A 54202-nucleotide genomic window follows, 5' to 3' on the forward strand; every position below is an offset into this window, starting at 1 on the left:
TATTTCCGCACCACCGACGTGACCGGTGTGGTCAGCCTGCCGGAAGGCACCGAGATGGTGATGCCGGGCGACAACGTGTCCATGGAAGTGCAGTTGATCTGCCCGATCGCCATGGACGAGGGCCTGCGCTTCGCCATCCGTGAAGGCGGTCGTACCGTCGGCGCCGGCGTCGTCGCCAAGATCGTCGAGTAGTCTTCAGCCTTACCGCTGAATCAAGACGCCCCCGGAGGAAACTCCGGGGGCGTTTTCGTTGCCGGGCCTTACCGCAGCCAATTCTCCACCGCCAGCCCCGGCACCCGTTCGAACTCCCGCACATTGTCGGTGACCAGGGCGAAGCCCAAGGTCAGGCAATGGGCCGCGATCAGCAGGTCGTTGTTGCCGATCAGTCGTCCTTCCCGCTCCAATATTACCCGGATTTCGGCGTAGGCTTCGTCCATGGGCGATTCCAGGGGCAAAACCTCCAAGATTTCCAGCAGATCCTTAACCTGGGCGATTAGGCGTGCAGAGCCTTTCTTGGCGGCACCGAACACCAGTTCGCCAGCACAGATAATGCTGGTGCAGACCTGATCCTCCCCGATCTTGGCAAGGTGAAGTGCGGCGGGCCCCTGGGGATGGCGCAACAGGTCGGACAGGATATTGGTGTCCAGCAGATAGCGCATTCACAGGTCCACCGGCTCGGGCGGCGGATCATCGATCTCGGGGAAGTCCTCATCAAGTGGCTCAAGGCTCGCCAGCAATGCCAGCAATGAGCGCTTACGCGCCGGTTCGATGATCAGGCGGTCGCCGTCCTTGCGCATGATGGCGTCCTCGCCCGGCAATTCGAATTCGCGGGGAATGCGAACCGCTTGATTGCGGCCGTTACGGAACAGGCGGACTCGGCGATCATGGTTCATGCTTGCCTCCGTGGCATAGGCCATAGCATAGGCCGATTCCTGGATCAGGGCAACGCCACCCCATATTGCGCCGCACCAAAACCCCTGGTCATCATTGTGAAATATGCTATGAGAGCCCCTCGCATTTTGGAATGGGTCGAAGACGCGGCGCAGATCGCGGTTCGGCCGACAAGGCAGTGAGGGTGAATATGAAGCGTAGAGCATTGGTCACCGGCGGCACCGCCGGTATCGGCGCCGCCATCGCCGAGGCCCTGGCCCATGACGGGGTCGAGGTCATCGTCGTCGACGTGGTGCCGGAAAAGGTCGAGCAGTATGCCAAGGATACCGGCCGCCCAGCCTATGTGCTGGACGTTTCCGATTTCGACAAGGTGGAAAGCACCCTGGCCGATATCGAGGCCAAGCACGGCCACATCAACATCCTGATCAACAATGCGGGAATCACCCGCGACGGTCTGGTCCATAAGATGTGCCGCCGCACCCAGTGGAATTCGGTGATCGAGGTCAATCTGTCCTCGGTGTTCAACACCGTGCGGGTTCTGGGCGCGGGCATGCGCGAGCGCGGCTGGGGCCGTATCGTCAATATCTCGTCCATGAACGGGCAGAAGGGCCAGTTCGGTCAGGCCAATTACGCCGCCGCCAAGGCCGGCATGATCGGCCTGACCAAGTCCATCGCGCTGGAGATGGCGTCCAAGGGCGTCACCGCCAATTGCGTCGCCCCCGGCTTCATCCTGACCGAGATGACCAAGGCCATGCGCCCCGATATCCTGGAGCAGGAAGCCGCGAAGATCCCGGTGGGCCGCATGGGCGCGCCCGAGGACATCGCCGCCACCGTGGCCTTCCTGTCGAGCAAGGCGGCGGGCTTCATCACCGGTCAGGTGATCGCGGTCAATGGCGGGCAATACATGTGATTCTTAGGGGTTGCCAAGGGGGGGGACTCTCTGTATAAACCCGCCTTCGGCTTCGGCCTCATTCCGTAAGAGCGGCTCCATTATCGGGGAAGCTGACTGCGGGAGGCTCTTTGAATTGACTGTTTTCACCGATCGGCGCCCCGACGGGGGCGCCGATCCGATTTGACGGATGACTTGAACATGGAAAGCCAGAACATCCGCATCCGCCTCAAGGCGTTCGATCATCGCGTGCTGGATCAGTCCACCCGCGAGATCGTCAACACCGCCAAGAGGACCGGGGCGCAGGTGCGCGGACCGATCCCGCTTCCGAGCAGGATCGAGAAGTTCACCGTCAACCGTAGCCCGCATATCGACAAGAAGTCGCGCGAGCAGTTCGAAATTCGCACGCATAAGCGTTTGCTGGACATCGTCGATCCGACGCCCCAGACCGTTGATGCGCTGATGAAGCTCGACCTGGCCGCCGGCGTCGACGTCGAGATCAAGCTCTAAGGAAGAACCAAACGATGCGATCTGGTCTCATCGCCCAGAAGGTCGGCATGACGAGGATCTTCACCGAGGACGGCACCCATGTGCCCGTCACCGTGTTGAAGGTCGACACCTGTCAGGTGGTCTCGACCCGCTCTGTGGAAACCGACGGCTATGTGGCCGTCCAGCTTGGCGCCGGTGTTGCCAAGGTGAAGAACGTGAGCAAGCCTGCTCGCGCCAACTTCGCCAAGGCCAAGGTCGAGCCCAAGAAGAAGCTCGCCGAGTTCCGCGTGTCCGCCGAGAACCTTCTCGAGGTCGGCACCGAACTCTCCGCCGCGCATTTCGTTCCCGGTCAGTACGTGGACGTGACGGCCAACACCATCGGCAAGGGGTTCGCCGGTGGCATGAAGCGCTGGAACTTCCGCGGTCTGGAAGCCACCCACGGCGTTTCGGTCTCGCACCGTTCCCACGGCTCCACCGGCCAGCGCCAAGACCCCGGTCGGGTGTTCAAGGGCAAGAAGATGGCCGGTCACATGGGCGACGAGCAGGTGACCACTCAGAACCTCACCGTGGTTGCCACGGATTCCGATCGCGGCCTGATCCTGGTTAAGGGTTCGGTTCCCGGTCACGAGGGCTCCTGGGTGCTCGTCCGCGATGCGGTCAAGCGCAAGCTGCCTGATGGCGTGCCGTTCCCGGCCGGCATCAAGGCCGCGGCCGCCGGCGAGTAAAGGATAAAAGGCGATGAAGACGAACGTAATCAGCCTGGACAACCAGACCGTCGGCGAAATCGAGCTGGCCGACGCCGTGTTTGGTCTGCCGGTGCGCACGGACATCCTGTTCCGCGCCGTCAACTGGCAGCTGGCCAAGCGCCAGACCGGCAATCACAAGACCAAGACCATCAGCGAGATCTCCGGTACCACCAAGAAGCCCTTCAATCAGAAGGGTGGTGGTCGGGCCCGTCAGGGTTCGCTGCGCTCCGCGCAGTTCCGGGGCGGCTCCACCATCTTCGGCCCGGTCGTGCGCTCCCATGCCCACGATCTGCCCAAGAAGGTCCGCAAGCTGGCGCTGAAGACCGCCCTGTCGGCCAAGGTCGCCGACGGCAAGTTGATCGTGTTGGACACCGCTTCGGCGGCCAGCCCCAAGACCAAGGAGCTGGCGGCGCGTCTGTCCAAGCTCGGTTGGACCTCGGTGCTGTTCATCGACGGTGCCGTGGACGGCAACTTCGCCCTGGCCTCGCGCAACCTCCCCCATGTGGACGTGTTGCCGCAGGTCGGCGCCAACGTCTACGACATCCTGCGTCGCGATACCCTGGTTCTGACCAAGGACGCGGTGCAAGCCCTGGAGGCTCGCCTGAAATGAGCAAGCTCGTCATCAGCAAGGAGCGGATGTACGACGTCGTCCGCGCCCCCGTGATCACCGAAAAGGCGACCATGGGCTCCGAGTATCGGCAGGTGACCTTCAAGGTTCCGCTGGATGCGACCAAGCCGGAGATCAAGGCCGCGGTGGAAGGGATTTTCGGGGTGAAGGTCACCGCCGTGAACACCCTGATCGCCAAGGGCAAGGTCAAGCGGTTCCGCGGTCGTGTCGGCGTGCGCAACGACGTCAAGAAGGCGGTCGTTACCCTGGCCGAGGGCCACTCCATCGACGTGACCACGGGAGTCTGACGCCATGGCGCTGAAAACATACAATCCGACCACGCCGGGTCAGCGTCAGCTGGTCCAGGTCGATCGGTCCGAGTTGTGGAAGGGCAAGCCCGAGAAGTCGCTGACCGAAGGTCTGCGCTCCAAGGGCGGCCGTAACAACACCGGTCGCATCACCATGCGCTGGCGCGGCGGCGGGCATAAGCGCCGCTACCGCATCATCGACTTCAAGCGCACCAAGTTCGATATGGCCGCTACCGTCGAGCGTTTGGAATACGATCCCAACCGCACCGCCTTCATCGCGTTGATCGCGTATGCGGACGGCGAGAAGGCCTATATCATCGCCCCGCAGCGCCTCGCCGTCGGCGATCAGGTGATCGCGGGCGAAAAGGTCGACATCAAGCCGGGCAACGCCATGCCGCTGAAGAACATCCCCGTCGGCACCGTGGTGCACAACGTGGAGCTCAAGGTGGGCAAGGGCGCGCAGCTGGCCCGTTCGGCCGGTACCTATGTGCAGCTGGTGGGCAAGGATCAGGGCTATGCCCAGCTCCGCCTGTCCTCCGGTGAGTTGCGCATGGTGCGCGGCGAGTGCATGGCCACCATCGGCGCCGTGTCCAACCCCGACCAGCAGAACGTTTCGCTGGGCAAGGCGGGACGCTCGGTGTGGCTGGGCCGTCGCCCGTCCGTTCGCGGTGTCGCCATGAACCCCATCGACCACCCGCATGGCGGCGGCGAAGGCCGTACCTCCGGCGGCCGTCACCCGGTCACTCCGTGGGGCAAGCCGACCAAGGGTAAGAAGACTCGTAGCAACAAAAAGACGGACCGGCTGATTATGCGCCGCCGTCAGAGCCAGTAGGAGGAGCGAGAATATGGCTCGTTCCGTTTGGAAAGGCCCCTTCCTCGACGGCTACATGCTGGGAAAGGCGGAAAAGTCCCGCGCCAGCGGCCGCAACGAGGTCATCAAGATCTGGTCGCGTCGTTCGACCATCCTGCCGCAGTTCGTCGGGTTGACCTTTGGCGTCTACAATGGCCAGAAGTTCATCCCCGTGCTGGTGACCGAGAACATGATCGGCCACAAGTTCGGTGAGTTCTCGCCGACCCGCACGTTCTACGGCCACGCGGTCGACAAGAAGGCGAAGAGGAAGTAGCCATGGGCAAGAAAACCGCAGAGCGGGTTCTGTCGGATACCGAGGCCAAGGCTTTCGCCGCCTCCATCCGCACCAGCCCCCGGAAGCTGAACCTGGTTGCCGAAAGCATCCGCGGCCTGAAGGCCGAGGTTGCGCTGAACGCCCTGTTCTTCTCCAAGCGCCGCATCGCGGTCGAGGTGAGGAAAGTGCTCCAGTCGGCTATCGCCAATGCCGAGAACAACCACCAGCTCGACGTGGACCGGCTCTACGTGGCCGAGGCCCATGTGGGCAAGGCCATGGTTATGAAGCGCTGGGCCGCTCGCGCTCGTGGCCGTTCCACCCGCATCGAGAAGCCGTTCAGCAATCTGACCGTCATCGTGCGTGAACGCGCCGAAGCGGCGGAGGAGTAACCCATGGGTCAGAAAGTCAATCCGATCGGCCTTCGCGTCGGCATCAACCGCACCTGGGATTCCCGGTGGTTCGCCGACGAGAACTACGCCAAGTTGCTTCATGAAGACCTGAAGCTGCGCAAGTATCTGCGCGAGAAGCTGGCCCAGGCCGGTGTCTCCCGTGTGGTCATCGAGCGTCCGGCGAAGAAGGCCCGCATCACCATTCACACCGCCCGTCCGGGCGTGGTGATCGGTAAGAAGGGCGCCGATATCGAGGTGCTCCGCAAGGAGTTGTCCAAGATGACCGGCGGCGAGGTTCACCTGAACATCGTCGAAATCCGCAAGCCGGAATTGGATGCGCAGCTGGTGGCCGAGTCCATCGCCCAGCAGTTGGAGCGTCGCGTCGCTTTCCGCCGCGCCATGAAGCGTGCCGTTCAGTCCGCCATGCGCCTCGGCGCCCAGGGCATCCGGATCAATTGCTCCGGTCGTCTCGGCGGCGCTGAAATCGCCCGCATGGAGTGGTACCGCGAAGGTCGCGTACCGCTGCACACGCTGCGCGCCGACGTGGATTACGGTGTCGGTACCGCCAAGACCACTTACGGTACCTGTGGCGTCAAGGTTTGGGTGTTCAAGGGCGAGATCCTCGCCCATGACCCCATGGCCCAGGACAAGCGGGCTGCGGGTGAAACCACCCCGTCCGGCCGCTGATCTGAGAAGGGTTTGAGAAATGCTTTCTCCGAAGCGTACTAAATACCGCAAGGCCCATAAGGGCCGGATCAAGGGCGTGACCAAGGGTGGTTCGGCCTTGAATTTCGGTGCCTATGGCCTGAAGGCTCTTGAGCCGGAGCGGATCACCGCCCGTCAGATCGAGGCCGCCCGTCGTGCCCTGACCCGTCACATGAAGCGTCAAGGCCGCGTGTGGATCCGTATCTTCCCGGACCTGCCCGTCTCCAGCAAGCCCGCCGAAGTCCGCATGGGCTCGGGCAAGGGCGCGCCGGAATTCTGGGTGGCCCGCGTTGCTCCCGGTCGCATCCTCTTCGAGGTTGACGGCGTGCCGGAAGAAATCGCGCGTCACGGTTTTGCTCTCGCGGCCGCCAAGCTGCCGATCAAGACCAAGTTCATTACCCGCATCGGGGAGATCTGAGCCATGGCGACCAAGGCTGCCGATCTGCGCCAAAAGACTCCCGACCAGCTCAAGGAGCGGGTCGTGGAGCTCAAGAAGGAGCAGTTCAACCTTCGCTTCCAGCGGGCCTCTGGCCAGTTGGAGAATACCGCCCGCGTGCGCGCCGTGCGCCGCGAGATCGCGACCATCAAGACCCTGCTTGGCGAACGCGCCAAGAGCGCGTCCTAAGGAGAGGCGACAGACATGCCGAAGCGCATTCTTCAGGGTGTGGTCACCAGCGACAAGATGGAAAAGACCGTCGTCGTCCGCGTCGAACGCCGCGTGATGCACCCGATCTACAAGAAGTTCATCCGTCGTTCGAAGAAGTATCACGCCCACGACGAAAACAACGTGTTCAAGACCGGCGACACCATTCGCATCCGCGAATGCCGTCCGCTCTCGAAGACCAAGACCTGGGAAGTTATCGTCGAGCCGCAGGCTTGACGATAACGATCTGGAATAAGGAAGGCACATCATGATCCAGATGCAAACCAACCTGGACGTCGCCGATAACTCCGGCGCTCGCCGGGTGCAGTGCATCAAGGTGCTGGGCGGTTCTCACCGCACCATCGCCAGCGTGGGCGACGTGATCGTCGTTTCCATCAAGGAAGCGATTCCGCGTGGCCGCGTGAAGAAGGGTGACGTGCATCGCGCCGTCATCGTTCGCACCGCCAAGGAAATCCGTCGCGCTGACGGTTCCGCCATTCGGTTCGACACCAACGCCGCCGTGCTGATCAACAAGCAGGGCGAACCCATCGGCACCCGTATCTTCGGGCCGGTTACCCGTGAGCTTCGCGGTAAGAAGTTCATGAAGATCATCTCTCTGGCCCCGGAGGTCCTCTAAATGACCGCCTTGAACGTCAAGAAGGGTGATCGGGTCGTCGTGCTCGCCGGCAAGGACAAGGGCAAGAAGGGCGAAGTCATCTCCGCCAGCCCCAAGGAGCAGCGCGTCATCGTCCAGGGTGTCAACCTGGTGAAGCGCCACACCCGTCCGTCGGCCACCAACCAGGGTGGAATCGTGGAGAAGGAGGCGTCGATCCACGTCTCCAACGTCGCCCACGAAGACCCCAAGGACGGCAAGCCGACCCGCATCGGTCACAAGATCCTCGAAGACGGCCGCAAGGTGCGCATCGCGCGCCGCTCCGGCGAAGTCATCGACCGGTAACGGGAAAGGATAGTCAGATGGCACGTTTGCGTAATCACTACGATACGGTCGTGAAGCCGGCCCTGCAGAAGGAGTTCAATTACTCCAATCCGATGCAGGTTCCGAAGCTGGCCAAGATCGTCATCAACATGGGCGTCGGTGAAGCCGCCCAGGACGCCAAGAAGATCGAGTCGGCGCTCGCCGAGTTGACCCTGATCGCCGGCCAAAAGCCGGTGGTGACCAAGGCCAAGACCTCCATCGCCCAGTTCAAGCTGCGCGAGGGGCAGGTTGTCGGCTGCAAGGTCACCCTTCGGGCCGACCGCATGTACGAGTTCCTCGACCGGTTGATCAACATTGCCCTGCCGCGCGTTCGCGATTTCCGCGGCGTGCCGGCAAAGAGCTTCGACGGGCGCGGCAACTACGCGCTGGGCCTGAAGGAGCAGCTGATTTTCCCGGAAATCGACTACGACAAGGTCGATACCCAGCGGGGCATGGACATCATCTTCGTCACGACTGCCGAGACCAACGAGGAAGCCAAGGCTCTCCTCAAGGGTTTCGACATGCCGTTCGTGGCTTGAGTGGAGTTATTAGGCAATGGCTAAGATCAGCTCCGTCGAGCGCAACAAGAAGCGCGAGCGCATGGCAAAGCAGTTTGCCGCTCGCCGCGCTAAGTTGAAGGCGGTCGCCAACAATCGTGAAGCCAGCCCCGAGGAGCGCTTCGAGGCGTCCTTGAAGCTGGCGATGGTTCCGCGTAATTCGTCCAAGACCCGCGTGCGTCTGCGCTGCGAGGTTACCGGGCGTTCGCGCGGCAACTACCGTAAGTTCAAACTGTGCCGGAATAAGCTCCGCGAGCTCGCCTCGCAGGGTCAGATTCCCGGCATGACCAAGTCCAGCTGGTAAGGAGGGCTCAGTCGATGTCTATGACCGATCCCGTCGGCGATATGCTCACCCGTATCCGTAACGGACAGCGCGCGAACAAGTCGTCCGTGAAGTCGCCAGCGTCAAGCCTGCGCGCCAATGTTCTCGAAGTTCTCAAGCGCGAGGGTTACATTCGCGGCTATGAGCGCGTCGATGTGCGCCCCGGTATCGCCGAGCTCTCCATCGAGCTCAAGTATCATGAGGGTCAGCCGGTTATCCGGGAGATCTCGCGCGTGTCCACTCCGGGCCGCCGCGTGTACTCCAAGATCGCCGACCTTCGCCGCGTCGCCAACGGGCTGGGGATCTCGATCCTCTCGACCCCGCGGGGCGTCATGTCCGACACTGAGGCTCGCGCCCAGAATGTCGGCGGCGAAGTCCTCTGCGAAGTGTTCTGAGGAGGGCTCTCAAATGTCGCGAGTCGGCAAATACCCCGTCTCGGTGCCGTCGGGAGTCTCGGTTCAGATCACCGGGTCCGATATCACCGTCAAAGGCAAGCTGGGCGAAACCAAGCTCACCGCCAGGGACAATGTCGAGGTCACCCTCGACGGAAACCTGCTGTGGGTGAAGCCCAAGAGCGAGCAGAAGGACGCCCGCATGATGTGGGGCACCACCCGTGCCCTGCTGAACAACATGGTCAAGGGCGTGTCCGAAGGCTTTACCGTCAATCTCGAGATCAACGGCGTCGGTTATCGCGCCGCGGTCGAGGGAAAGATGCTGAAGCTGCAGCTCGGCTATTCGCACGATATCGAATATCCGATCCCGGACGAGATCACCATGAAGTGCGAGAAGCCGACGGCCATCTCCATCTTCGGTCGCGACAAGCGCCAGGTTGGTCAGATCGCCGCCGAGATCCGCGCCTTCCGTGGTCCCGAGCCCTACAAGGGCAAGGGTATCAAGTACGAAACCGAGACCATCCTTCGTAAAGAAGGTAAGAAGAAGTAAGGGGCACCGCCATGATGACGCCGAAAGATTTATTCGAGCGCCGCAAGCGGCGCGCTCGCCAGAGCATCAAGGCGAAGGCTCACGGCCGCGTGCGGCTGTCGGTCTTCCGCTCGGGCAAGAACATCTACGTCCAGGTTATCGACGACGCCTCCGGCGTCACCCTGGCCGCCGCCTCGACGCTCGACAAGGAGCTGAAGGGCAATTTGAAGACCGGCGCCGACAAGGCGGCTGCGGCCGCCGTCGGCAAGCTGATCGCCGAGCGGGCCAAGGCGGCCGGCATCACCGAGGTGGTGTTCGACCGTGGCGGTTACATCTATCACGGCCGGGTGAAAGCCCTTGCCGATGCGGCCCGCGAAGGCGGCCTGTCTTTCTGAGGATGATGAGCAATGGCACGTACTCCCACCACTAGTGACCGGCCCGAGCGGGGCCGCGGCGGCGAGCGCGGCGAGCGCAGCGATCGCGGCCGTGGCCGCAACGCCGAGCAGACTCCCCGCGAGCGCGAGGAATCTGAATTCGTCGACAAGCTGGTCCACATCAACCGCGTCGCCAAGGTGGTCAAGGGTGGCCGTCGCTTCGCCTTCGCCGCCCTGGTCGTGGTCGGTGACGCCAAGGGCCGCGTCGGTTACGGTTCGGGCAAGGCCCGCGAAGTTCCCGAAGCCATCCGCAAGGCCACCGAACAGGCCAAGCGCAACATGGTGAAGATCGCCCTTCGCGAAGGCCGCACCCTGCATCATGACGCTTTCGGTCGCTTCGGCGCCGGCCGCGTCGTGCTTCGGGCGGCTCCGGCCGGTACCGGCATCATCGCCGGCGGCCCGATGCGCGCCGTTTTCGAAACCATGGGCGTGCAGGATGTCGTGGCCAAGTGCCTCGGCACCTCCAACCCGCACAACATGATCAAGGCGACCTTCGCCGCTCTGGTCAACCTGGCGTCTCCGCGCTCGGTTGCCGCCAAGCGGGGCAAGAAGGTGGGCGAGATCATCGGCCGTCGTGACGGAGCCGCTGCCGCGGCTGCCGCCGGCGCTTGAGGAGGGCTCGCACAATGGCTGCCAAGAAAACCGCCGCCGCCAAGGCCACCGTCAAGGTGACCCAGGTGGGTAGCCCCATCGGCCGTCCGGCCGACCAGCGCGCCACCCTGGTGGGTCTGGGCCTGAACAAGATGCGTCGTACCCGCGAGCTGGAGGATACTCCGGCGGTGCGCGGCATGATCGCCAAGGTCCGGCACCTGCTGCAGGTGGAAGAGTAAGATTCGGCCCCACCAGGAGCCCCATGGCTCCTGGTGGTTCGACTTTGAGGACGAAAAGACATGAAGCTCAACGAACTTCGCGACAACGACGGCGCCCGCTACAAGGCCAAGCGCGTCGGCCGCGGCATCGGTTCCGGCAAGGGCAAGACCGCCGGTTCCGGCGTCAAGGGTCAGAGCTCGCGCACCGGCGTGGCCATCAACGGCTTCGAAGGCGGCCAGATGCCCATCTACCGCCGTCTGCCCAAGCGCGGCTTCAACGTGCCCTTCCCCAAGGAATTCTCCGAGATCAATCTCGGCCGGATTCAGAAGGCCATCGACGAGAAGCGTCTGGACGCCAAGACGACGCTCACCGCCGAAGTGCTTCAGGCCGCCGGTCTGATCGGCAAGATCTATGACGGCCTGCGCCTGCTGGCGCGCGGCGAGATCACGTCGAAGGTGAGCATCGAAGTGGTCGGCGCCTCCGCCGCCGCTGTCGCCGCGGTCGAAAAGGCCGGTGGCACGGTGACCATTCTCGCACCCAAGGCCGTTCCGGCCGAGGGCTGACCATCCGGGCCTTTCGGGGCAAGGTGGTTATCGCGTCATGTCAGGGTGGCCCGGGCGTTTGATCCGGGTCACATGACGAGTTCAGGATTTGTGGCGCCATGGTGGTCCGAGAATGGATCACCGCCGCAGGGCGCCACTGAAACCCGGAGTAAGGCATGGCCTCCGCTGCCGAGCAGCTCGCCGCGAATATGAACTTTGGCGTTCTCGCCAAGGCGACCGAACTCAAGAAGCGAATCTGGTTCACCCTGGGGGCGTTGATCGTCTATCGCCTGGGCACCTGGATTCCCCTGCCGGGCGTCGATCCGCAAGTGCTGGGCGATCTGTTCAAGCAGAGCGGCAGCGGCATGCTGGGCATGTTCGACATGTTGGCCGGCGGTGCCTTGCATCGCATGACCATCTTCGCGCTCAATATCATGCCGTATATCTCGGCCTCCATTATCCTCCAGCTGATGACCACCGTGGTTCCGTCGCTGGAAGCGGTAAAGAAGGAAGGCGAGGCCGGCCGCAAGAAGATCAACCAGTACACCCGCTATCTGACGGTGTTCATCGCCATTCTGCAGGCCTATGGCATCGCCGTTGGCCTTGAAAGCATGACCAGTTCACGGGGCGCGGCGGTGATGATCGACAATCACCTGTTGTTCCGCTTCACGGCGGTGGTCACCCTGACCGGCGGCACCTTGTTCCTGATGTGGCTGGGCGAACAGATCACTGCGCGTGGCATCGGCCAGGGCACCTCGCTGATCATCATGGCGGGCATCGTCGCCGAATTGCCGGTGGCCATCAAGAATACCCTGGAACTGGGCCGAACCGGGGCCCTGCCGGTCCTGGTCATCATCGGCATTCTGGTCATGTCGGTGGCGGTGATCGCCTTCATCGTCTATATGGAGCGCGCCCAGCGGCGCATCATCGTCCAGTACCCCAAGCGGCAAGTGGGCAACAAGATGTTCGGCGGCGAGTCGTCGCATCTTCCGCTCAAGGTCAATACCTCGGGCGTGATTCCGCCGATCTTCGCCAGCTCGATCCTGCTGATGCCGGTGACCATCGCTCAGTTCGCCTCCCAGGGCGGCCCCGAGTGGATGGGAACCTTCGCCGCCATCATGGGACGTGGCCAGCCGCTCTATATCTTCATGTATCTGGCTTTGATCGTCTTCTTCTCGTTCTTCTATACCGCCGTTGTGTTCAATCCGGTGGATACGGCCGAGAATCTGAAGAAGTACGGCGGCTTCATCCCCGGCATTCGTCCCGGCAAGAACACGGCGGACTATCTGGACTATGTCCTGACCCGGCTGACCGTGGTCGGCGCGGCCTATCTGTCGGTGCTGTCGATCCTGCCGGAGCTGCTGATTTCCAAATGGTCGGTTCCGTTCTATTTCGGCGGCACCAGCCTTTTGATCGTCGTTTCGGTCACGCTTGATACCGTGGCGCAGATTCAATCGCACCTTCTGGCGCATCAATACGAGGGACTCATCAAGAAGTCCCGCCTCAGGGGTCGTCGTTAACGACAAAGCAATAAGGGGGACGTGCTATGTATCTCGTTCTGTTGGGACCGCCCGGTGGCGGCAAGGGAACCCAGGCCAAGCGGCTTCAGGACAAGTACGGTTTGGTCCAGTTGTCCACCGGCGACATGCTGCGCGCCGCCGTCGCTTCGGGCTCGGACGTGGGCAAGAAGGCCAAGGCGGTGATGGATGCGGGGCAGTTGGTGTCCGACGAGATCGTCATCGCCATCATCGACGAGCGTCTTGACCAGGCGGACGTGAAGACCGGCGCCATCTTCGACGGCTTTCCCCGCACCGTGGCGCAGGCCGAGGCGCTGGACGCCATGATGACCCGCAAGGCCAAGAAGCTGGACTTCGCCATCGAGATCCAGGTTCCCGACGCCTTCATCGTCGAGCGGATCACCGGCCGTTATACTTGTGGCAAGTGCGGCGCGGGCTATCACGAGAAGTTCCAGCAGCCCAAGACCGCTGGCAAGTGCGACGCCTGTGGCGGCACCGAATTCGTTCGCCGCCCCGACGACAACGCCGAGACCGTCAACAAGCGGCTCGAGGCCTATCACGCGCAGACCGCGCCGCTGGTGCCCTATTACGAAAAGAAGGGCGCTTTCAAGGTCGTGGACGGCACCATGGACATCGCCGACGTCACCCGCGCCCTCGAGGGCATGCTTGATGCGGTCCGCTGACGGCGGTGTTTAAAAAGGTTGGGCGAATCGGTTGACTCTCAGCCGAGAAACCCTATAATCCCGCACCTTCGGTTTCCCCCGTCATGGGCGAGGCCTGGAGTTGTGTTTTTTGGTAACGGCTCCGGGCGCAACGTGGCGCGGACTTTTTGGTGAAGGAGTAACCAGCTTTGGCTCGTATCGCTGGCGTCAATATTCCGACGAATAAGCGCGTGATGATCGCGTTGACCTATATTCACGGCATCGGTCGTTCGAAGGCCGCTGAGATCACCACGAAGCTGGGCATTCCCGCCGAGCGTCGTGTCAATCAGCTGACCGACGACGAAGTGCTCAAGATCCGTGAAATGATCGACCGCGACTATCAGGTCGAGGGCGATCTGCGTCGCGCCGTCGCCATGAACATCAAGCGCTTGATGGATCTGGGTTGCTATCGCGGCCTGCGCCATCGTCGCGGCCTGCCGGTGCGCGGCCAGCGGACTCACACGAACGCCCGTACCCGTAAGGGTCCGGCGAAGCCGATTGCCGGCAAGAAGAAAGTTACGAAGTAAGGAATACCTCAGATGGCTAAGCCTGCTGCAGCCGCGCGTCCTCGTCGCCGCGAGCGCAAGAACATCACTTCGGGCGTCGCGCATGTGAATGCCACGTTCAACAACACCATGATCACCATCACCGATGCCCAGGGAAACACCATTTCCTGGTCCTCGGCGGGGATGCAGGGCTTCAAGGGCTCGCGCAAGTCGACTCCGTATGCCGCTCAGGTGGCTGCCGAGGACGCCGGTCGCAAGGCTTCGGAGCACGGCATGCGTACCCTGGAGGTCGAGGTGAAGGGCCCCGGCGCCGGTCGTGAATCGGCTCTGCGCGCTCTGCAGTCCGTTGGGTTCCAGATCACGTCCATCCGCGACGTCACGCCGATCCCGCACAACGGGTGTCGGCCGCGCAAGCGTCGCCGCGTCTGATCTGTTTTTCCGTGGGTCAATGGTCGGCCGCCGGCTTCCTCACCGTGGGGAAGTTTGGCGGCATGGCCGTTTCCTTAATGTCATTTGTTCCTAGCATGAGGTCACACCCGTGATTCAAAAGAACTGGCAGGAACTGATTAAGCCCAGCAAGCTCAACGTCGAGCCCGGGGCCGATCCCCAGCGCATTGCCACCGCTGTCGCCGAACCGCTGGAACGCGGCTTTGGCATGACCCTCGGCAATTCCCTTCGCCGGGTGCTGCTGTCCTCGCTTCAGGGGGCCGCCGTCACCGCCATTCAGATCGAGGGCGTTCTGCACGAGTTCTCGTCGATCCCCGGCGTGCGGGAAGATGTCACCGACATCATCCTCAACATCAAGACTCTCGGCCTGCGCATGCATGGCGAGGGACCGAAGCGCATGCATCTGCGCGCCATCGGCCCTGGTGAAGTCACCGCCGGTCTGATCGAGGTCGGTCACGACATCGAGATCATGGACCCCGACCTGGTGCTGTGCACCCTGGACGAGGGCGCCAAGCTGAACATCGAGTTCACGGTGGAAACCGGCAAGGGTTACGTGCCCGCGTCGCAGAACCGCCCCGAGGATTCGCCCATCGGCCTGATCCCCATCGACGCTATTTTCTCGCCGGTGCGCAAGGTCGCGTACAAGGTGGAGAACACCCGCGTCGGTCAGGTCACCGACTACGACAAGCTGTCCATGACCATCGAGACCAATGGCGCCGTCACCCCCGACGATGCCTTGGCCCTGGCGGCCCGCATTCTGCAGGATCAGTTGCAGCTGTTCATCAACTTCGAAGAGCCGACCAGCGTGGTCGAGGAAGAGAAGAGGGACGAACTGCCCTTCAACAAGAATCTGCTGCGCAAGGTCGATGAGCTTGAACTGTCGGTCCGTTCGGCCAACTGCCTCAAGAACGACAACATCATCTATATCGGCGATCTGGTCCAAAAGACCGAGGCCGAGATGCTCCGCACCCCCAATTTCGGTCGCAAGTCGCTGAACGAGATCAAGGAAGTGCTGGCGCAGATGGGGCTCCATCTCGGCATGGAAATCCCCAACTGGCCGCCGGAGAACATCGAGGAACTGGCCAAGAAGCTCGAAGAGCCCTATTGAGCCTTGCCTTAAGTGACATCACCCCCGGATCACTCCGGGGATGATGGTTGTCCAAGGACCAGTCCGGTCCGCCCGCGCCGTGCTCCCCCAGGGGTGGCGGCATGCGGAAACGCCATCGGTCTCGCCCGGCGAGCCAAAGCGACGAGGAGAGTTTTCATGCGTCATGGTATGTCCGGCCGCAAGCTTAACCGCGATAAGTCGGCCCGTAAGGCCCTGTTCGTCAGCTTGGCCAACGCCCTGCTCAAGCACGAGCAGATCAAGACCACCCTGCCCAAGGCCAAGGATCTGCGTCCCATCGCCGAGAAGCTGATCACCCTGGGCAAGCGCGGCGACCTGCACGCCCGCCGTCAGGCCTATGCCTTCCTGCGTGACGATGCCGTGGTCGCCAAGCTGTTCGCCGTCATCGGCCCGCGCTACAAGGAGCGCAACGGTGGTTACTCTCGCGTGCTGAAGGCGGGTTTCCGCTACGGCGATTGCGCTCCCATGGCCATGATCGAGCTGGTGGATCGCGATCCCGCCGCCAAGGGTCTGGATTCCGGCCCCACCGCCGAGAAGAGCGACGAAGCCGACGAATAGGCTTTCATTGGATTAAGCGAGAAGGGCCGCCCCTGGGGCGGCCCTTTTTGCGTTTGGACGATCACGTTTCGAAAGAGACGCCAATTCCCGTCGTGGCGGAGATGCCTTGGGCCACCCGCCGATTCAGCCGCCATGGACCAGGGTGAGGCTCTCGGGGAAGGGCCAGCCTCGGAAGTCGATTCGGCCGTCGGGCCCATCGGCACGCTTCGTTTCGAGTCGCTGCTTTCAGGGACAACCCCGGCTCCGTTCTCCCTTAAGGTCCGCCTGGTCGACCGGTGATGCAAGGGGAGCGGGTATGGTTGAACGCGCCCGGCTTCGGCCCAGGGGCCGTCTTTACGCGGATTTAACGGATTCTGGCTTATGGTCGATCCTGTGCTCCAACCTTTGCACTGGGCTGGAGAGAGTGGTATTCTGTTAAGATAAGTGTGCGGCGAGCTCTTTGCCCGCCAAGTGGACGAGGGCAACAGAAACGGTTGCAGTCTGAACCGACAGAATGAGGTTCGCGTCATGGTTACCATCACTCCCACGTCCGTCATCGCCGCCCAGGGCGTTTCCTCGCTGTTGGCGGGTTCTGATACGTCCGGAGGCCTGTTCAGCGCCTTGTCCGGACAACAAGATACGTCCAATCAGGGACTCATCGACGCCCTCGCTGGCCATGGTGGCACGCCCCAAAGTGTTGCCAGCATCCTGCAGCAACAGCAGATCGATAGCACCAAGTTAGGGATTTACGCCAACGCCGCGCAGCGGATTGACTACATTCAGCAAGGCCAATTGGAGCCCACCTCTGATTGGGAAAAGATTGTCGGCTACGCCATGAACAAGGGCCTGCCAAGCGTTGTCTTCATTGACACCGATGGCAGCGTCCAGGCGCAGCTTCAATCGGAAGCCGATCTCAGCAAGTACAACCTTAGCCAGCAATCGGCGCTTCTCGATAATATGATCCAGATCGAGACAATGGCCCAGAAAATCCAGGCCAATGCCACCAATGACAGTTGGGTGAAGAAGCTGGCCGGTGCCAGCAACGATGTCTATATGGTGGCAAATCTTGTTCTTCAACTGCAGGACTCGACCCCAAATAATTGGGAACAGACGGCGGTTTTGCTGGCGACCAATGGCCAGCCGCAGAAAATTTCACTCGATACCAACGGCGACCTGCAAGCCTTTGATCAACGCTATGACCCCGCCAATGCCGATTTGCCGGAGGGCTATCGGACAAAATTGATGGATGCCATCGCTCTCCTGCAGTCTGATTTCGCCCTGATGGATGCGGGCGAGGTTCAAAGAAGTGCCCTGCCGTTGCCCTATGGCACGGCATTCGATCCCTTCGAGTCCGATGCCTATAATATGGCCAAATCCAAGATCCCGTATTACCTCGAGGTGGACACCATAACGGGCGTCATCTCGGCGAAGGAGAATTCGGCTGACAATATCACACCGGACTTCTTGAAGACGGCGCCCTACCCGGATGTTGGCGATGATACCGACACTCTGAAGCAGGTGGCGACGTTTATCGAAGCCAATAAGCCCTATTTTCTGGACATCGACACCACTGGAAAGGTGGTGGCCAAGGACATGACGACGTTGAACCTGACCAATTACAACAAGGCCAAGGCGACCAGCACGACCGGTACGGGATCGATTCTATCGTTGTTCGCCTGAGCCGCCAAAAATAGCCGTATACCCGGTGACCTCGAGTCTGTAGCTTGCCGCCCATGACCGATGTCCAAATCCTCACCGTCTCGCCCGACGAAGCCGAACTGCGCCTGGACCGATGGTTCAAGCGCCATTTTCCCACCGTTGCCCATGGCCTTCTGGAAAAGTGGCTTCGTGCGGGAAATGTCCGTGTGGATGGCAAGCGCGCCAAATCCAATCAACGGCTTGACGCCGGACAGAGCATCCGCGTGCCGCCGCTGCCCACCGGACCGGCGCCGGTTGCGGCGCCCAAGCCCTTGGTGGTCGATGAAAAGACGGCGCGGATGTTGCGCGATGCCGTCCTTTACATGGACGACGACATCATCGCCCTTAACAAGCCGCCGGGATTGGCGGTTCAAGGCGGAACCGGCATGGCCGACAACCATCTGGACGCCATGCTCGACGCGCTCAGATTCGACGCCACTGAGCGGCCGCGTCTGGTGCATCGCCTGGACAAGGATACGTCCGGGGTTCTGCTGCTGGGCCGCACGGCGTCCGCCACCGCCAAGCTGGCGGCCAGTTTCAAGAGTCGCGCCGCCCGCAAATGCTATTGGGCGCTGGTGGCGGGAATGCCGTCCCACCGTCAGGGTCGCATCGACGCTCCGCTGTCCAAACTGGGGGGCAAGGGGGCCGAGAAGGTGGCGGTGGACGAGGATGACGGCAAGCACGCCGTGACCTATTTCCGGGTAGTGGACAACGCGCTCAGGCGGGCGGCCTGGTTGGAAATGGAACCGCGCACCGGCCGAACCCACCAATTGCGCGCCCATTGCGTCTTGCTGGGCACCCCCATCATGGGTGACGGCAAGTATGGCGGCAAGGACGCGCTGATCGAGGGGACCGGTGTGTCGCGCAAGCTCCATCTGCACGCCCGCGCCGTGCGGCTGCCGCACCCGCGCACCGGAAAGCTTTTGGAAGTCTTGGCGCCGCCACCGACACATATCAAAGCCAGCTTCGCGTTTTTCGGATTTTCCGAATCCGATGCCGGGCGTCCCTTCGAGGCCTTCGAGGACGAGTGACATTCCGGCGGTTGGTCCTTTGCCGCCGATGCTGTATCTTGGGCGGACAATGGTTTTCGGAATGCCATGACGCGATTGCGCCTTGCCGTCTTTGACGTGGACGGCACCCTTGTCGATAGCCAGCATAATATCGTCTCCGCCATGACATCGGCGTGGGGCAACCTCAACCTGGGCATTCCCCGGCCCGATCAGGTGCGCCGCATCATCGGCCTGTCCCTGGTGGAGGCGTGCAGCGTCCTGCTGCCCTGGGCGCCGCCCTCGGTGCATCGGGCGGTGGCGGAATCCTATAAGGAAGCCTTCCGCGCCATGCGGCTGCTGCCCGACAGCATGGAGCCGCTGTTTCCCGGCGTGAAGGAAGCGCTCGATATGCTGGAGGAAGAGGGCTGGTTGCTGGGATTGGCCACTGGCAAGTCACGGCGCGGCGTGGAGTCGTTGCTTGATGCCCACGATCTACACGGCCGCTTCATCACCATTCAGACCGCCGACGACAATCCCAGCAAGCCCGATCCCACCATGTTGAAGCGCGCCGCCGCCGATTGCGGTCTCGATTTCTCCGACATTGTCATGATCGGCGATACCGCCTATGACATGGCCATGGCCAGCGCCGCCCGGACAGGCGCGGTTGGCGTCTCGTGGGGCTACCATTCGCTCGACGAGTTGAACAAGGCTGGGGCGCAGGTGGTGCTGGACACGTTCGACAATTTGACCGAGGTGCTCGACGCCGTCACCGGAGAGCGGTGATGAGGCTTGTCACGGTGCTGAAGATCGTTGCCGCCGCCGCCCTGGTGGTGGTCGTGGCGTTGATCGCGGCCTCCAAGGCGCTGGACAGCGCCAGGTATCAGGCCTTCCTGGCCGATCAAGTGCGGGGTGCCTCCGGGCTGGAACTCAGCTTTTCCGGTCCCACCAAGATCAAGCTTGGCCTCTGGCCGCAAGTCAGCTTCACCGGCTTGACGGTGGCGACCAAGCCGGGCGGCCCGGCGCTTTTGTATGTGGATCGGATCGAGGCGCGGGTGGCATTGCTGCCTTTGGTCTTTCGAATCATCCAGGTGGAAAAGCTCGCCCTCTATCGTCCCATGCTGCGACTGACGCCCATGCAGCGGCCGAGCGGGACGCCGGATATTGGGCATGGCGGCGACAAGATCCCCCCCACCACTTTGGCGGTCAGCGAAGTCCGCATCGAGGATGGCGTGCTCGTCTGGCGCGATGCCGGGAGCACCTCGGATTCCAGCCTGTCCATCGCGCGGGCGGTCATCCAGCCGGAAAGCCTGGCCGGCGGCCCTCTGACCATTCAGGCGGAGGGGCGCAAACAGGGAACCGACTTTAAATTGACCGGAATGGTCGGCGCCGTTTCCAATTTGATTTCGGGAAAACCCTATCCCGTACAGGTCAAAGGCGAGGTCAGCGGCGCCCTGGTGGTGGCCAGTGGCCATGTGGCGGAGCCCCTGTTGGGCAAAGGGGTCGATTTCGATATCAAGGCCCAAGGCGATGAGTTCGCCGATCTTCTCAGGCGCAGCGGCATCATTGCCGCCGACAAGATCCCGACAGTCATCGGGCGCTACAAGATTTCCGCCAAGCTATCGGATGCGGGGGTAACGGACCTTGATGCGGTGTTGGGCAGGCGCGACGGCGCCCTGGTCAGCCTGAAGGGCGCCATCAAGACCTGGGCGACTCTGAGCGGAGTGGATCTGCTTTTGGTGGCCGAGGCGGACAGTCTCGCCGGGCTTAGTCATCTCATGGGCGTCGATTTGCCCAATGGCGGTCCGTTGAAGCTTTCGGCCCGACTCAACGATATGGAGGATGGCTGGCGTCTGACGGGAATCAAGAGTTCCCTCGGCAAGAGCGATTTTACCGGTGAATTGGCCCTGGGGCGTGGGCCGAGGCCGCGCCTTTTCGGACGCTTGGCCGCCGCCGTGTTCGTCCCCGGCGACCTGAGCCTGCCGCAGACCCGCAACGGCGAGTCCACCCGCGCTTCGCCCCAGCGCGTGGCGATTCCGGTGGATGACGGCCGCATTCTGTCGCTTGAAGCAATACCGTTGGATTGGTTGAAGGGGTTTGACCTTGCCATATCACTGACGGCAAGCCGACTCCAATTGGGCGGAGCGATCCTGGCCGACGCCGCGGCGGAGATTGGGCTGACCAATGGCAGGTTCGTCATCGAGGCGATTCAGGCCCGCATGGGCGAAGGCTCCATCTCCGGCGAGATACGTCTCGACGCCACGGGCCGCAATCCCTCGGTCGCCGTCAAGCTGGCGGGGAGCGGAGTCGATCTCGCCACAATGGGAGGCGAGGGGGCCTTGGTTGGGGGACGGGGCGATTTTGCCATCGATGTCAAGGCATTGGGCGCCAGTCCACGGTCCTTGGCGGGCAGTCTGGACGGCAGCTTTTTCGCCGCATTTTCCGATCTCTCCCTGTCTCGCGCCGACCGAGAGCTGATTGGCCAACTTCTCGGCAAATTGGACGATGGTGGTCAAGGCGGTCGCAAGATTCCATGTGCCGCTTTACGACTTGTCGCCAAGGGCGGCAAGATATCGGTGGAACGGGGTTTGACGGTTGAAACCGGGCGGACCACCATCGCGGGATCGGGGTCCGTGGACTTGCGAACAGAGTCCATGGATCTGGCCTTCGCCGCCAAGGGCGGTGCCGGTCTTCGCCTGCGCGGCATGCTTGGCGCCCCGTCGTTCATTGAGGACGGCCCGCCGGTCAGGCTGTCCGCCGAGGCCGCATCCTGCCGGATGGCGGCCAAGAGCCGCCGCTAGATCAAGAGGGCGAGACCGTGTCCAAATCCTTCAAGCGATTCTATCAGCGGTCCGAGGCCGTCGCCGTCGGGGCTGGCGCGGCTATCCATCTGGACGGTAAGCCCGTCAAGACCCCCGGTGGTCGTCCTCTGGCGTTGCCGGGCACGGCCCTTGCCGCCGCCGTGGCGTCCGAATGGGATGCCCAGGGAGAGATGGTGATTCCGGCCTCCATGCCCTTGACCCAGCTTGCCAGCACGGCGCTGGATCGGGTCGGACCGGAACGCGCCCATGTGAGCGCCGAGTTGATGAAATATGCGGGTACCGATCTCCTGTGCTATCGCGCCGAGCGGCCCAGTGACTTGGTTGCACGCCAGACCCAGGGGTGGCAGCCCTTGCTGGACTGGGCGGCGCTGTCATTGGATGCACGGCTGAACGTGACCAATGCCCTGGTGGCGGTGGCGCAGCCGCGCGAGGCGCTTGGCGCCTTGTCCCATGTCCTGGACCGTCAGGATTCATGGCGCCTCAGCGCCATCCAGTCCGCCGCCGCCGCCATGGGATCCTTGATCCTGGCCCTGGCGCTGGCCGAGGGACGCTTGACCGCCTCGCAGGCCTTCGAGCTTTCCCAGTTGGATGAGACCTATCAGATCGAGCAGTGGGGCGAGGATTACGAGGCGGCCGACCGTCGCGCCGCCTTGGCCGCCGACATTGCGGCGGCGGCGCGATTCCTCGAACTCTTGGCGGTTACATGAAGGGCGGGATGGGGCCCAAGGACCGCATCCAGGCGTCGTAGGCCGCCACCGACGGGGCGCGGAATCCGGTTCCCGCCAGTCGGGCCAGGGCGGGGGAGTTCAGCAATTCCTCCACCGGCTTCTTAAGGCACTGGGCGAACGCCGCCTCCAATTCGCTGGTGTAATCGGTCCGATCGGCATCATAGCGGGCGACGAAATTGCCCAGTGGGATACCGTCGGACGTCCAGGCATCCACGGCGCATCCCGTCTTCATCTTGCCGTCCAGGCGCGACCATGACGCCTTGCTGCCGGTCAGCTTGACGACGATCTGAGGGCGAATGGAGGGATCGTTGACCTCCACCGTCTCGAACCCCTTGGCCAAGACCAGCTTGGCGGCCTTGGCCAGGGCGAGGCCCTCGCGGATATTGGTTTCTTCACTTTGATAGCGTGTCAGGGCGATGGTCAACTTGCGGGCGATGTCGGTCTCGCCGACGAAGACCATGACGCGCGCCTTGAACGGTAGAGCCACCCCCGGGACCGGAGCCAGTTGAATGCTGTCCGGGGCAGGCAGATTCGATAGACAGCCGGAGAGAGCCGCCATGATCGCCACTGCCGCCACACCTCTGCCCCACGCCGCCATGCCAATCTCCATTCGCCAGAACCGGGGTACTATAGCGGCGCGACGCCCATGGCCCAACGGATTTGATCGCTAAACTCGCGGGGAGACGGCGCCGTCCTCAAGAGTAAAGAAGAAGGTGGTTCCACCATCGGGATTGGATTCCAGCCAGATGGCGCCATTGCAGCGATGGACGATGCGGCGGCACATGGCGAGGCCGATGCCGGTGCCGACAGTATCGGAATTGGGGGCCAGGCGCTGGAAGATTTCGAAGATCTTGTCGAAATATTGCGGCTCGATGCCGATGCCGTTGTCGGCGACCGAAAATCGCCATGGGCCGTCGTCCAGCCTCTGCGCCGCGACGGAAAGGCGGGGCTTGCGGTCGGGGTGGCGGTATTTGATGCCATTGCCCAGCAGGTTTTGAAACAGGCTGACCATGAGAGAGGGCTCCGACATCACCACTGGCATCGCGCCGACGCTGATCTCCACGCCTTCCTCCTCGATGGTGGTGCGCAGATTATCGAGGGCCTGGCGCAGGGAGTCCGCCGCCGCCACCGGCATCAGTTGCTTGGACTGGCTGGCGATGCGGGAATATTCCAGCAGGTCGGTGATCAGCACCGTCATTCGCTTGCCGTTGTCGACGATGAAGCCGATGAATTCGTCGGCGTCGGAATCCAATCGCTCCTTATAGCGATGCTCCAGCAATTGCGAATAGCTGATGATGTTTCGAAGTGGAGTGCGCAGGTCATGCGAGGCCACATAGGCGAATTGCTCAAGATCGGCATTGGATTGGGCAAGCTTGTGGGCTTCCAGGGCCAGATTGCTCTGGGCGGCCTCGGCGGCGTCCTTGGCTGCGAGAATTTCCTGATTGGAAAGGTCGCGTTCCAAGACGGCCCCGATCCAGCGGGCCAGCAGGCGCATGAATTCGATGTCGCCGTCATCGAATGGACGCGACCGGGGAGTGGGCGAACTGAAGTTCACGGTTCCAAAGCCCCGGCCGCGCACGGTGACGGGGGCGCCGATATAGGCCTCGAGACTGAAGGTCTTGTAGCAAGGGTGCCCGGCATGGGGCGATACCGCCATGTGGGACACCGCGACCACGTCATTGGCGTTCATGGTCAGGGCGCAATAGGTATCGCCGAGGCTGAAGACCTGCCCATTGTGAAGCTCGCCCTCGGTGCCGCCCTCATGGTGAAGGATGGTATAGGCGTCGCTTTCAATGTGGCTGATGATGCCGAGCGGCAGACCAAGATGCTTGGCGCCCAGAGCCAGGGACTTTGTCAATTGATCGCTGGCGTCGGCGTTGGGAAGCGCCGCGATGTCATTCAAGGCCCGCAGCGCCGCCCTCTCCTCGGAAATCTCGATTTCCTTGTTGCGCGCCAGATCGCGCTCCATGGTGCGCTGCTGGATGAGAGCGGCGGCGGCGGTCATGGCTTGGCCGACCTCGTCGGCCTCCTTCAATCCCAGGGGCGGCAGCGATACCTGTTCGCCGTTTCCCATGGCCAAGGCCGGAAAAATCAGGGCGCCAATGGGGCCGGTGATATCGCGCGCCATTTTCTGGGCGAGCAGAAGTCCGGTGATCAGAACCAGCATGCCGCCAATCGCGCCGAGCCAGAGTGAGTGGTTGATTTCGGCTTCCAAGACGTTCCTTGGCACGGCGATGGCCGCGGTCCAGCCGTAACGGGCCGAGCGGTGATAGGCGAGCATGACGCCGGTGCCCTCTAGGATATAGGTCTCCACCACTCCGGCGGACGGTCCGTTCAGGGAGTCAAGGATCGCCCGTACCCCCTTCTGGCCCACGTATTTTTCCGGTGACAGACTGCGGGCGACAATGGTCCCGCTACTGTCGAACACTCCCGATATCCAAGGCGCGGGGCGTGCTTGCCGATCCAAGGTAGGTGAAAAAGTGTCGGCGTTCAGGGATATGGTCAGGACGAAGGCCATCTGGTCCTGGCGGAATATGGGCAGGGCCAGGGCGACCAGCGGCCGATTGAGAACCGGACCGACGAAAAGGTCCGACAAGACCATTTTTCCGGAGTCTCGGACTTGGAAGAAGAAGTCCGGGATTTGACGTGGCAAGGGTTCGCCATAGGGCTTCAAGGTGTTGACGATCTGGCTCCCATCGGAGGCCAGCAACACGAAATTCAAGCCGGAGGTCTGCGGCAAGACCTTGCGCGCCTGGGCGTGGAAACCGGCGAAGTCGTTCTGTTCAAGGTATGGTGACGTCGCCAGCGCCTTCAGGGCGGCCTCGGATGTGGCGATGACCGTTTCCATATCGCTCAATAGCGCGCTGGTGCTCGACTGAAGCGAGCCCGCCAAGGCGTCGCGCTGGCGGACATGATTCGTCCAGCTGCTGTAGGCGACATAGAGCCACGCAGGCAGGAAGCAGGCGATCACCAGCACCGCGATGCGATAATTGATTCTGAGTTGGCAATAGCGTTTGGAGAACCAATCAATCGACACAGCGTGCTAGCCCTTTCAACTTGGGCAGAGCATAGATTGCCGTTCGCCGCTAGGAAAGGCCTATTGCCTTAATTGATTGAGGAAAGGCCGGAGGTTTTGACCCGCTTCTGCCATTCGTTCATGAAGGTCTGGAAGTCCTGGACCTGCTTGATCTTCTCGCCGACCCGGCGGTAGTCGATGATTCCCCGCTCGGCCTCGCTGGTCAGCAAGTCGAAGGCTTCCTTCCATTCGGTGCTGGCCATCAGCGGTCCATAGGTCCGCCGCAGACGGGTCAGGCCGCGCTCGTCGCGTCCCAGGGTCATGGCGATGGCGGTGTCGAGCAGGCGGCGGGCCATGACGGGGTCCAGCGGCTTGTTGCCCGGCGGCTTCTCGATGGTGCTTTCCAGGGTGGCGGCGGCGTCGGGCCAGCGCTTTTGGTGCCAGTAGATGTCGCCGCGCAGCTTGCGGGCCGGATCGCTCTGGTCGTTGATGATCAGGGCCAGCGCCTCGGCGGTGCGGCCGAGATCGTCGAGGGCCTGGACCCGGAGATAGCGGCGTTGGGCCGCCAGATCGGCGGGAATATCCGGAACCTCGCTGGCCTCCAGGGCTTCCAGCGCCAGGCCGGGCTTGCGGTCGGAGATGTTGAGGAAGGCGAGACGGGCGCCGACGCGGGCCTTGTCCAGCCCGGACAAGCGGAACTCCACTTGATGGCGCAGCAACTCGCCCGCCCGATCCAACAGGTCCACCGCCGCCAGCCGGTCGGCCAGACGACGGATCATCTCGTCGCCCTTGGTGCCCGTGGGCGTCAGCTCCTGGAACTCGTCATAAAGGCCGATGGCCACCACCGGCTGAAGCTTGTCGGCCTCTCCCGCCAGGAACAGCTTATTGAAAGCCTCGTTCATTTCCTCGGTGACGTTCGGGATATCGGGATTGTCGGGGTAATTGGCGGCAAGGCTATGCATGCTGCGCAGGCCTTCGCCATAGCGTCCGGCCGCGATCTGCAACTGTCCAAGGCGCTTCATCAACTGGTATTCGAAATCCTCGCCGCGCCAGGCGAAGCGCAGCTTCTCGAATTCGCTGATGGCTTCGGACGGGGTCATTTTCTTGAGGCGCAGCATCAATTCGATGCGGTCCCGGGCGGCATAGGCGCGGTCGGGGCGGCTCTCGCTGGCCTCGGCGTCGCGGAAGCGGGTGATGGCCTGTTCGTACTGCTTGCCCGCCACGGCGGCCAAACCCGCGAGATAGGAGATCTTGCCCACATCGCGGCGGGAAAGACCGGGGCCCATCATGGCGTCGACGATCTTGGCGGCGCCCTTGCCGTCGCCCGCCGCCGCCACGGTCTTGGCCGCCACCTCGCCGATACCCATGCGCAGGCTGCGCGGCCAGCCCTTGATGTCTTCCGGCGCCAAGCGCAGCACCAAGGCGTGCTTGTTGGGATCGGGCAGTGAACGGGCACTGGCGGCGGCCAGGAACAACTGGACGGTGGCATCGCCTTTCAAGGCAGGCAAGGACAGGTCGGCGATGGCGTCGGCATCCCGATACATCAGGAAATTGGCGGCGCCTCGAACGGCGCGATAGGCCGGCGTGTCGACCACGTTGGGATCGGCGGCGGCCATGATCTTGAGCACGCCCAGGGCCTCGGCGCCAAAGCCGTTGGCCACGTAATGACGGGCTATTTCAAGGCGCTGGGCATTCTTGTCGTCGGGCCGCACGAAGGTCAGGCGGCTTTGCAGCTTTCGATGTTCATCGACGAATTTGTCGTTGCCGCCACGCAGCCATTTTGGAATTTCCAACGGCCCGGTCGCCATGGCATCGGCGCCCATCTTGGCGTCGGGCATACCGCCCGATTCCTCTGGGGTAGCGCCGGGCGCCAGACCGGACAGGTAGAGGCCGCCGGGCATGGTGGCTTCGACGGTCGCCTTGTTGACGTCCAGGCGGGCGGCATCCGTGCGCATGACGGCGGCGGCGCCCTGGGCGGTGGGCAGAATCTCCAGGCCGGGATATTCCCGTCCGCCACGAACGCCGAGACCGATGGTCGGCACCGTCACGATCTGAATGGAATCGCCGACCTCGGGATCCTTCAGCACCATGGCGGGCGAACCGTCGGCCATGGCGATCACCACCCGTCCGCGATCCTGGAAATCCATCTGAGTCTTGACCTCGGCCCCCACCTTGGGCGCCAGCGGCTGCTCCTGGATGTCCAGAACCCACAACTGGCCTTCCTTGCGGATGGAAGGGTTGAAGCCGGGGCGGGTGATCATGCGGACAGCGGTGCCCTTGAAGCCCTGGATCTGCTCCACATGCAGAACCACATCGCCGCCGGTCCGCTTCAAAAGCTTGGTGTCCACCTCGACCTTGAGATCGAAGACCGCCCACAACCACCCGGCGCGACGGAATACCGCGGCCCCGGTCGGCTTGTCGAAGGAAAAGCCGAGGCTGACCGACTTCCCATCGGCAGGCGCGGCCGGAGCAGGTTCGGCCGCCGGCGTGCCGTTGGCCGCCTTGGACTCGCCGTTCGCCTTGCCATTCGTGGGAGGGGGCGGCGCCAACGGCTTGAGCGACGGAGGTTGCTCCTCGGAGCCCAGCGTCGGCGCCAAGGGAGGTGGTGTGCCGCCATTGGCACGGGGGGGAGGGGCGGCCCCGGCGGGGCGGACCAGATCGACGGCGACCCGTGGACCGGAGGTAAAGTGCCGAACCCGCATGCCGGGCGGCAGCGCCAATGAGACTGAGGTTCCCTTGCCGACCGTCTTCGATTCCAGATAGGAGACATCGGGGGGCAGGGACGCCTTCAGCGAGGTGACGTTGACATTGGCCAGCCGGTCGAAATTGATGGAGACCTTGCCTCCGGCCTCGTCCACCGAATAGCCGACCGGCTTTGGCCAATCGAACACCAGCCGGTTGAAGCCGGTGTGCTCGCCGCCGCGCACCATCAGATCGATGGCGGGGCCGGTGGCTTCGACGGCCGTGGGCGGCGGGGCCGGAGGGGCGGCGGCGGCCGGGGGCTTCGGGTCTTTCGGCGTCTCGGTGGCGGGCGTCGGAGCGGGCGCGGTTGAGCTTGTCTGGTTCTTGCTTTCCACCAGATCGACCACCACCGAGGTGCTGGTCTGAAAGCTTTTGATCTGGACCGGAACCGCCAGGGGAAAGGTCGCCATCTTGCGGTCGGGACTGAGGGTGACGCCCTTCAGGTAACGCGACAGCGGCTTGAGCACCACCTTGGGATCACCGGCGATGGGCTTGTCGAAGCGAACCACCAATTGGTTATTGACGACATCAGCGGAAAATTTAACCGGCCCGTCCCAGTCGAACACCATGCGGCCGTATCCGTCATGTTCGGCGGCCCTGGGGGAAGATTGGGCGATGGCGACGCCGATGGGGGCGAGCAGCGCAAGCAGGAGGATGATGACGCGGATGAAGAGCGGCACCGCCATCCGTCTTCCGCCGCTGGCTTGGCTTGCAGCCTCCATGGGAAGACGGCCCGGCTAGTCGAAGCTGGCGAGCAGCGCGTCGATATCGGCCTGATTGGTGCCGTTGCCGGGCAGCTGCGGGCCGTTGAGGAGATCCTCGTCGGTCAGGGGCTTGGGCGCGCCGTCGCCCTCCTTGGCGCTTTCGATTTCACCGCCGAACATCTTGACGAGGCTTTCGACCCGGTCCTCGATATCCTTCAAGGCCTTGACCACCTTGGTGATGCGCTGACCCGTGATGTCTTGGAAGGTACAGGCCTCGAAGATGCGGGTGGTGATCTCGTCGAGTCGGTTGGCCACGTCCTGATCGATCATGGGAGACAGGCTGCCAAGGCTTTCGGCGGCGTCCATGATCTCATTGGTGGCGGCCTCGGTGGCGCCGACGATGGCATCCAGCTCATCGGTGGCCGAAGCGATGAACTCGTTCTTGATCTCGCCGGGACGAAGGGCGGCGATCTCTTCCTTGGCGGCGTGGATGTACTTGGACAGGGATTCCAGTTCACGATAAAGGCGGAGATCACCGGCGTTGATGTCGCCGGTCATGGTGTCGAGCATGGCCCGCACCACTTCTCCGATTTTATCGACGTGAACGGTATCGCCATGCTCCTGGCGAATGGCGTCTAATCGCAGTTCCAGATCGCGGTCAACGCCCTTCGCCGGCATGGTCCCTGGCTCCTTCAGAGTTAGAAGTCGCCCAACACGCTGGTCATCTTGGTCTTCAACGTCTCGGCGTTGAACGGCTTGACGATATAGTTGGAAACGCCGGCTTCCTTGGCCGCGATGACGTTTTCCGACTTGGATTCGGCCGTGACCATGATGAAGGGAACCGGCTTCAGCTTGGGATCGGCGCGGACTTCGCGCAGCAGCTGCAGGCCGGTCATGGGCTCCATGTTCCAGTCGGAAATCACAAGACCATAAGTACCGACGCGAAGCATCTGCAGCGCCATGGCGCCGTCGGTGGCTTCATCAACGTTGTTGAAACCAAGCTGCTTGAGCAGGTTACGGATGATTCGCAACATCGTCTTGTAATCATCCACGATGAGGACGTTCATATTCTTATCGACAGCCATTCATCCGCTCCTTCGAGACACCTGGCACCAGAGCCTAAGATGCCGGTAACCCACAATTTTCCTAGTTAAGATAGGGATAGGCACTTGCGCAAGTCATTTTTTATGCAATCGACATTAATTACCCGCCCGGGGCCACTTTCGGCATCGGTATCTGGCGTCTTTGCGCCAATTCCGAAGTAACACCCTTGGCCTTTGACGGGTCCATCTCAGCCAAGATCGGCGCGACCTTCTGCTCTTTCATGCGCTCCAGCACTTCCAGCAGGATGCTCATGTCAAGCTGTTCAAAGATTTTCGCTGCTTCCTTGGGCTTCATATTTTCATAAATCTTCACCAACGACCGCATTTTGTTGTCTTCCTGGTCGTTGTATTGGCGCAACAGACCTTCGATGGTGTGTTGCAGCGTCTTCATCTCGGCGACCTTGCGGTCGATCTGGTCCTCGGCGGCCTTCAGCAGGGCCTCGCGCCGTTCGATGTCGCGCTCGCGCACATCCAGGGTGCCGCGTCGCTCTTGAAGTTTTTGCAGGACGTCCATTTCGGTCTGGGTCATGCCGCCGCCGTCGCGGGGCGCGGCGCTGGTGGCGGCCGGGGCATTGGCCGGTGTGGCGGCCGGGGCGGCGGGGGGCGGCGCCTCGGCCTTGGCGGCGGCGGGCGTGGCGGGGGGCTGCGGCGGCGTGGCATTGGGCTTGGGCGGCTGCTGGGCCTGCAATTCGGCCACGGACAGCGAGCCCATGCCGAACACGCCCTTGAAGATATCGGTGACCCGCACCGACAGCATCAGGACGCCGACGAAGATCAGGACCGGAAGCACCCGGACGATGGGCGGGCGGCCGTTTTCCTGATGGCCAGGCGCATTGGTGGTGGCGGGCGGCGGCGCGGGCCTTGGGGCCGGGCGTTGAGGCTTGGATTGCTTGCGGGGCTTGGTTGCCATTGCTTTGCCCCTATCTCATGGACTGGAGGGCGCGCAGCAATTCGCGCTCGGCTTCCGAGCGTTCGTCGCTTTCCTGCTCGGCACCGGCCGCCGCCGCCGCGATGGCGGCCTGCTGGGCAGCGCGGCCGGCGGCGCCACGCGGTGCCGGACCCGGGGCAGCGCTGACGGCGGCGGTGGGCGCCGAAGCCTTGCCGTCGGTCCGGGCCGAGCGCACGGAATTTTCCAAGCGATTGGCCATGGTGTCGGCGCGTTCGATCATGAAGGCGAGATCGTCGCGCAAGGATTGGGCCTTTTCCACCCGTTCCTGCAAGGCATGTCCGGCGTCTTCCGCCGCCTTGCGCAGCTTGGGGATGGAGGATTCGGCCCGGACGGTGGCCTCGTTGAAATTGATGATGGTCTTGGCGAGGTCGTCGCGGTTCTTGCGCAGAGCGGACAGGCGCGAGTTCAGCATCACCGCGTAGCCGATGGTGGCGATCAGCAGCAACGAAACCACGATGTCCAGTGCGACCTTCCAATCCACGTCTCTTACCCCTTGTCGCGTCGGCTGGTGTCGTCGACTTGAATGGCGATGTGCTGGCCCTTGCGTCCCATGCGGCCACGGAACAGGGCGATCTCGCCGCAGCGCATGTCGATGGGCGAATCGGCGGTGGCGTTGAGAGTCAGCTTGGAGCCTGGCTTCCAAGCCAGAACCTCGCGCAGATTCATCACCTGCTCGTCCAGCACGGCTTCCAGTTCCACCTCGGTCATCCACAGCTCTTCGGCCAAGTGGGTTTCCCAGATGGAGTCGCGGCCGAACTTTTCACCCATGAACATCTGCAGCAGAAGTTCGCGCACGGGTTCCAAGGTGGCGTAGGGCAGCAGCAGTTCAAGACGTCCGCCGCGATCCTCCATGTCGATGCGCAGCTTGGCGACGATGGCGGCGTTGCTGGGGCGCGAGATGGTGGCGAAGCGCGGATTGGTTTCCAGCCGGTCGAAGCGGAAGGTGACCGGGCTCAACGGGTCGAAGGCGGCCGAAAGGTCCGACAGGACCACATGGACCATGCGTTCGACCAGATTGCGTTCGATGGTGGTGTAGGGACGGCCTTCGATGCGCATGGCCGCCGTGCCGCGACGTCCGCCCAGCAGCACGTCGACGATGGAATAGATCAGCGAGGAATCCACGGTCAGCAGACCGAAATTGTCCCATTCCTCGGCCTTGAACACCGCCAGCATGGCAGGCAGCGGAATGGAGTTCAGATAGTCGCCGAAGCGCAGCGACAAGATGTTGTCCAGCGAGACTTCCACGTTGTCCGAGGTGAAATTGCGCATGGAAGTGGACATCATGCGCACCAGCCGGTCGAACACCACTTCCAGCATGGGAAGGCGTTCGTAGGACACCAGTGCGGAATTCAGGATGGCTTGGATGCCCGACTTGTCGCCAGCGCCGCCGCCGTCGTCGTCGAAGCCCAGCAGCGAGTCGATTTCGTCTTGGTTCAGGACGCGGGTGGAATCCTTGGCGACGGCCGCCTGGGTTTCGCCGCCGGTATCTCCGGCGCCGAGCATGGCTTCCCATTCGGCGGCCATGGCGCCGCCGTCTTCTTCTCCGCCGCCGCCGCCGCCTCCGCCGCCCCCACCGCCACCATCGCCGTCACCGGCCATGGCAGCCCATTCCTTCATGAGGGCTTCTTCGTCATCGGCGCCTCTGGGTTGGCCGCCTTCGTCTTCCATTGCCATTCCAGCGTTACGCCGGTCCTCTACTGGACCAGCATTTCCTTGAACAATACGTCGCTGACCTTGACCGGCTTGACCGCCGCGTTGACGCGGGTCAGCAATTCCTCGCGAAGCAGGTGCATGCCCGCCGCGCCCTGAAGATCCTCGATGCGCAATTCGCGCAGATAGACCTGAAAATTATCCACGATGCGCGGCAGCATCTGTTCGACGCGCGGCTGATCGGTGATGGCTTCCAGCTCCAGCGCCACCCTCAGCTTGAGGAAGGCCTGCTTGCGGCCGGTGGCCTGCAGGTTGACCAGCATTTCCGGCAGGTCCATGAAGGCCGCCGCCTGGACCGCCTTGGGCGGCGGCGGCGCGGCCGGGGCATGTTCCTCGGTGGCGTGCTCGTCGGCCTTCTTCTTGCCGAGCAGGGAGTCGAGGATGCCCGAGAAGTAGAGTCCCGCACCGGCGCCGCCCAAGAGTAGGATCGGCAGCACGATGATCAGGATCTTCTTGATCGGTAAGCCTTTTTTCGGCGAATCCGATGACTCTTCCGAGCCTTCGCCTTCTTCGAAATCTTCTTCCAGGTCTTCGGCCATGGCCCTCTTCCGAATGATCGGCGCGCCGAGCCGGGAGAACCCAGTCGTGCGCACTCTAAAAACTAGCCCTTGGCGGTTAACAGAAGGTTGCGATTCCGAGAAAGATTAGCGTTTTCCGGAATTCATTGGTCCGCGCCCCTGTGGCTTCCCCTCCGTGAGCGGCCCCAGGATACCAATGGGAAGGGTGGCCCGGCAATAAGTGCCCGGCAACACCGCCCATGGTTCTGTCATATTTCTGAAGGACTCTAGGAAAGCCGCCATTTCATGAAGTTGGCACGGGCGATGCAAGAGATCTGGCGAACCGCTTTGCCAGTGAGTTGGACCATGCAGAACACAGCCTATATCGCTCTTTCCCGCCAAGCCGCCTTGCAGCGCCAGTTGGACGTTGTCGCCAACAACATGGCCAATGCCAATACCATGGGCTTCAAGGGCGAGCAGATGATGTTTCGGGAATTTCTGGTGCCGACCCGCTCGTCCGAACGCGCCGTTGGCGGCAAGCTGTCCTTCGTTCAGGATGTGGGCGTGCTGCGCGACGTTCGCGAAGGTCCGCTGACCAAGACCGACAATCCGCTGGATTTCGCCATCCACGGCGACGGCTATTTCCAGATCGAGACCGAATCGGGCATGCGCTACGGCCGCAACGGCCACTTCCGCATGGACCAGAGCGGCATGCTGGTGAATTCACAGGGCTTCGCCGTCATGGACGACCGCGACCAACCCATCATTTTCGCCCCCAACGAGACCCGCATCGAGGTTTCCGAGGAGGGCACCGTGTCCACCGAGAATGGCCGTGTCGCCAAGCTGAAGGTGGTCAAGTTCGCCAACGACCAGGAACTGCGCAAGGCGGGCGACGGATTGTTCGAGACCACCCAGGATCCCGAGGCCGTCCAGCGTCCCGCCGTCATCCAGGGAATGATGGAGGAATCCAACGTTCAGCCGGTGGTCGAAATGACCCGGATGACGCAGATCCTGCGCGAATACCAAGGCGTTCAGAAGATGCTCGACAACGAGCATGAGCGTCAGATGAAAGCCATGCAAACGCTGTCGAACGCCAAGGCGTCTTGATAGAAATCGAGGGGAAGGATTACCGCCATGCGCTCGTTGAACATCGCCGCCACCGGCATGCTGGCCCAGCAGACCAACGTCGAAGTGATCTCGAACAATATCGCGAACATGAACACCACCGCCTATACGCGGCGGCGTCCTGAATTCGCCGATCTGCTCTACCAGAACCTGCGCCGCGTCGGCTCGCAGTCGTCGGATACCGGCACCATCGTGCCGACCGGCGTGCAGTTGGGCCTGGGCGTCAAGACCACGGCGGTCTATCGCATCACCGAGCAGGGCAGCGTCCAGAACACCGACAACACGCTGGATCTCGCCATCCAGGGCAAGGGCTACTTCCGCGTCCTGCTGCCCTCGGGCGAGACCGCCTATACCCGTGACGGCTCCTTCCAGCTTTCCCCGGAAGGCAATATCGTCACCCACGAAGGCTATCTGGTGCAGCCGCAGATCACCATTCCCCCCGACGCGGTCGGCGTCACCGTGGACGCCACCGGCCAGGTGATCGTCAAGCAGGACGGTCAGGTGCAAAGCCAGGTGAAGGGCCAGTTGACCCTGGCCACCTTCGCCAATGACGCTGGCCTGGAAGCCCGCGGCAACAACCTGTTCATGGAAACCCCGGCCTCGGGCCAGCCCTCCACCCAGCCGCCCGGCAAGCCCGGCTTCGGCTCGCTGTTGCAGGGCTTTCTCGAGACCTCCAACGTCAACGTCGTCGCCGAAGTCACCAATCTGATCGGCGCCCAGCGCGCCTATGAAATGAATTCCAAGGTGATCCAGGCGTCCGACGAGATGCTCTCCACCATCAATCAGATGAAGTGAGGCCGTCATGACCCGCTCCTTCGCCCGCGCCTCCCTCGCCGCCCTTGCCGTCGCCGCCTCGGTGGCCCTCGGCTCCGCCGCCGGCTGGGCCGCCTCGCTGCCGCCCTCGCTCAAGCCCGCCGTGGTCATCGAAGGCGATGTCATCCGCCTCGGCGATCTCTGGGACAATCTCGGCGACAAGGCGGAGACCCCGCTGGCCAATGCGCCGCAGCCGGGCAAGCGCGTCACCCTGGAAACCCGCTGGCTGGCCGCCGTGGCCCAGTCCTACGGCATCGACTGGCGCCCCGCCAACGCCTTCGAGCGTTCGGTGGTCGAGCGCTCGGGCCAGACCGTTGACTCCCGCGCCATCGAAACCGAGATCAAGGAAGCGCTCCGTCTGGAAGGCGCCCCCATCAACGCTTCCGTCGAAGTCACCAACCGCGCCTCCCTGGTGCTGACCGTCCCCTCGGGCATCACGCCGACCATCGGCGTGCGCGACGTGATCTACGACCAGCGCATGAACCGCTTCTCGGCGGTGGTCGAGGTTCCCGCCGGTTCGCCGACCGCCAGCCGCGTCAAGGTCATGGGCAATGTCTTCGCCTCGGCCCGCATCCCGGTCCTGGCCCGTCCCATGGGGCGCGGCGACACCATCACCGAGGCCGATATCCAGTGGGTCGACGTGCGCGAGGAAGTCATTCGTCGCGACGTGGTCACCGGTATCCGCCAGCTGATCGGCCAAGAGCCGCGCTATCAGCTGCGCGCCGGTGCTCCGATCCGCACCGTCGAGGTTCAAAAGCCGGTGGTGGTCGCCAAGAACAGCGCGGTGACCATGATCGTGCGCAACAAGTTCATGACGCTGACCGCCCAGGGCCGCGCCGTCGAGGACGGCAGCACCGGCGACGTCATCCGCGTCACCAATATCCAAAGCAAGCAGACCGTCGATGCCAAGGTCGAGGGTGCGGGGCAAGTCTCCGTCATCCCCGGCGGCATGCGCGCCCTGGCCAACTGACGAGTAGATGGGAGGACCGATCATGATCCGCCGCGATACATTCCCCAAGACGCTGCGTGCCATCGCCGTCATCGCCGCCGTCGCCGAACTTTCGGCCTGCAATATGATGACCCGCATGTCGGAAGTGGGCTCGGGCCCGCAGATTTCCAACATCCAGAATCCGACGCAGAAAGCCGGATACCAGCCCATCAGCATGCCCATGCCGCAGCCGGTGGCCCCGCCCATCAACGCCAATTCCCTGTGGCGGCCGGGCGCTCGCGCCTTCTTCAAGGATCAGCGCGCCAAGGATGTGGGCGATATCCTGACCGTCTCGGTGTCCATCAGCGACAACGCCACCCTGACCAGCACGCTGACCAATACGCGGGCCGGTTCGGAAGTGGCGGGCAGCAGCACCACCGGCAGCCCCTTCAGCCTGCTGGGCTTCGAGAACAGCCTGAACAAGATCCTGCCCGACACGCTCAGCCTGTCCAGCCTCGCCGATCTGAAGTCGGCCTCCAGCGTCGCCAATACCGGCAAGACGGCGCGGACGGAAGCCATCAGCGTGACCATGGCCGCCGTCATCACCCAGGTGCTGCCCAACGGCAATCTGGTGATCTCGGGCCGCCAGGAATTCCGGGTGAACTACGAAATGCGCGAACTGTCCATCCAGGGCATCATCCGCCCCGAGGACATCAGCTCGTCCAACAGCGTGACCTCGGAAAAGATCGCCGAGGCCCGCGTCTACTACGGCGGACGCGGTCTGGTCAGCGATGTCAGCCAGCCGCGCTACGGCCAGCAGATCTTCGATATCATCTTCCCGTTCTGATCAAACGGACCATTCCCGTCGTCATCCACCGGAGGGGCGGAAAGCTCCCCCGGTGGATGGGCATTTCTTGCCGAGCAATTCCTGTCCCTTATATAAGGAGGCGGAATGTTCCTATGGGGATGGGTCGTCATGAAGCGTATCGCCACTCTCGTCATCCTGCTGGGCCTTGCCGCGCCCTGTGCCCAGGCCCAGACCCAGGCGGTTCCCGCCTCCAAGGAGCAGGTCCGACTGACCTTCGCTCCGGTGGCCCGGCAAGTGGCCCCGGCGGTGGTCAACATCTACACCAAGCGGGTGGTGCACGCGCAGGCCTCGCCCATGTTCGCCGACCCGTTCTTCCGCCGCTTCTTCGGCGACGTTCCCGGCATGACGCGGGACCGGGTGCAAAGCTCGCTGGGCTCCGGCGTGCTGGTGGGCAGCGACGGCACGGTGGTGACCAATCACCATGTCATCAAGGATGCCGACGAAGTCACCGTGGTCCTGTCCGACCGCCGCGAGTTCGAGGCCCGCATCGTTGGTTCGGACGAGCGCTCCGACTTGGCCGTGGTCAAGATCGAATCCAAGGGCGAGACCTTTCCCACCCTGGTCCTGGGCGATTCCGACAAGATCGAGGTGGGGGATCTGGTGCTCGCCATCGGCAATCCCTTCGGCGTCGGCCAGACGGTGACCCAGGGCATTATCTCCGCCCTGGCGCGCACCAATGTGGGGGTGTCCGACTTCCGCTCCTTCATCCAGACCGACGCTGCCATCAATCCCGGCAATTCCGGCGGCGCCCTGGTGGACATGGACGGCCGCCTGATCGGCATCAACACGGCGATCTATTCCAAGGACGGCGGCTCCAACGGCATCGGCTTCGCCATCCCGACCGCCTTGGTGCGCAACGTGGTGGCCAGCATCACCAAGGGCGGCAAGGTGGTGCGGCCCTGGCTGGGAGCCGGGGGGCAAGCGGTCACCGCCGATCTGGCCCAGGCCTTGAAACTGCCCCGACCACTGGGGGTTCTGGTCAACAACGTCTATAAGGATTCTCCGGCGGCGCGGGCTGGCCTACAAAATGGCGACGTCATCACCGCCGTCCAAGGCCGCGAGGTGGACGACCCCGAGGGCATGCGCTTCCGTCTCGCCACCCTGCCGGTGGGCGGCGACGCCCAGTTGACGGTGTTGCGGGCCGGAGTGGAGCGCCAAGTCACCGTCCGCCTGATCGCGCCGCCGGAAAATCCGCCGCGCGACCAGACCGAGCTGACCGGCCGCAATCCGTTCAGCGGGGCGACGGTGGTCAACATCAACCCGGCCCTGGCCGAGGAGATCGGCATCAATTCCGGGCAGATCGGCGTCTTCGTGCTGGGGGTGCGGCGCGGTTCGGTGGCCAATCGGCTGGGGGTTCAGCCGGGCGATCTGATTTTGCGCATCAACGACAAGCCGGTGGCCAATGTGGCCGAGGTCAAGGCGGCATTGACGAATGAGCGGCCGCGCTGGAGCATCACCATCAACCGCGACGGCGAGACCATGACCCAGGCGATCGGGGGATGACCACGCTACAGTCATGCGGGCAGGATGCCCGCGCTCCCGCAAGCGGCGGACGTGCCTTGGAGCGCGGCCGTCCCGGCCGCATCGGACGGCAGAACCTTAACGGCCGGACACCATGACATCGCTCTTTGAAAAAGAGGAGAATCGTCCCCTGGCGGAACGGCTGCGACCGGGCGCGCTGGAAGAGGTGGTGGGGCAAGGCCATCTGCTGGCGGCCAATGCGCCCTTGGGGCGCATGCTGGCGGCGGGACGGCTGGCCTCCATCATCCTGTGGGGGCCGCCGGGCTGCGGCAAGACCACCATCGCGAGGCTGCTGGCCGAGCGCACCGATCTGCATTTCGAGCCGCTGTCGGCGGTGTTCTCCGGCGTCGCCGACCTGCGCAAGGTGTTCGAGGCGGCGGGCAAGCGCAAGGAAGCAGGGCAGGGCACCCTGCTGTTCGTCGACGAGATCCACCGCTTCAACCGGGCCCAGCAGGACGGTTTCCTGCCCTATGTGGAAAACGGCACCGTGGTGCTGGTGGGGGCCACCACCGAGAATCCCTCCTTCGAGCTGAATTCGGCGCTGCTGTCGCGCTCCCAGGTTTTGGTTCTGCACCGGCTCGACGACGCGGCGCTGGACTCGCTGCTGGACCGCGCCGAGGCGGCGCTGGGACGCAAGCTGCCGCTTGATCCCGATGCGCGGGCCGCCGTCAAGGCCATGGCCGACGGCGACGGCCGCTATCTGCTCAATCTCGCCGAGGATCTGGCGTTGCTGCCGCCCGAGCCCGTGCTTGGCCCTTCCGAATTGGCCGAGGCCGTGCAGCGCCGGGCGCCGTCCTACGACAAGGACCGCGAGGGCCACTACAACCTGATCAGCGCGTTGCACAAGAGTCTGCGCGGCTCCGACACCGACGCGGCGCTCTATTGGATGGCGCGCATGCTGACCGGTGGCGAGGATCCGCTGTTCATCGCCCGGCGGCTGACCCGTTTCGCGGTGGAGGATATCGGGCTGGCCGATCCCAACGCGGTGGTGCAGGCCCTGGCGGCCTGGGACGTCTATGAACGCCTGGGATCGCCGGAGGGCGAGCTGGCCCTGGCGCAATTGGTGATCTATCTGGGCACCGCGCCCAAATCCAACGCCGCTTATGCCGCCTTCAAGGCCGCCATGAAGTCGGCCAAGGACACCGGCTCGCTGATGCCGCCGAAGCATATCTTGAACGCGCCCACCAAGCTGATGAAGGAGATCGGCTACGGCAAGGGCTACCAGTACGACCACGACGACCCCGACGGCTTTTCGGGCCAGAACTATTTTCCCGACGAGATGCCCCGCCAGCGCTTCTACCGGCCGGTGGAGCGCGGCTTCGAGCGCGACGTCGGCAAGCGGCTGGAGTATTGGGACAAGCTGCGGGCAAGGAAGGGCGGTCAATAGCGGAGCCCCCTCTCCCGCGAGGGGAGAGGGAAGGGATGTCTAGCCCTCTCCCCTCGCGGGAGAGGGTGGCCCGCAGGGCCGGTGAGGGGGCTTGCCCAAAAACCGGATTCGCCATAGAACCGGTATCAGGGGCGGTTAGCTCAGATGGTAGAGCATCTCGTTTACACCGAGAATGTCGGCGGTTCGATCCCGTCACCGCCCACCAATCCAACAAATTCCCCCCATGAATCCATGCGTTCTGGCAAGCGGAAAAAGCGCGTGGGGCAGGGCTTGTTTGCTTGACAGGCCCTGGGGCCTGCATTACACCACGCCTACCCACGCGGGTGGCTGCGGAGGGGGTGTAGCTCAGTTGGTCAGAGCGCCGGCCTGTCACGCCGGAGGTCGCGGGTTCGAGCCCCGTCACTCCCGCCACCGCGCTGAATTCGATCGCCTGTGCGAGGGGCGGGGCGGTCGGAATGGGTCCGCGGTGATTTGGTTTGTGGCAAGGAGGGGGCCTCCCTATCGACCTTCGCGATTCGTCGCTTTTCCAGCTGACACTTCCGGGCTTGCTCCCAATTGCCTTGCGCAAGGCCCGACTGATGCGGAATATGCGACGTGACGGAAGTCGGTGACGGTCTCCGGTCGTGTTATCTCTTGAGCTAGGGCAGGAACGATGGACGCTTGGCTGCTCGAATATCTGCCGATCCTGATTTTCCTCGGCATCGCCATTGTCATCGCGGCGATCTGCATCGGGGCCTCATGGGTCGTGGCGCGGCAAAAGCCCGATACCGAAAAGGCGTCGGCCTATGAATGCGGCTTCGACGCATTCGGCGACGCCCGTTCCAAATTCGAGGTTCGCTTCTACCTCGTCGCCATCTTGTTCATCATCTTCGATCTGGAAGTCGCGTTCCTGTTCCCCTGGGCGGTGACGCTGGGCAAGCTGGGCATGTTCGGCTTCTGGTCCATGATGGTGTTCCTGGGCGTGCTGACCATCGGCTTCATCTACGAATGGCGAAAGGGAGCCTTGGAATGGGAGTGAACCCGTCCTCCAGCGGTATCATCACCGCCGATCACGCGGCGCCGCTGCCTCCTGGCGCGGCGCAAGACGCGTTGCTCAAGGCCGTCACCACCGAGATTTCCGACAAGGGCTTCGTGCTGGCCAGCGTCGACTCGGTGGTCAACTGGGCGCGCACCGGAAGCTTGTGGCCCATGACTTTCGGTCTGGCCTGCTGCGCCGTGGAAATGATGCATGCCGGCTGCGCGCGCTATGACATGGATCGCTTCGGCGTCGTCTTCCGCCCCAGCCCGCGCCAGTCCGATCTGATGATCGTGGCGGGAACCCTGACCAACAAGATGGCTCCGGCGCTGCGCCGCGTCTATGACCAGATGGCCGAGCCGCGCTGGGTGATCTCCATGGGGTCGTGCGCCAATGGCGGCGGCTATTATCACTATTCCTATTCGGTGGTGCGCGGTTGCGACCGCATCGTGCCGGTGGACATCTATGTGCCGGGCTGCCCGCCCAGCGCCGAGGCGCTGATGTACGGCATCTTGCAGCTACAGAAGAAGATTCGCCGCACCGGCTCCATTCTCCGATAGCGCCTGAACGAGGGACGGCCCAAACATGACGCAAGCGCTGAAGGATCTAGGCGACTATATCGCCGCAGCTCTGCCCCAGGACGTGCTGAGGACCGAGGTCAATCGCTGCGGCGAGCTGACCTTGGAGGTTCGCACCAATGGGGTTGTCAAGGTGTTGACCTATCTCCGCGACGATACCGGTTGCCTGTTCAAGCAGCTGGTGGATGTCTGCGGGGTGGATTGGCCGGGGCGCGAAAGCCGCTTCGACGTGGTCTATCACCTGCTGTCCATGAAGCATAACCAGCGGGTCCGCGTGAAGGTCGCCGCCGACGAGGAGACCCAGGTTCCCTCCGTCACCGGCGTGTTCAGCTCGGCGGGCTGGTTCGAGCGCGAAGTGTGGGACATGTTCGGCGTGACCTTCTCGGGGCATCCCGATCTGCGCCGCATCCTGACCGATTACGGTTTCGAGGGGCATCCGCTGCGCAAGGACTTCCCGCTGACCGGTTACGTGGAAATGCGCTACGACGATGAGAAGAAGCGGGTGGTCTACGAGCCGGTGAAGCTGACCCAGGACTTCCGCAGCTTCGATTTCCTGTCGCCCTGGGAAGGTCCGGGGTTGCTGCCCGGCGATGAGAAGGCGAGCTGAGATGGCCGAATCCCAGATCCAGAACTACACCATCAATTTCGGTCCCCAGCATCCGGCGGCGCACGGCGTGCTGCGCCTGATCCTGGAGATGTCGGGCGAGGTCATCGACCGCGCCGACCCCCATGTGGGCCTGCTGCATCGCGGCACCGAAAAGCTGATCGAGCACAAGACCTACGTTCAGGCGACGCCCTATTTCGACCGCCTGGACTATGTGGGCACCATGAACCAGGAGCACGCCTTCGTGCTCGCGACGGAAAAGCTGCTGGGCATCGACATTCCGCTCCGCGCCAAATACATCCGCACGCTCTACGACGAAATCGGCCGCATCCTGAACCATCTGCTGAACGTCACCGCGTTCATCTTCGACGTGGGCGGCATGACACCGCTGCTCTACGGATTCGAGGAGCGCGAGAAGCTGATGGAATTCTACGAGCGCGTCTGTGGCGCCCGTCTGCATGCCAACTACTACCGTCCGGGCGGCGTCTCCGCCGACCTGCCGGCGGGGCTCATCGAAGACATCGCGGCGTGGTGCGAGACCTTCCCGGCCGTGCTCGACGATATCGAGACCCTGGCCACCGAAAACCGCATCTTCAAGCAGCGCGTGGTCGATATCGGCACCGTTTCGGCCGAGCAGGCGCTGGACTGGGGCTTTACCGGTCCCAATCTGCGCGCTTCGGGCATCGCCTGGGATCTGCGCAAGGCGCAGCCCTACGAGGTCTACGACCAGATGGAATTCGACGTTCCGGTGGGCAAGAACGGCGACGGCTATGATCGCTATCTGGTCCGCGTGCTGGAAATGCGCGAATCCGTCAAGATCATGAAGCAGTGCATCGCCAAGATGCCCGCCGGTCCGGTCAAGGTGGAAGACAACAAGATCACGCCGCCGCCGCGCGCCGAGATGAAGCGCTCCATGGAATCGCTGATCCATCACTTCAAGCTGTTCACCGAGGGCTTCCACGTGCCCCCCGGCGAAGTGTACTGCGCCATCGAGGCTCCCAAGGGCGAGTTCGCCGTCTATCTGATTTCCGACGGCACCGGCAAGCCCTACCGCTGCAAGATCCGGCCGCCGGGATATGTCCACCTCCAAGCCCTCGAGATGATGTCCAAGGGACACATGCTGGCGGACGTGGTGGCCAATATCGGCTCCATCGACATCGTTTTCGGCGAGATCGACCGATGAGTGACATGAATCACGAACCCGATAGCTTCGCCTTCACGGCCGAATACGCGGAAAAGGCCAAGGCCTTCGTCGCCAAATATCCCGCCGGGCGCCAGCAGAGCGCGGTGATGCCGCTGCTGGATCTGGCCCAGCGCCAGGAAGGCTGGGTCTCGCGCGCCGCCATGGAGGTCATCGCCGCCATGCTGGACATGGCGCCGATCCGGGTGGAGGAGGTGGCCACCTTCTACACCATGTACAATCGCAAGCCGGTGGGTAAGTTCCACGTCCAGGTCTGCACCAATCTGCCCTGCATGCTGCGCGGCTCCGACGACGTGGTCGCCGCCGCCCGCGAGGCGCTGGGCGTCGACTTCGGCGACATGACCAAGGACGGGCTGTTCACCCTGTCCGAGGTGGAATGCCTGGGTGCCTGCGTCAACGCGCCCATGATGCAGATCAACGACGACTACTACGAGGATCTGACCGCCGAGACCACCAAGGCGGTGCTGGAAGCCTTCAAGCGGGGCGAGACCCCCAAGCCGGGTCCGCAGAATGGTCGCCAGTTCTCGTGCCCGGCCGGTGGCCCCACCAGCCTGAGCGAGTTGAAGTTCGAGGGGGGGAAGGCCTGATGCTGCGCGACTCCGATAGGATCTTCACCAATCTGTACGGCTTCCACGACTGGCGTCTGGCTGGCGCCAAGGCGCGCGGCGACTGGGACGGCACCAAGGACATCTTGGCCAAGGGCCGCGACTGGATCATCGACGAGATGAAGAATTCCGGTCTGCGCGGCCGTGGCGGCGCCGGTTTCCCCACCGGCGTCAAGTGGTCCTTCATGCCCAAGACCGAAGGCCCGCGCCCGCACTATCTGGTGATCAACGCCGACGAGGGCGAGCCTGGCACCTGCAAGGACCGCGAGATGATGCGGTTCGATCCCCATAAGCTGATCGAAGGGGCGCTGATCGCCTCCTTCGCTATCGGGGCTCATGCGGCTTACATCTATATTCGCGGCGAATTCATCCGCGAGGCCGAGCACCTGAATTATGCCATCGACGAGGCGCGCGCCGCCGGTCTGCTGGGCAAGAACGCCTGCGGCTCGGGCTGGGACTGCGAAGTCTATGTCCATCGCGGTGCCGGGGCCTATATCTGCGGCGAGGAATCGGCGCTGATCGAAAGCCTGGAAGGCAAGAAGGGCCAGCCCCGCCTGAAGCCGCCGTTCCCGGCGGGCGTCGGCCTCTACGGCTGTCCCACCACCGTCAACAACGTGGAATCCATCGCGGTGGCGCCGACCATCCTGCGCCGCGGCGCCGCGTGGTTCGCCGGACTGGGCAAGCCCAACAACACCGGCACCAAGGTTTTCTGCATCTCCGGCCACGTCAACACGCCCTGCAACGTCGAAGAGGAAATGGGCATTCCGCTCAAGGATCTCATCGAGAAGCATGCGGGCGGCGTTCGCGGCGGCTGGGACAACCTGCTGGCCATCATCCCCGGCGGCTCCTCGGTGCCCATGCTGAACAAGCAGCAGTGCGAGGAAGTCACCATGGACTTCGACGCCCTGCGCGCCATGCGCTCGGGCCTCGGCACGGCGGCCGTGATCGTCATGGACAAGTCCACCGATCTGGTGCGCGGCATCGCCCGGCTGTCCAAGTTCTATTGGCATGAAAGCTGCGGCCAGTGCACGCCGTGCCGTGAAGGCACCGGCTGGATGGCCCGCATGATGGCCCGCATGGCCAAAGGCGAGGCCGAGCTTTCGGAAATCGACCTGCTGGAGGAAATCTCCAGGCAGATCGAAGGCCACACCATCTGCGCCCTGGGCGACGCGGCCGCCTGGCCGGTCCAGGGCCTGATCCGCACCTTCCGTCCCGAGATGGAACGGCGGATCAAGGAACGCCTAGCCAAGACCCGCGCGGCCTGAGAAGAGAGAAGACGGCAATGCCCAAGCTGACCATTGACGGCAGGGAAATCGAGGTCGAGGCCGGAGCCACTATTATCCAGGCCGCCGATCTGCTCGGTATCGAGATCCCCCGCTTCTGCTACCACGAGCGTCTCGCCATCGCGGGCAATTGCCGCATGTGCCTGGTGGAAGTGGAAAAGATGCCCAAGCCGGTGGCGTCCTGCGCCATGCCGGTGGGCGAAGGCATGGTGGTGAAGACCAATACCCCGGTGGTGCGCAAGGCGCGCCAGGGCGTGATGGAATTCCTCCTGCTCAACCACCCGCTGGATTGCCCCATCTGCGACCAGGGCGGCGAGTGCGACCTGCAGGATCAGGCCATGGCCTATGGCGCCGACAAGGGCCGCTGCCAGGAAGGCAAGCGCGCCGTGCCGGACAAGGATTACGGTCCGCTGGTCCAGACCATGATGACCCGGTGCATCCAGTGCACGCGCTGCGTCCGCTTTATCTCGGAAGTGGCCGGAACCCCGGTGCTGGGCGGTCTCGGTCGCGGCGAGCATCTGGAAATCACCCGCTATGTGGGCGCGGCGGTGTCGTCCGAGCTGTCGGGCAACCTGATCGATTTGTGCCCGGTGGGCGCACTGACCAACAAGCCGGCGTCCTATACCTACCGCTCGTGGGAACTGAAGAAGACCGAGAGCGTCGACGCCATGGACGCGCTTTGCGCCTCCATCCGGGTCGACACCCGCGGCAACGAGGTCATCCGTGTCCTGCCCCGCGTCAACGAGGACGTCAACGAGGAATGGCTGTCGGATCGGTCGCGTTTCTCGGTGGACGGCCTGAAGCGCCAGCGTCTCGACCGCCCCTATGTGCGCAAGGACGGCAAGCTGGTGGCGGTGACCTGGCCTGAGGCCCTGGCTGCCATCGCCGCCAAGCTGAAGGGCCTGGACGGCTCCAAGATCGCCGCCATCGCGGGCGATCAGGCCGACGCCGAAGCCATGGTCGCCTACAAGGATCTGCTGGCCGCCCTGGGTTCGGCCAGCCTGGATTGCCGCCAGGACGGGGCCAAGCTGGACCCGGCGGTGCGCGCCTCCTATCTGTTCAACAGCACGGCCGCCGGTATCGAACAGGCCGACGCCCTGCTGATCATCGGGTCCAACCCGCGCAAGGAGAACCCGGTTCTCAATTCGCGTATCCGCAAGCGCTGGCAGAAGGGCGGTTTCAAGGTCGCCCGCATCGGCCACAAGGGCGACCTGACCTACAAGTACGAGCATCTGGGCGAAACCGCCGCCGTTCTGAAGGATCTGGCCGAGGGCAAGCATCCCTTCTTCGAGACCCTGAAGAACGCCGCCAAGCCCGCCATCATCCTGGGCCAGGGTGCCCTGACCCGCGCTGACGGCGCCGTCATCCTCGGCCTCGCCCGCAAGTTGGCCGACGCCGCCGGTCTGGTGAAGGACGGCTGGAACGGCTTCAACGTGCTGCACACGGCGGCCGCCCGCGTCGGCGGCCTCGACCTGGGCTTCGTGCCCGGCAATGGCGGCAAGGATACCGACGCCATCGTGGCGGCGGCTGGCAAGGGCGACATCCAGGCGGTGTTCCTGCTGGGGGCCGACGAGGTGGAGATGGGCGCGCTGGGCACTGCCTTCGTGGTCTATCAGGGCACCCATGGCGATGCCGGTGCCCATCGCGCCGACGTGATCCTGCCCGGTGCCGCCTATACGGAAAAGAGCGCCACCTACGTCAATCTGGAAGGCCGCGCCCAACAGACCCGTCTGGCGGTGTTCCCGCCCGGCGAGGCCAAGGAGGACTGGCGCATCGTCCGCGCCCTGTCCGACGCGCTGGGCAAGCCGCTGGCCTATGACTCGTTGAAGGGCGTGCGCGAGCGTCTGGTCAAGGCCAGCCCGGTCTTCGCCGCCATGGGCGAGGTGACCCCGGCCGCCTGGGGCGCCGGGTTCGGCGCCGAGGGATCGGTGTCCGACGACGCCCTGGTGACCAATATCGACAATTTCTACATGACCGACCCGATCAGCCGCGCTTCCAAGACCATGGCGGAATGCACGCAGGCCTTCGGCGGTGGTTGCACCCACAAGCACAAGAGGACGGGGACCCATGGTTGACGCACTCGCCGGGCTGCTGCCCCCCTTCCTCTGGCGTCTGATCGTTATTGTCGTTCAGATCGTCGCCATCGTTCTGCCGCTGCTGATCGCCGTGGCCTATCTCACCTATGCCGAGCGCAAGGTGATCGGCGCCATGCAGCTGCGCAAGGGACCAAATGTGGTCGGCCCCTTCGGCCTGCTGCAGCCCATGGCCGACGGCCTGAAGCTGTTCGTCAAGGAACTGGTGCTGCCCACCTCGGCCAATCCGGCGGTGTTCATCGGCGCCCCCATGGTCACCTTCTTCCTGGCCCTGGTATCCTGGGCGGTGATTCCCTTCGACAAGGGCTGGGTGCTGTCCGACATCAATGTCGGCGTGCTCTATATCTTCGCCATCTCGTCGCTCGGCGTTTACGGCATCATCATGTCGGGCTGGGCGTCCAACTCCAAATACGCCTTCCTGGGCGGCCTCCGCTCGGCGGCGCAGATGGTGTCCTACGAAGTCTCCATCGGCTTCATCATGATTTCGGTGCTGTTGACGGTGGGCTCGCTGAACCTCAGCGACATCGTCACCGCCCAGACCAAGATGTGGTTCATCATTCCGCATCTTCCCATGTTCTTCCTGTTCCTGATTTCCGGTCTGGCCGAGACCAACCGCGCCCCCTTCGACCTTCCCGAGGCGGAAGCCGAGCTGGTGGCGGGCTACAACGTGGAATACTCGTCCATGGCCTTCGCCCTGTTCTTCCTGGGTGAATACGCCAACATGCTGCTGATGGGGGCCATGACCTCCATCCTGTTCCTGGGCGGCTGGCTGGCTCCGTTCGGCATGACCTTCATTCCCGGCATCGTCTGGTTCCTGTTGAAGATCTGCCTTGTGATGTTCGTGTTCCTGTGGGTTCGCGCCACCTTCCCGCGCTATCGCTACGACCAGCTGATGCGCCTGGGGTGGAAGGTGTTCCTGCCGTTCTCGCTGTTCTGGCTGGTGCTGACCGCAAGCGTGCTGACCGCTTTCGATCTGCTGCCGAACAAGGGTTGAGGAGAGAAACCATGTCGTTCCTTGACCGTACCGCCCGCGCGTTTCTGCTGGTCGAGCTGTTCCAGGGCTTGGCGGTGACGCTGCGCTACTTCTTCAAGCCGGCGGTGACCATCAACTACCCCTATGAGAAGGGGCCACTCTCTCCGCGCTTCCGTGGCGAGCATGCGCTGCGCCGCTACGCCAACGGCGAAGAGCGCTGCATCGCCTGCAAGCTGTGCGAGGCCATTTGCCCGGCCCAGGCCATCACCATCGAGCCCGAGCCCCGCGACGACGGTTCGCGCCGGGCGCGCCGCTATGATCTCGACATGACCAAGTGCATCTACTGCGGTCTGTGCCAGGAGGCCTGCCCGGTGGACGCCATCGTCGAGGGTCCGAATTTCGAGTACGCCACCGAAACCAGGGCGGAGCTCATGTACAACAAGTCCAAGTTGCTCGCCAACGGCGACCGCTGGGAGGTCGAACTGGCCTACCGCATCGCCGCCGACGCGCCGTACCGGTGACAGGGGAAAAGGCATGTTCACGGCTCTGATCTTCTACATGTTCGCGGGTATCGCGGTTGGCAGCGGGGTGATGGTCATCTCGTCCAAGAACCCGGTCCACTCGGTGCTCTGGCTGATTCTCGCCTTCTTCAACGCGGCGGGTCTGTTCTTGCTGTTGGGCGCCGAATTCCTCGCCATGGTCCTCGTGGTGGTTTATGTGGGCGCGGTGGCGGTGCTGTTCCTGTTCGTGGTGATGATGCTCGACATCAATCTGGTCGAGTTCCGCGAGGGCTTCCTGCAATACCTGCCCACCGGGGCGCTGATCGGCGTGGTCTTGATGGTCGAGCTGCTGGCCATGCTGGGCGGCTGGGCCTTCGCGCCCGATATCGACGCGCTGATCAAGGCGCCGACGCCGACGCTGGATCAGGCCAGCAACACGGTGGCGCTGGGCAAGCTCATCTACACCAATTACGTCTATCTGTTCCAGGCCTCGGGGCTGGTGCTGCTGGTCGCCATGATCGGCACCATCCTGCTGACCCACCGCAAGCGCACCGGCGTGCGCAAGCAGGTGATCGCCGATCAGGTCAACCGGTCGTCCAAGTCGGTGGAACTGCGCAAGGTCCAGACGGGGAGGGGCATCTGATGTTCGAAATCGGTCTCGCCCACTATCTCTCGGTGGCGGCGATCCTGTTCACGCTGGGCGTGATGGGGATCTTCCTGAACCGCAAGAACGTCATCGTCATCATGATGTCCATCGAGCTCATGCTGCTGGCGGTCAATATCAACTTCGTGGCGTTCTCGTCCTATCTGAACGATCTGGTCGGTCAGGTGTTCGCCATGTTCATCCTGACCGTGGCGGCGGCCGAAGCCGCCATCGGCCTTGCCATCGTCGTCGTCTTCTTCCGTAACCGCGGTTCCATCGCGGTGGAAGAAATCAGCCAGCTCAAGGGGTAGACGCGGATGATTACTGCAACCGTATTCCTCCCGCTGCTGGGCGCCGCCGTCGCTGGCCTGTTCGGCCGCTTCATCGGCGACCGTGGGGCGCAGATCATCACCTGCGGCCTGCTGCTGATCTCCGCCGTGCTGGCGGGCCTGATCTTCCAGAAGGTGGCGCTTGGCGGCCATCCCGAGACGGTGATCATCGCCGAGTGGATTTCGTCGGGCACCATCAACGTGTCCTGGGCCCTGAAGGTCGATACCCTGACCGCCGTGATGCTGATCGTGGTGACCTGGGTGTCGGCGGCGGTGCATGTGTACTCGGTCGGCTATATGAGCCACGACACCTCCATCGCCCGTTTCCAGTCCTATCTGTCGCTGTTCACCTTCGCCATGCTGATGCTGGTGACCGCCGATAATCTGGTTCAGATGTTCTTCGGCTGGGAAGGCGTCGGCGTCGCCTCCTATCTGCTGATCGGCTTCTGGTACGAGAAGCCCTCGGCCTGCTCTGCCGCCATCAAGGCCTTCGTGGTCAACCGGGTGGGTGATTTCGGCTTCGCGCTGGGCATCTTCGGCGTCTACTTCATGTTCGGCAGCGTCGGCTTCGACGCCATCTTCGCCGCCGCGCCCGAAAAGGCCGCCGCCACGGTGAATTTCTTCGGCGTCGAGTGGCATGCCATCACCATCTGCTGCCTGCTGCTGTTCGTGGGCGCCATGGGCAAGTCGGCCCAGCTGGGCCTGCACACCTGGCTGCCCGACGCCATGGAAGGCCCGACCCCGGTCTCCGCCCTGATCCACGCCGCCACCATGGTGACGGCCGGTGTGTTCATGGTGGCGCGCATGAGCCCGCTGTTCGAGTTCTCCGACACCGCCCTGACCGTGGTCACGGTTGTCGGCGCCGCCACCGCCATCTTCGCGGCGACGGTGGGCTGCGTGCAGAACGACATCAAGCGGGTGATCGCCTATTCCACCTGCTCGCAGCTGGGCTACATGTTCTTCGCCATCGGCGTGTCGGCCTATCAGGCCGCCATCTTCCACCTGATGACCCACGCTTTCTTCAAGGCCCTGCTGTTCCTGGGCGCCGGATCGGTGATCCACGCCATGAGCGACGAGCAGGACATCCGCAGGATGGGCGGCATCTGGAAGCATGTGAAGGTGACCTGGGCCCTGATGTGGATCGGCTCGCTGGCCCTGGCCGGTATCCCGTTCTTCGCCGGCTACTATTCCAAGGACACGATCCTGGAAGCCGCCTGGGGCTCGCATACCATCGCCGGTCAGGGTGCTTACTGGCTGGGCTGCCTCGCCGCCTTCCTGACCGCCTTCTACTCCTGGCGCCTGCTGCTGCTGACCTTCCATGGCCGTCCCCGCGCGGACGAGCATGTGATGGCCCATGTGCATGAGAGCCCGGCCGTGATGCTGCTGCCGCTGCTGTTCCTGGCCACGGGCGCCCTGTTCGCGGGCTGGCTCGGCTACGACCTGTTCGTCGGCCATCACAACCACGACTTCTGGGGTCACGCGATCCTGACCACCGAGGCCCATCCGGCCTTGGAGAACGCCCATCATGTGCCGAGCTGGGTGGCCTTGCTGCCCACGGTGGTGGCGGTGTCGGGCATCGCGCTGGCCTATCTGTTCTACGCCTTCGCTCCCGGTCTGCCGGTGGCGCTGGCCAACACGTTCCAGGGTGTCTATCAGTTCCTGCTGAACAAGTGGTACTTCGACGAGCTCTACGACATGGTGTTCGTGAAGCCCGCCTTCAAGCTCGGCCGCGGTCTGTGGCAGGGCGGCGACGGCGCGCTGATCGACGGCGTCGGGCCCGACGGGGTGGCGGCGGCCACGGTGGCCATCGCCAAGAAGGTGGGCCGTCTGCAAAGCGGCTACCTCTACCACTATGCTTACGCGATGCTGATCGGCGTGGCGGCTTTCGTCACCTGGTATGTTTTCAACGCGCGCTGACGACGAGGAAGACGTCAAATGAACGACTGGCCCCTTCTCTCGCTGACGACGTTTCTGCCGCTGCTCGGCGCGTTGTTCATCCTCACCATCCGCGGCGAGACCGAGGTGGTGGCGAGGAACGCCCGCGCCGTGGCGCTGCTGACCTCGCTGGCGACCTTCATTGTCTCCTTGTTCATCGCGGTGAAGTTCAACGGCGCCTCGCCCGACTTCCAGTTCAAGGAAACCGCCAACTGGTTCCCCGGAACCACCATCGCCTATTCCATGGGCGTGGACGGCGTCTCCATGTGGTTCGTGATCCTGTCCACCTTCCTCACCCCCATCTGCATCCTGTCGTCCTTCGGCGGCGTCAAGGTTCGGGTGAAGGAATACATGGTCGCCTTCCTGATCCTGGAAACCATGATGGTGGGCATGTTCTGCGCCCTCGATCTGGTGCTGTTCTACATCTTCTTCGAAGCCGTCCTGATCCCGATGTTCATCATCATCGGCGTGTGGGGCGGGGCGCGGCGCGTCTATGCCGCATTCAAGTTCTTCCTCTACACCCTGGCCGGCTCGGTGCTGATGCTGCTGGCCATGCTGGTGATGTATTTCGAGGCGGGCACCACCGACATTCCGTCGCTGATGGCCCATTCCTTCCCCTTCGCCCTGCAGCAGTGGCTGTGGCTGGCCTTCTTCGCCTCCTTCGCGGTCAAGGTTCCCATGTGGCCGGTGCACACCTGGCTGCCCGACGCCCACGTGGAAGCGCCGACGGCGGGTTCGGTGATCCTGGCGGGCGTGCTGCTGAAGATGGGCGCCTACGGCTTCATCCGCTTCTCGGTGCCCATGCTGCCGGATGCCTCGGTCTACTTCACGCCGCTGATCTACACCTTGTCCATCGTCGCGGTGATCTACACCTCGCTGGTGGCGCTGGTGCAAGACGATATGAAGAAGCTGATCGCCTATTCGTCGGTGGCCCATATGGGCTATGTGACCATCGGCATCTTCTCCATGACCACCCAGGGGGTCGAGGGCGCCATCTACCAGATGCTGTCCCATGGCGTGGTGTCGGGTGCTCTGTTCCTGTGCGTCGGCGTGGTCTATGACCGCATGCACACCCGCGAGATCAACCGCTACGGCGGTCTGGCGACCCGCATGCCGCTCTATGCCGCCGTGTTCATGCTGTTCACCATGGCCTCGGTCGGCCTGCCCGGCACCTCCGGCTTCGTCGGCGAGTTCCTGGTGCTGCTGGGCGTCTTCCAGGTGAATTCCTGGGTGGCCTTCTTCGCCGCCACCGGTCTGGTGTTGGGTGCCGCCTATATGCTGGTCCTGTACCGCCGGGTGATCTTCGGCCGCCTGACCCGCGAAGACCTGAAGACCATTCTCGATCTGGACATGCGCGAGGTCGCGGTCTTCGTGCCGCTGATCCTGGTGGTGATCTGGATGGGCGTGCATCCGTCGACCTTCATCGAGCCCATGCATGCCTCGGTGGCTAAGCTGATTGACAATTACGAGCTCGCGCGGGCCGCCCATGAGGGCCTGTCGGTAGCGGCGCGTTGAGGGAGAATCGGACGTGATCAAGACTCTCGACCTCGTCCCGGTGCTGCCGGAGATCTTCATGGCGGTGGCCGGTCTGGCGCTGCTGATGCTGGGCGTCTTCCGCAAGGAGGACAACACGCGGCCCATCTCGGTGCTGGTGATCCTGGTGCTGGGCGCCGCCATGATGCTGGTCTCAAGCCTGGGCGCCGAAAAGCATCTCGCCTTCAACGGGCTGTTCGTGGCCGACCGCTTCGCCGGTTTCGCCAAGGGCCTGGTCCTGCTGGCCTCGGCCTTCTCGGTGGCCATGTCGCTCCAGTATCTGGAGAAGGAGCGGATCGGCCGCTTTGAATATCCGGTGCTGGTGCTGTTCGCCACGCTGGGCATGATGATGATGGTTTCGGCCAACGACTTCATGTCGCTGTATCTGGGCCTCGAGCTTCAAAGCCTGTCGCTCTATATCCTGGCGGCGTATCAGCGCGACAGCTTGAAGTCCACCGAATCGGGCATCAAGTATTTCGTCCTCGGCGCCCTGGCCTCGGGCCTGTTGCTCTACGGCGTCTCGCTGCTGTACGGCTTCGCCGGAACCACCTCGTTCGAGGGTCTGCACAATGTCTTCGCCGGAGGCGACGGCCATCATGTGAAGCCGGGCCTCGGCATCATCGCCGGTCTGGTCTTCGTGGTCGCCGGTCTGTCGTTCAAGCTGTCGGCGGTGCCGTTCCACATGTGGGCGCCCGACGTCTACGAGGGCGCTCCGACCCCGGTCACCTCGTTCTTCGCCGTCGCTCCCAAGATCGCCGCAATCTGCCTGTTCGTGCGGGTCATGACCGGCCCGTTCGGCGATCTGGTGGAGCAGTGGCGCCAAGTGGTGGTCTTCATCTCCATCGCCTCCATGTTCGTGGGCGCCTTCGCCGCCGTGGTTCAGACCAATATCAAGCGTCTGATGGCCTACAGCTCCATCGGCCATGTGGGCTTCATCCTGGTGGGCGTCGCCGCGGGCGGCGAGCTGGGCATCCAGGGCGTGCTGATCTATCTGGCCATCTATCTGTTCATGAATCTGGGCACCTTCGCGGTGATCCTGTCCATGCGCCAGAAGGGCCGTCTGGTGGAAGGCATCAGTGATCTGGCCGGATTGTCCAAGACCAACCCGGTCATGGCCTTCATCATG

Annotated in this window: 65 protein-coding genes and 2 tRNA genes (1 of these 67 cut by a window edge); 56 read left to right on the forward strand and 11 right to left on the reverse strand. The window is 63.3% G+C overall.

Features of this window, described 5'->3' with window-relative positions:
• A partial coding sequence (locus CU669_RS13710; RefSeq protein ID WP_456095311.1) for an EF-Tu C-terminal domain-related protein occupies positions 1 to 192 on the forward strand: 192 nt, incomplete at its 5' end.
• 68 nt (positions 193 to 260) lie between these two features.
• On the opposite strand, the gene CU669_RS13715 is transcribed toward CU669_RS13710, so the two are convergent.
• Together CU669_RS13715 and CU669_RS13720 are read right to left on the reverse strand one after the other, a co-directional pair.
• Complete coding sequence (locus CU669_RS13715) at positions 261 to 659, reverse strand: type II toxin-antitoxin system VapC family toxin (protein ID WP_112145654.1); 399 nt, start codon at positions 657 to 659, stop codon at positions 261 to 263.
• Positions 660 to 893, reverse strand: a complete 234-nt coding sequence (locus tag CU669_RS13720; RefSeq protein ID WP_112145885.1) for an antitoxin — start codon at positions 891 to 893, stop codon at positions 660 to 662.
• Between the two features lie 188 nt (positions 894 to 1081).
• On the opposite strand from CU669_RS13720, the gene CU669_RS13725 reads away from it, so the two are divergent.
• The 33 genes from CU669_RS13725 to CU669_RS13885 all read left to right on the forward strand — a co-directional run bounded on the left by CU669_RS13725 (position 1082) and on the right by CU669_RS13885 (position 22400).
• Positions 1082 to 1801 (forward strand): 3-oxoacyl-ACP reductase, encoded by a 720-nt coding sequence (locus CU669_RS13725; protein WP_112145656.1) that lies wholly within the window; start codon positions 1082 to 1084, stop codon positions 1799 to 1801.
• 180 nt (positions 1802 to 1981) lie between these two features.
• On the forward strand, positions 1982 to 2290 hold the full coding sequence (gene rpsJ, locus CU669_RS13730; protein WP_002725423.1) for a 30S ribosomal protein S10: 309 nt from the start codon (positions 1982 to 1984) through the stop codon (positions 2288 to 2290).
• Between the two features lie 14 nt (positions 2291 to 2304).
• Positions 2305 to 2994: a 50S ribosomal protein L3 gene (rplC, locus tag CU669_RS13735; RefSeq protein ID WP_112145658.1), complete on the forward strand. Its 690-nt coding sequence runs from the start codon at positions 2305 to 2307 to the stop codon at positions 2992 to 2994.
• A gap of 13 nt (positions 2995 to 3007) precedes the next feature.
• Positions 3008 to 3625 carry a 50S ribosomal protein L4 gene (gene rplD / locus CU669_RS13740; protein ID WP_112145660.1) on the forward strand — a complete coding sequence of 206 codons (618 nt, stop codon included), beginning with the start codon at positions 3008 to 3010 and terminating at the stop codon, positions 3623 to 3625.
• Positions 3622 to 3930, forward strand: coding sequence for a 50S ribosomal protein L23 (locus CU669_RS13745; RefSeq protein WP_112145662.1), 309 nt, complete (start codon positions 3622 to 3624; stop codon positions 3928 to 3930). Before rplD ends, CU669_RS13745 begins: the two co-directional genes overlap by 4 nt.
• Positions 3931 to 3934: 4 nt before the next feature.
• Positions 3935 to 4762: a 50S ribosomal protein L2 gene (rplB, locus tag CU669_RS13750; RefSeq protein WP_112145664.1), complete on the forward strand. Its 828-nt coding sequence runs from the start codon at positions 3935 to 3937 to the stop codon at positions 4760 to 4762.
• 13 nt (positions 4763 to 4775) lie between these two features.
• Positions 4776 to 5054, forward strand: coding sequence for a 30S ribosomal protein S19 (rpsS, locus tag CU669_RS13755; RefSeq protein WP_112145666.1), 279 nt, complete (start codon positions 4776 to 4778; stop codon positions 5052 to 5054).
• A gap of 2 nt (positions 5055 to 5056) precedes the next feature.
• Positions 5057 to 5443, forward strand: a complete 387-nt coding sequence (rplV, locus tag CU669_RS13760) for a 50S ribosomal protein L22 (RefSeq protein WP_112145668.1) — start codon at positions 5057 to 5059, stop codon at positions 5441 to 5443.
• Between the two features lie 3 nt (positions 5444 to 5446).
• Positions 5447 to 6130 carry a 30S ribosomal protein S3 gene (gene rpsC / locus CU669_RS13765; protein ID WP_112145670.1) on the forward strand — a complete coding sequence of 228 codons (684 nt, stop codon included), beginning with the start codon at positions 5447 to 5449 and terminating at the stop codon, positions 6128 to 6130.
• 19 nt (positions 6131 to 6149) lie between these two features.
• Positions 6150 to 6566 carry a 50S ribosomal protein L16 gene (gene rplP, locus CU669_RS13770; protein ID WP_112145672.1) on the forward strand — a complete coding sequence of 139 codons (417 nt, stop codon included), beginning with the start codon at positions 6150 to 6152 and terminating at the stop codon, positions 6564 to 6566.
• Between the two features lie 3 nt (positions 6567 to 6569).
• Positions 6570 to 6773 carry a 50S ribosomal protein L29 gene (gene rpmC / locus CU669_RS13775; RefSeq protein WP_068489800.1) on the forward strand — a complete coding sequence of 68 codons (204 nt, stop codon included), beginning with the start codon at positions 6570 to 6572 and terminating at the stop codon, positions 6771 to 6773.
• 15 nt (positions 6774 to 6788) lie between these two features.
• Complete coding sequence (gene rpsQ, locus CU669_RS13780) at positions 6789 to 7028, forward strand: 30S ribosomal protein S17 (RefSeq protein WP_112145674.1); 240 nt, start codon at positions 6789 to 6791, stop codon at positions 7026 to 7028.
• 31 nt (positions 7029 to 7059) lie between these two features.
• Complete coding sequence (rplN, locus tag CU669_RS13785; RefSeq protein ID WP_112145676.1) at positions 7060 to 7428, forward strand: 50S ribosomal protein L14; 369 nt, start codon at positions 7060 to 7062, stop codon at positions 7426 to 7428.
• Positions 7429 to 7749 carry a 50S ribosomal protein L24 gene (gene rplX, locus CU669_RS13790; RefSeq protein ID WP_112145678.1) on the forward strand — a complete coding sequence of 107 codons (321 nt, stop codon included), beginning with the start codon at positions 7429 to 7431 and terminating at the stop codon, positions 7747 to 7749. It abuts the gene before it with no gap.
• Between the two features lie 17 nt (positions 7750 to 7766).
• A complete protein-coding gene (gene rplE, locus CU669_RS13795) occupies positions 7767 to 8306 on the forward strand; it encodes a 50S ribosomal protein L5 (protein ID WP_112145680.1) in 540 nt (179 codons plus the stop codon).
• Positions 8307 to 8322: 16 nt separating this feature from the next.
• Positions 8323 to 8628: a 30S ribosomal protein S14 gene (gene rpsN / locus CU669_RS13800; protein WP_112145682.1), complete on the forward strand. Its 306-nt coding sequence runs from the start codon at positions 8323 to 8325 to the stop codon at positions 8626 to 8628.
• 14 nt (positions 8629 to 8642) lie between these two features.
• Entirely contained in the window at positions 8643 to 9041 is a 399-nt protein-coding gene (gene rpsH, locus CU669_RS13805; protein WP_112145684.1) for a 30S ribosomal protein S8, read from the forward strand.
• 13 nt (positions 9042 to 9054) lie between these two features.
• Positions 9055 to 9588, forward strand: a complete 534-nt coding sequence (rplF, locus tag CU669_RS13810) for a 50S ribosomal protein L6 (RefSeq protein WP_112145686.1) — start codon at positions 9055 to 9057, stop codon at positions 9586 to 9588.
• Positions 9589 to 9599: 11 nt separating this feature from the next.
• Positions 9600 to 9962 carry a 50S ribosomal protein L18 gene (gene rplR, locus CU669_RS13815; RefSeq protein ID WP_112145689.1) on the forward strand — a complete coding sequence of 121 codons (363 nt, stop codon included), beginning with the start codon at positions 9600 to 9602 and terminating at the stop codon, positions 9960 to 9962.
• Positions 9963 to 9974: 12 nt separating this feature from the next.
• The gene (gene rpsE / locus CU669_RS13820; RefSeq protein ID WP_112145691.1) at positions 9975 to 10613 is read left to right on the forward strand and encodes a 30S ribosomal protein S5; all 639 of its coding nucleotides are present in this window, start codon (positions 9975 to 9977) and stop codon (positions 10611 to 10613) included.
• 14 nt (positions 10614 to 10627) lie between these two features.
• Entirely contained in the window at positions 10628 to 10831 is a 204-nt protein-coding gene (rpmD, locus tag CU669_RS13825; protein ID WP_112145692.1) for a 50S ribosomal protein L30, read from the forward strand.
• Between the two features lie 60 nt (positions 10832 to 10891).
• Positions 10892 to 11374: a 50S ribosomal protein L15 gene (gene rplO / locus CU669_RS13830; protein WP_112145694.1), complete on the forward strand. Its 483-nt coding sequence runs from the start codon at positions 10892 to 10894 to the stop codon at positions 11372 to 11374.
• Positions 11375 to 11529: 155 nt separating this feature from the next.
• On the forward strand, positions 11530 to 12873 hold the full coding sequence (gene secY, locus CU669_RS13835; RefSeq protein WP_112145696.1) for a preprotein translocase subunit SecY: 1344 nt from the start codon (positions 11530 to 11532) through the stop codon (positions 12871 to 12873).
• Between the two features lie 26 nt (positions 12874 to 12899).
• The gene (locus CU669_RS13840; protein ID WP_112145698.1) at positions 12900 to 13553 is read left to right on the forward strand and encodes an adenylate kinase; all 654 of its coding nucleotides are present in this window, start codon (positions 12900 to 12902) and stop codon (positions 13551 to 13553) included.
• A gap of 167 nt (positions 13554 to 13720) precedes the next feature.
• On the forward strand, positions 13721 to 14098 hold the full coding sequence (gene rpsM, locus CU669_RS13845; protein ID WP_112145700.1) for a 30S ribosomal protein S13: 378 nt from the start codon (positions 13721 to 13723) through the stop codon (positions 14096 to 14098).
• Positions 14099 to 14110: 12 nt separating this feature from the next.
• Positions 14111 to 14506 carry a 30S ribosomal protein S11 gene (gene rpsK, locus CU669_RS13850; protein WP_112145702.1) on the forward strand — a complete coding sequence of 132 codons (396 nt, stop codon included), beginning with the start codon at positions 14111 to 14113 and terminating at the stop codon, positions 14504 to 14506.
• Positions 14507 to 14615: 109 nt separating this feature from the next.
• Positions 14616 to 15632 carry a DNA-directed RNA polymerase subunit alpha gene (locus CU669_RS13855; protein WP_112145704.1) on the forward strand — a complete coding sequence of 339 codons (1017 nt, stop codon included), beginning with the start codon at positions 14616 to 14618 and terminating at the stop codon, positions 15630 to 15632.
• 156 nt (positions 15633 to 15788) lie between these two features.
• A complete protein-coding gene (gene rplQ, locus CU669_RS13860; RefSeq protein WP_112145706.1) occupies positions 15789 to 16208 on the forward strand; it encodes a 50S ribosomal protein L17 in 420 nt (139 codons plus the stop codon).
• Positions 16209 to 16715: 507 nt separating this feature from the next.
• Complete coding sequence (locus tag CU669_RS13865; protein WP_112145708.1) at positions 16716 to 17867, forward strand: hypothetical protein; 1152 nt, start codon at positions 16716 to 16718, stop codon at positions 17865 to 17867.
• Positions 17868 to 17920: 53 nt separating this feature from the next.
• A complete protein-coding gene (locus tag CU669_RS13870; RefSeq protein ID WP_112145710.1) occupies positions 17921 to 18916 on the forward strand; it encodes an RluA family pseudouridine synthase in 996 nt (331 codons plus the stop codon).
• 66 nt (positions 18917 to 18982) lie between these two features.
• Positions 18983 to 19657 carry an HAD family hydrolase gene (locus CU669_RS13875; protein WP_112145712.1) on the forward strand — a complete coding sequence of 225 codons (675 nt, stop codon included), beginning with the start codon at positions 18983 to 18985 and terminating at the stop codon, positions 19655 to 19657.
• Positions 19657 to 21672 carry an AsmA family protein gene (locus CU669_RS13880; protein ID WP_112145714.1) on the forward strand — a complete coding sequence of 672 codons (2016 nt, stop codon included), beginning with the start codon at positions 19657 to 19659 and terminating at the stop codon, positions 21670 to 21672. Before CU669_RS13875 ends, CU669_RS13880 begins: the two co-directional genes overlap by 1 nt.
• A 17-nt stretch (positions 21673 to 21689) precedes the next feature.
• The gene (locus CU669_RS13885; RefSeq protein ID WP_112145716.1) at positions 21690 to 22400 is read left to right on the forward strand and encodes an ATP12 family chaperone protein; all 711 of its coding nucleotides are present in this window, start codon (positions 21690 to 21692) and stop codon (positions 22398 to 22400) included.
• On the opposite strand, the gene CU669_RS13890 is transcribed toward CU669_RS13885, so the two are convergent.
• The 9 genes from CU669_RS13890 to CU669_RS13930 all read right to left on the reverse strand — a co-directional run bounded on the left by CU669_RS13890 (position 22393) and on the right by CU669_RS13930 (position 33184).
• Positions 22393 to 22980, reverse strand: coding sequence for a substrate-binding domain-containing protein (locus CU669_RS13890; protein ID WP_239988717.1), 588 nt, complete (start codon positions 22978 to 22980; stop codon positions 22393 to 22395). The two genes, CU669_RS13885 and CU669_RS13890, sit on opposite strands and share 8 nt — an antisense overlap.
• A gap of 108 nt (positions 22981 to 23088) precedes the next feature.
• Entirely contained in the window at positions 23089 to 25458 is a 2370-nt protein-coding gene (locus CU669_RS21385; protein ID WP_161539670.1) for an ATP-binding protein, read from the reverse strand.
• Positions 25459 to 25526: 68 nt separating this feature from the next.
• Complete coding sequence (locus tag CU669_RS13900) at positions 25527 to 28865, reverse strand: tetratricopeptide repeat protein (protein WP_112145718.1); 3339 nt, start codon at positions 28863 to 28865, stop codon at positions 25527 to 25529.
• Between the two features lie 51 nt (positions 28866 to 28916).
• Entirely contained in the window at positions 28917 to 29561 is a 645-nt protein-coding gene (locus CU669_RS13905; protein WP_112145720.1) for a protein phosphatase CheZ, read from the reverse strand.
• Between the two features lie 20 nt (positions 29562 to 29581).
• A complete protein-coding gene (locus CU669_RS13910; protein ID WP_068489845.1) occupies positions 29582 to 29968 on the reverse strand; it encodes a response regulator in 387 nt (128 codons plus the stop codon).
• 118 nt (positions 29969 to 30086) lie between these two features.
• Positions 30087 to 30896, reverse strand: coding sequence for a MotE family protein (locus CU669_RS13915; RefSeq protein WP_112145722.1), 810 nt, complete (start codon positions 30894 to 30896; stop codon positions 30087 to 30089).
• A 10-nt stretch (positions 30897 to 30906) separates the two neighbouring features.
• The gene (locus tag CU669_RS13920; RefSeq protein WP_112145724.1) at positions 30907 to 31416 is read right to left on the reverse strand and encodes a DUF6468 domain-containing protein; all 510 of its coding nucleotides are present in this window, start codon (positions 31414 to 31416) and stop codon (positions 30907 to 30909) included.
• A gap of 5 nt (positions 31417 to 31421) precedes the next feature.
• On the reverse strand, positions 31422 to 32609 hold the full coding sequence (gene fliM, locus CU669_RS13925) for a flagellar motor switch protein FliM (RefSeq protein ID WP_112145726.1): 1188 nt from the start codon (positions 32607 to 32609) through the stop codon (positions 31422 to 31424).
• A 20-nt stretch (positions 32610 to 32629) separates the two neighbouring features.
• Positions 32630 to 33184, reverse strand: coding sequence for a flagellar basal body-associated FliL family protein (locus CU669_RS13930; RefSeq protein ID WP_112145728.1), 555 nt, complete (start codon positions 33182 to 33184; stop codon positions 32630 to 32632).
• A 324-nt stretch (positions 33185 to 33508) separates the two neighbouring features.
• Here CU669_RS13930 and flgF point away from each other — a divergent pair, with 324 nt between their 5' ends.
• From flgF to nuoN, 22 genes are all read left to right on the forward strand, one after another.
• Positions 33509 to 34249, forward strand: coding sequence for a flagellar basal-body rod protein FlgF (gene flgF / locus CU669_RS13935; protein ID WP_112145730.1), 741 nt, complete (start codon positions 33509 to 33511; stop codon positions 34247 to 34249).
• Between the two features lie 27 nt (positions 34250 to 34276).
• Positions 34277 to 35062, forward strand: coding sequence for a flagellar basal-body rod protein FlgG (gene flgG / locus CU669_RS13940; RefSeq protein WP_112145732.1), 786 nt, complete (start codon positions 34277 to 34279; stop codon positions 35060 to 35062).
• A gap of 7 nt (positions 35063 to 35069) precedes the next feature.
• Positions 35070 to 36050, forward strand: a complete 981-nt coding sequence (gene flgA, locus CU669_RS13945; protein WP_112145734.1) for a flagellar basal body P-ring formation chaperone FlgA — start codon at positions 35070 to 35072, stop codon at positions 36048 to 36050.
• Positions 36051 to 36072: 22 nt separating this feature from the next.
• The gene (flgH, locus tag CU669_RS13950; RefSeq protein ID WP_112145891.1) at positions 36073 to 36855 is read left to right on the forward strand and encodes a flagellar basal body L-ring protein FlgH; all 783 of its coding nucleotides are present in this window, start codon (positions 36073 to 36075) and stop codon (positions 36853 to 36855) included.
• 129 nt (positions 36856 to 36984) lie between these two features.
• Positions 36985 to 38379, forward strand: coding sequence for a DegQ family serine endoprotease (locus tag CU669_RS13955; RefSeq protein ID WP_239988718.1), 1395 nt, complete (start codon positions 36985 to 36987; stop codon positions 38377 to 38379).
• A gap of 112 nt (positions 38380 to 38491) precedes the next feature.
• A complete protein-coding gene (locus CU669_RS13960; RefSeq protein ID WP_112145738.1) occupies positions 38492 to 39784 on the forward strand; it encodes a replication-associated recombination protein A in 1293 nt (430 codons plus the stop codon).
• A gap of 129 nt (positions 39785 to 39913) precedes the next feature.
• Positions 39914 to 39989 (forward strand) — tRNA-Val (locus tag CU669_RS13965).
• Positions 39990 to 40118: 129 nt separating this feature from the next.
• Positions 40119 to 40195: transfer RNA gene (locus tag CU669_RS13970), tRNA-Asp, on the forward strand.
• Between the two features lie 241 nt (positions 40196 to 40436).
• Complete coding sequence (locus CU669_RS13975; RefSeq protein WP_112145740.1) at positions 40437 to 40802, forward strand: NADH-quinone oxidoreductase subunit A; 366 nt, start codon at positions 40437 to 40439, stop codon at positions 40800 to 40802.
• Positions 40793 to 41359 carry a NuoB/complex I 20 kDa subunit family protein gene (locus CU669_RS13980; protein WP_112145742.1) on the forward strand — a complete coding sequence of 189 codons (567 nt, stop codon included), beginning with the start codon at positions 40793 to 40795 and terminating at the stop codon, positions 41357 to 41359. The genes CU669_RS13975 and CU669_RS13980 overlap by 10 nt, the downstream gene beginning before the upstream one ends.
• A 25-nt stretch (positions 41360 to 41384) precedes the next feature.
• A complete protein-coding gene (locus CU669_RS13985) occupies positions 41385 to 41984 on the forward strand; it encodes an NADH-quinone oxidoreductase subunit C (protein WP_112145744.1) in 600 nt (199 codons plus the stop codon).
• A gap of 1 nt (position 41985) precedes the next feature.
• Entirely contained in the window at positions 41986 to 43164 is a 1179-nt protein-coding gene (locus CU669_RS13990) for an NADH-quinone oxidoreductase subunit D (protein ID WP_112145746.1), read from the forward strand.
• Positions 43161 to 43769 carry an NADH-quinone oxidoreductase subunit NuoE gene (gene nuoE / locus CU669_RS13995; protein ID WP_112145748.1) on the forward strand — a complete coding sequence of 203 codons (609 nt, stop codon included), beginning with the start codon at positions 43161 to 43163 and terminating at the stop codon, positions 43767 to 43769. Before CU669_RS13990 ends, nuoE begins: the two co-directional genes overlap by 4 nt.
• Positions 43769 to 45052, forward strand: coding sequence for an NADH-quinone oxidoreductase subunit NuoF (nuoF, locus tag CU669_RS14000; RefSeq protein ID WP_112145750.1), 1284 nt, complete (start codon positions 43769 to 43771; stop codon positions 45050 to 45052). Before nuoE ends, nuoF begins: the two co-directional genes overlap by 1 nt.
• Positions 45053 to 45069: 17 nt before the next feature.
• The gene (gene nuoG, locus CU669_RS14005; protein WP_112145752.1) at positions 45070 to 47145 is read left to right on the forward strand and encodes an NADH-quinone oxidoreductase subunit NuoG; all 2076 of its coding nucleotides are present in this window, start codon (positions 45070 to 45072) and stop codon (positions 47143 to 47145) included.
• A complete protein-coding gene (nuoH, locus tag CU669_RS14010) occupies positions 47138 to 48157 on the forward strand; it encodes an NADH-quinone oxidoreductase subunit NuoH (protein ID WP_112145754.1) in 1020 nt (339 codons plus the stop codon). Before nuoG ends, nuoH begins: the two co-directional genes overlap by 8 nt.
• Positions 48158 to 48168: 11 nt before the next feature.
• On the forward strand, positions 48169 to 48657 hold the full coding sequence (nuoI, locus tag CU669_RS14015; RefSeq protein ID WP_112145756.1) for an NADH-quinone oxidoreductase subunit NuoI: 489 nt from the start codon (positions 48169 to 48171) through the stop codon (positions 48655 to 48657).
• Between the two features lie 13 nt (positions 48658 to 48670).
• Positions 48671 to 49279 (forward strand): NADH-quinone oxidoreductase subunit J, encoded by a 609-nt coding sequence (locus tag CU669_RS14020; protein ID WP_112145758.1) that lies wholly within the window; start codon positions 48671 to 48673, stop codon positions 49277 to 49279.
• A complete protein-coding gene (gene nuoK, locus CU669_RS14025; protein ID WP_112145760.1) occupies positions 49279 to 49590 on the forward strand; it encodes an NADH-quinone oxidoreductase subunit NuoK in 312 nt (103 codons plus the stop codon). The genes CU669_RS14020 and nuoK overlap by 1 nt, the downstream gene beginning before the upstream one ends.
• Before the next feature lie 6 nt (positions 49591 to 49596).
• Complete coding sequence (gene nuoL / locus CU669_RS14030; protein ID WP_112145762.1) at positions 49597 to 51525, forward strand: NADH-quinone oxidoreductase subunit L; 1929 nt, start codon at positions 49597 to 49599, stop codon at positions 51523 to 51525.
• Between the two features lie 18 nt (positions 51526 to 51543).
• On the forward strand, positions 51544 to 53058 hold the full coding sequence (locus tag CU669_RS14035; RefSeq protein ID WP_112145764.1) for an NADH-quinone oxidoreductase subunit M: 1515 nt from the start codon (positions 51544 to 51546) through the stop codon (positions 53056 to 53058).
• A 13-nt stretch (positions 53059 to 53071) separates the two neighbouring features.
• Positions 53072 to 54202, forward strand: partial view of an NADH-quinone oxidoreductase subunit NuoN gene (nuoN, locus tag CU669_RS14040; RefSeq protein WP_112145767.1) — the 5' portion only. It continues 333 nt past the right edge of the window; only the first 1131 of its 1464 coding nucleotides appear in the window; its start codon is at positions 53072 to 53074; its stop codon lies off the right edge, out of view.

This window comes from Paramagnetospirillum kuznetsovii (assembly GCF_003284725.1).
Classification (GTDB): Bacteria; Pseudomonadota; Alphaproteobacteria; order Rhodospirillales; family Magnetospirillaceae; genus Phaeospirillum; species Phaeospirillum kuznetsovii.

What these genes read in the sequence shown, in the direction of transcription:
- rpmC (WP_068489800.1), top strand. Translation starts at nt 6,570, where the DNA reads ATGGCGACCAAGGCTGCCGATCTGCGCCAAAAGACTCCCGACCAGCTC.
- rplF (WP_112145686.1), top strand. Translation starts at nt 9,055, where the DNA reads ATGTCGCGAGTCGGCAAATACCCCGTCTCGGTGCCGTCGGGAGTCTCG.
- CU669_RS13930 (WP_112145728.1), bottom strand. Translation starts at nt 33,184, where the DNA reads ATGGCCGAAGACCTGGAAGAAGATTTCGAAGAAGGCGAAGGCTCGGAA.
- CU669_RS13915 (WP_112145722.1), bottom strand. Translation starts at nt 30,896, where the DNA reads ATGGCAACCAAGCCCCGCAAGCAATCCAAGCCTCAACGCCCGGCCCCA.
- flgA (WP_112145734.1), top strand. Translation starts at nt 35,070, where the DNA reads ATGACCCGCTCCTTCGCCCGCGCCTCCCTCGCCGCCCTTGCCGTCGCC.
- CU669_RS14035 (WP_112145764.1), top strand. Translation starts at nt 51,544, where the DNA reads ATGAACGACTGGCCCCTTCTCTCGCTGACGACGTTTCTGCCGCTGCTC.
- rpsN (WP_112145682.1), top strand. Translation starts at nt 8,323, where the DNA reads ATGGCTAAGATCAGCTCCGTCGAGCGCAACAAGAAGCGCGAGCGCATG.
- CU669_RS13840 (WP_112145698.1), top strand. Translation starts at nt 12,900, where the DNA reads ATGTATCTCGTTCTGTTGGGACCGCCCGGTGGCGGCAAGGGAACCCAG.
- CU669_RS13870 (WP_112145710.1), top strand. Translation starts at nt 17,921, where the DNA reads ATGACCGATGTCCAAATCCTCACCGTCTCGCCCGACGAAGCCGAACTG.
- fliM (WP_112145726.1), bottom strand. Translation starts at nt 32,609, where the DNA reads ATGGCAATGGAAGACGAAGGCGGCCAACCCAGAGGCGCCGATGACGAA.
- CU669_RS13890 (WP_239988717.1), bottom strand. Translation starts at nt 22,980, where the DNA reads ATGGCGGCTCTCTCCGGCTGTCTATCGAATCTGCCTGCCCCGGACAGC.
- rpsJ (WP_002725423.1), top strand. Translation starts at nt 1,982, where the DNA reads ATGGAAAGCCAGAACATCCGCATCCGCCTCAAGGCGTTCGATCATCGC.
- rplV (WP_112145668.1), top strand. Translation starts at nt 5,057, where the DNA reads ATGGGCAAGAAAACCGCAGAGCGGGTTCTGTCGGATACCGAGGCCAAG.
- rplC (WP_112145658.1), top strand. Translation starts at nt 2,305, where the DNA reads ATGCGATCTGGTCTCATCGCCCAGAAGGTCGGCATGACGAGGATCTTC.
- flgF (WP_112145730.1), top strand. Translation starts at nt 33,509, where the DNA reads ATGCAGAACACAGCCTATATCGCTCTTTCCCGCCAAGCCGCCTTGCAG.
- flgG (WP_112145732.1), top strand. Translation starts at nt 34,277, where the DNA reads ATGCGCTCGTTGAACATCGCCGCCACCGGCATGCTGGCCCAGCAGACC.
- rplD (WP_112145660.1), top strand. Translation starts at nt 3,008, where the DNA reads ATGAAGACGAACGTAATCAGCCTGGACAACCAGACCGTCGGCGAAATC.
- CU669_RS13875 (WP_112145712.1), top strand. Translation starts at nt 18,983, where the DNA reads ATGACGCGATTGCGCCTTGCCGTCTTTGACGTGGACGGCACCCTTGTC.
- rpsK (WP_112145702.1), top strand. Translation starts at nt 14,111, where the DNA reads ATGGCTAAGCCTGCTGCAGCCGCGCGTCCTCGTCGCCGCGAGCGCAAG.
- rplQ (WP_112145706.1), top strand. Translation starts at nt 15,789, where the DNA reads ATGCGTCATGGTATGTCCGGCCGCAAGCTTAACCGCGATAAGTCGGCC.
- CU669_RS13720 (WP_112145885.1), bottom strand. Translation starts at nt 893, where the DNA reads ATGAACCATGATCGCCGAGTCCGCCTGTTCCGTAACGGCCGCAATCAA.
- flgH (WP_112145891.1), top strand. Translation starts at nt 36,073, where the DNA reads ATGATCCGCCGCGATACATTCCCCAAGACGCTGCGTGCCATCGCCGTC.
- nuoI (WP_112145756.1), top strand. Translation starts at nt 48,169, where the DNA reads ATGTCGTTCCTTGACCGTACCGCCCGCGCGTTTCTGCTGGTCGAGCTG.
- rplB (WP_112145664.1), top strand. Translation starts at nt 3,935, where the DNA reads ATGGCGCTGAAAACATACAATCCGACCACGCCGGGTCAGCGTCAGCTG.
- CU669_RS13745 (WP_112145662.1), top strand. Translation starts at nt 3,622, where the DNA reads ATGAGCAAGCTCGTCATCAGCAAGGAGCGGATGTACGACGTCGTCCGC.
- CU669_RS13880 (WP_112145714.1), top strand. Translation starts at nt 19,657, where the DNA reads ATGAGGCTTGTCACGGTGCTGAAGATCGTTGCCGCCGCCGCCCTGGTG.
- rplP (WP_112145672.1), top strand. Translation starts at nt 6,150, where the DNA reads ATGCTTTCTCCGAAGCGTACTAAATACCGCAAGGCCCATAAGGGCCGG.
- nuoL (WP_112145762.1), top strand. Translation starts at nt 49,597, where the DNA reads ATGATTACTGCAACCGTATTCCTCCCGCTGCTGGGCGCCGCCGTCGCT.
- rplN (WP_112145676.1), top strand. Translation starts at nt 7,060, where the DNA reads ATGATCCAGATGCAAACCAACCTGGACGTCGCCGATAACTCCGGCGCT.
- rpsQ (WP_112145674.1), top strand. Translation starts at nt 6,789, where the DNA reads ATGCCGAAGCGCATTCTTCAGGGTGTGGTCACCAGCGACAAGATGGAA.
- rpsC (WP_112145670.1), top strand. Translation starts at nt 5,447, where the DNA reads ATGGGTCAGAAAGTCAATCCGATCGGCCTTCGCGTCGGCATCAACCGC.
- CU669_RS13960 (WP_112145738.1), top strand. Translation starts at nt 38,492, where the DNA reads ATGACATCGCTCTTTGAAAAAGAGGAGAATCGTCCCCTGGCGGAACGG.
- CU669_RS13910 (WP_068489845.1), bottom strand. Translation starts at nt 29,968, where the DNA reads ATGGCTGTCGATAAGAATATGAACGTCCTCATCGTGGATGATTACAAG.
- CU669_RS14020 (WP_112145758.1), top strand. Translation starts at nt 48,671, where the DNA reads ATGTTCACGGCTCTGATCTTCTACATGTTCGCGGGTATCGCGGTTGGC.
- CU669_RS13985 (WP_112145744.1), top strand. Translation starts at nt 41,385, where the DNA reads ATGACGCAAGCGCTGAAGGATCTAGGCGACTATATCGCCGCAGCTCTG.
- nuoK (WP_112145760.1), top strand. Translation starts at nt 49,279, where the DNA reads ATGTTCGAAATCGGTCTCGCCCACTATCTCTCGGTGGCGGCGATCCTG.
- rpsH (WP_112145684.1), top strand. Translation starts at nt 8,643, where the DNA reads ATGTCTATGACCGATCCCGTCGGCGATATGCTCACCCGTATCCGTAAC.
- CU669_RS13955 (WP_239988718.1), top strand. Translation starts at nt 36,985, where the DNA reads ATGAAGCGTATCGCCACTCTCGTCATCCTGCTGGGCCTTGCCGCGCCC.
- secY (WP_112145696.1), top strand. Translation starts at nt 11,530, where the DNA reads ATGGCCTCCGCTGCCGAGCAGCTCGCCGCGAATATGAACTTTGGCGTT.
- CU669_RS13900 (WP_112145718.1), bottom strand. Translation starts at nt 28,865, where the DNA reads ATGGCGGTGCCGCTCTTCATCCGCGTCATCATCCTCCTGCTTGCGCTG.
- CU669_RS13905 (WP_112145720.1), bottom strand. Translation starts at nt 29,561, where the DNA reads ATGCCGGCGAAGGGCGTTGACCGCGATCTGGAACTGCGATTAGACGCC.
- CU669_RS13725 (WP_112145656.1), top strand. Translation starts at nt 1,082, where the DNA reads ATGAAGCGTAGAGCATTGGTCACCGGCGGCACCGCCGGTATCGGCGCC.
- rplE (WP_112145680.1), top strand. Translation starts at nt 7,767, where the DNA reads ATGGCACGTTTGCGTAATCACTACGATACGGTCGTGAAGCCGGCCCTG.
- CU669_RS13865 (WP_112145708.1), top strand. Translation starts at nt 16,716, where the DNA reads ATGGTTACCATCACTCCCACGTCCGTCATCGCCGCCCAGGGCGTTTCC.
- rplO (WP_112145694.1), top strand. Translation starts at nt 10,892, where the DNA reads ATGAAGCTCAACGAACTTCGCGACAACGACGGCGCCCGCTACAAGGCC.
- CU669_RS13975 (WP_112145740.1), top strand. Translation starts at nt 40,437, where the DNA reads ATGGACGCTTGGCTGCTCGAATATCTGCCGATCCTGATTTTCCTCGGC.
- nuoG (WP_112145752.1), top strand. Translation starts at nt 45,070, where the DNA reads ATGCCCAAGCTGACCATTGACGGCAGGGAAATCGAGGTCGAGGCCGGA.
- rpsE (WP_112145691.1), top strand. Translation starts at nt 9,975, where the DNA reads ATGGCACGTACTCCCACCACTAGTGACCGGCCCGAGCGGGGCCGCGGC.
- CU669_RS13980 (WP_112145742.1), top strand. Translation starts at nt 40,793, where the DNA reads ATGGGAGTGAACCCGTCCTCCAGCGGTATCATCACCGCCGATCACGCG.
- rpmD (WP_112145692.1), top strand. Translation starts at nt 10,628, where the DNA reads ATGGCTGCCAAGAAAACCGCCGCCGCCAAGGCCACCGTCAAGGTGACC.
- rplR (WP_112145689.1), top strand. Translation starts at nt 9,600, where the DNA reads ATGATGACGCCGAAAGATTTATTCGAGCGCCGCAAGCGGCGCGCTCGC.
- CU669_RS13990 (WP_112145746.1), top strand. Translation starts at nt 41,986, where the DNA reads ATGGCCGAATCCCAGATCCAGAACTACACCATCAATTTCGGTCCCCAG.
- nuoH (WP_112145754.1), top strand. Translation starts at nt 47,138, where the DNA reads ATGGTTGACGCACTCGCCGGGCTGCTGCCCCCCTTCCTCTGGCGTCTG.
- rpsS (WP_112145666.1), top strand. Translation starts at nt 4,776, where the DNA reads ATGGCTCGTTCCGTTTGGAAAGGCCCCTTCCTCGACGGCTACATGCTG.
- nuoE (WP_112145748.1), top strand. Translation starts at nt 43,161, where the DNA reads ATGAGTGACATGAATCACGAACCCGATAGCTTCGCCTTCACGGCCGAA.
- CU669_RS13715 (WP_112145654.1), bottom strand. Translation starts at nt 659, where the DNA reads ATGCGCTATCTGCTGGACACCAATATCCTGTCCGACCTGTTGCGCCAT.
- nuoF (WP_112145750.1), top strand. Translation starts at nt 43,769, where the DNA reads ATGCTGCGCGACTCCGATAGGATCTTCACCAATCTGTACGGCTTCCAC.
- rplX (WP_112145678.1), top strand. Translation starts at nt 7,429, where the DNA reads ATGACCGCCTTGAACGTCAAGAAGGGTGATCGGGTCGTCGTGCTCGCC.